The following is a 55,939-nucleotide window of genomic DNA, read 5'->3' as shown; positions in this document are numbered from 1 at the left end:
GGCGCCCTGGACTCGTACCTCCGGCGGCTCGTCGGGCTCGACGGCGACCTGTCGAACGGTTAGCTCGTCCGAAGCGGTCAGCCATTCGCCGGCGGTCTCTTCGTCGACGTCGGCGACGCGGTCCATGAACGCGGCCGCCGCGTTCGCGTCCGCGTCCTCGAGTTCCGACTCGAACACCGTCGCGAACGACTCGCCGTAGACGAGGCGTTCGAGCCGCTCGTCGCCGTTGACGACGACGACCTGGCCGTACGCGAGACTCGAGCGACTGACCCCGTGTTCGTTGCGCAGCGCGACCGTCTTCCCGTCGATTCTGATCGCGTCGGCGTCGTGCTCGAGGGTCGACGCCGCTTCGTAGCTGCTCGCGGTCGTCTCCTCGATCGCGTTCGTCGCGCCCTCGGCGTCGGGCGGCGGTCCCGTCGGCAAGGCGAGGACGACGCCGGCGAGAGCGAGGCTGACGATACTGGCGCCCAGCCACACGTACCAGGCGTCGACGGGTGTCTCCCAGTCCATAGCCGCTGCTGGCTCGTGATCGTATTTAAACTCGGAGACCGGAACGAAACGATCGGTTTGAGGGCTTAGAGGCGCCGTTGACGGCGTTCACTCGCTTCTGATGGTTCGGATCTACTCATGCTCGGAAAACAACTGGCATCGTAAACACGAGCTGGAATAGCGGTATTCGGACTGCTATCGCGCTGAATACCCTCAATCCGTTATCGGATGGCTTCAACGTTTTAAGACGGCGCAGAGCGTGAACGTAAGTGATGGATCAGCGGGACGAACTTGCCAACGCCGCCCTCGAGACGCTCCCCATTACCGTCGCAGTCATCGACGAGGACGGAGAGATTCTGCTGACCAACGACACCTGGCGGGCGTTCGGTCCCGACGGTCACCGGACGGACCACGTCGGCGTCAACTACATCGCGACCGCGAAGGCGGACGCCGACACCGACGAATACGCCAGACGCGCGGTCGAGGGCCTCGAAGCGATCATCGACGGCGAGCGAGAGACGTTCACGATGGAGTACCCCTGTCACTCGCCCGAGCGAAAGCAGTGGTTCCTGATGTGGGCGAAGCGATTCCACGTTAGCGGGGAGCTCCGCGTCTCGGTGGTCCACCTCGATATCACCGAGCGCAAACTGGCCGAGATCACCGTCGAGGAGACCGCCGCGGAGCTCCGCGAGGAACACCGGGCGTTAGAGCACGTCCTCGAGCGCGTCGACGGCCTGCTCCGGGACGTCACCGACGCCGCCGTCGGCGCGACGACCCGCGAGGAGATCGAGCGCTCGGTCTGTTCGCGCCTCGCCGACACCGATCCGTACGTGCTCGCCTGGATCGGCCGCGTCGACGTCACGAACCGCCGCCTCTCGCCGCGCGAGTGGGCCGGCGCCGGCGACGTTCCCCTCGAGGACGAGACGCTCGTCCTCGCGTCGGACGAGAGCCACCCCGCCGTTCGGGCGCTCGCGGAGGGGGAAGCGCAGGTGGTTCAGGACATCGACTCGTTCGACGACGCGGGACGGTGGTGGCCGGCGGGCGCCGGCGACCGATTCCAGTCGGTCGCCGCGTTGCCGCTTCGCTACGGCGACGTCACGTACGGGGTGCTCGCGGTGTTCGCCGACGAGCCGGCGGCGTTCTCGGAGCGCGAACTGCTCGTCCTCGACTCGCTCGCCGGGGCGATCTCGACCGCGATGAACGCGATCGAGGCGCGTCGGATGCTCGCGACCGACGCCGTCGTCGAACTCGAGCTCGCGATCGCGGACCCCGACCTGTTCGTCGCGGCGCTGGCGACCGAACTCGAGGCGGCGGTCACCTTCCGAGGGCTGACCGACGAGGACGGGACGCCGATCGCGTTCTTCCACGCCGACCGCGCCGTCGACGGCGCCCCGGACGCGGCGGCGATCGACGGCGTCACCGACGTTCGAATCCTGTCGACGTACGACGGCGGGACGCTCCTCGAGGCCGCCCTCGACGACGGTATCGTGCGGACGATCTCCGAACACGGAGGGACGGTTCGACGGTTCGAGACCAGGGGGGATCCATCGCGGGCCGATCGGCGGAGCGCCGTCGGCGACGCGAGCGTCGAACTCACCGTCGACCTCCCGAACGGGCAAGCCGCGCGCTCGGTCTACGATCTGTTAGAGCGGCGGTACGACGCGGTCGAGTTGATCAGCTACCACGAGACCGATCGCCCCAGGCGAACGCCGGGGGACGTGATGGCTCGGCTGGAGTCGTCGCTGACCGATCGCCAGCAAACGGCGCTTCGGAAGGCGTACTACGCCGATTACTTCGAGTGGCCCCGCAACGTCTCCGGCGAGGAACTCGCCGAGTCGATGGGCATCTCCCGCTCGACGTTCCACCAGCACCTCCGGACCGCACAGCGGAAGCTGCTGGACGAACTGTTCGATAGCGCGGACCACGCGAGCGGGCTGCGAGGCGGTGAAACCGCCTCGAACGAGACGAGCGCGGAGTAGAACTCCGCGAGCAGTCGAACGGGCACGGCCCGTGAGACGGCGTCGCCGTCTCGCGGCCCGCGAACAGACGACGACCCCACTAGGTAGGGGTAGCTATTTTATACGCAACTGTCGTATCAGTTACATCCCACCGCGGGGAGGGCCACGAACAGAGAATGCAGCAGAAACACATCGACGCCGGCAAGACGATCCAGCAGCGCACGGGGAAGACGTTCTACCTGGCGACGAAGTTCCTCCCGGAACGGGTTCGCCACGCGACGCACGTCCTCTACGGGTTCTTCCGGATCGCCGACGAGGTAGTCGACGACGCGGAGGGCGTTCCGCCCGACAGGCAGCGCGCCGAACTCGAGTCGCTCCGGGCCCAGGCCCTCGGCGAAACCGAACCCGAGGGACCGGTCCTCGAGGCGTTCGAGGAGCTCCGGCGGGAGTACGACATCGCCGACGACGAAATCGAGTCGTTCGTCGACGCGATGCAGTCGGACATCGAGACCGGCCGGTACGAGAGCTACGACGACCTCGAGTCGTACATGCGCGGCTCGGCGGCCGCCGTCGGCGTGATGATGACGGCGATCATGGATCCCGACGAGCGCGAGGCCGCGCTCCCCCACGCCGTCAAACTCGGCGAGGCGTTCCAGATGACGAACTTCCTGCGGGACGTCCGCGAGGACGTCGTCGAGCGCGACCGGATCTACCTGCCACAGGAGACGCTCCGCGCGCACGGCGTTTCGGACGCCCAGATCGAGTGCCTCGAGTACTCCGACTCCTTCGCGGCGGCGATGACGGCGGAGCTCAAACGAACCGAGGAGCTCTACCGCGAGGGCGTCGCCGGCATCCGCTATCTCCCCGAGGACTGCCAACTGCCCGTCCTGCTGGCGGCCGTCCTCTACGCGGAACACCACACCGTGATCAGATCCCAGGAGTACGACGTCTTATCCCGCGAGCCGTCGCTCACCACGACGCGAAAGCTTCGGTGTCTCGCGAAGACGCGCTGGCACTGGCACTGGAACCGCGACCCGGAGGCCGTCTTCCGGCGGGTCTCGGCCGTCCCCGATCGCGACCGCGACCGTCACGAGGCCGGACACGGCGGCCGCGTCCCGACGCAGTGACGCCGAACTCGGCGGCCGCTTTTCAATCCCCTCGATATAATGGATTTCCTGTTGTTATCGGTTGGGTCGTACGTCGCCGTGTATGTCCACTACCGGTTCACACGACCCCGTCGACATCGACCGAGAGAACGCGCGCCGGGCCGCGGTCGGCCTCGGCGTCTGGCTGGCGCTCACGATGGCCGCGGTGCTCCTGTTGCTCCTGTTCGGAAGCTCCGTCACCGGCCTCCTGATCTGACCCGCGCCATCTGACCCGCGCCGGCGCCGAACGGCCGCGGACGGCGCAGCCGATCACTCCGAGACGTCCCGCGCGTTCAGCGCCTCGGCTTCGGCGACGACGAACCGCGCTAACCGCCGTTTGGTGTGGGCGTCGACGAGGTGATCCTCGAGGCACCCGTCGGCCTCGAGTGCGGTGCGACAGAGCGGACACTCGACCGGCACCCTGGTCGCCATACGACCAGTAACGGCCGCGCGAGCAAAAATCTCGAGCAAGCATGCCTCGCCTCGACGGCCGCCGCAGTCGTCGGTAGCCAACACACGGTGGCGGGACGCTGATCCCGGTCGCCGACGTGCGTGACGGTATGACAACCTCGAGCGGACGGAAAGCCGTCGTCGCCTGTACCGGCTGTAGTGCGATTCCCGGCGCCGACGACGCGCGGGGACGGATCGTCCGTGCCGCTCGGCCCGAAGACGACTGCGTCTGCGGCGCGTCGACGTTCCGCCGGCTCCGGTGAGTCTCGCGTCGGCGGATGCGCCGCCGAACACCGCGCCGCGAAGCGCGGTCACGAGTCGCGATTCCGTCCGAGGCTCGCGGGAAGCGCCGTCAGGAGCAGTTCGCGGTCGTAGCGTTCGGTCCGGAACAGACCCAGACAGAACAGGCCGGCGACGCCGGCGGCCAGCCAGTTCCCGTAGAGGACGTTGATCGCCCCCCAGAGCACCACGAAGCTCACCAAGTCGTCGAGGACGAACTCGCAGGTCCGGACGCGCTCGAGCAGCGCCGCGCGGTCGAACGCGCGGTCGACGAGGAGGACGGCGACGGTTCCCGAGAGGAGCCAGCCGACGTAGTTCGAGGCGGGCACGCCGTAGTAGCCGCCCGGCGGGACGTACGCCCAGAACCCGATGGCGACGGCGGCCGGGTCGAGGACGAGGTCGACGGCGACGACGGCGGCGATCGCGGTCGGGATCCTGACGAGCGGCCGCGCGCTCCAACCGTCGAGGACCAGCAGCGTCAGCAGGAAGGCGTTCAGGACCAGCGGGACGAAAAACAGCGGGAGCGCGAGCGGGATCTCGCCGAACAGCATCGGCCCCAACCGGATCCCGTACTCGAAGGTCCCGTAGGGCCAGCCGGTTCGCACGCCGACCAGTTCGATCGCGTACGTGTACGCCGTCACGAGGCCCAGACAGACCAGCGCTCGGCGGTCGACCCGCGGGAGCAGGCCGACGACCAGCGGCGAGCGCATCACCAGCGTCCCGAACAGGATCAACAGCGGATTGTACGCGAGCGGCCCCGGCAGCAGCCCCTCCGCGCTCGCGACCAGTGTCACCGCGCCGACGATCGGAAACACGACCGCGATCGTGAATCGATTCTCCCGAATCAGCGCCTCGAGGCGTCGCTCGAGAGCCGCCCGGCGCTCGTCGATTTCGGGGTCAGAGTCGGCAACGGCGTCCGAATCGATATCGGCGTCCGTCGCGGCGTCCGGATCAGCCATAGAGCACCCTCCAGAGGCCGCCCATCGTCAGCGCCGCGCCGACGACCGTGTTGATCGCCGGAAACCACCAGTACGCGCGGTCGACCGCGACGCTCGAGGTGACGATCACGGCGACAAGGCCGGGGTAAACGAGCATGAGCGCGCCCAGACGGTAATCGAGCGCGCCGAACGCGGCGGCGCTCGCGAGCCAGCAGGCGCCGCAGTAGGCGTAGGTTCGGCGCTCGCCGAGCACCGTCGCGGTCGTCCGGATGCCGGTCTCCCGATCGGGTTCGATGTCGGGGATCGCGGAGAAGGTGTGCATCCCCATCGCCCACAGCCAGCCGCCGAGGACGGCGAGGGTCGGAGGCTGGCTCCCCGCGACGGCGGCGTAGGCCGCCGCGCCGGGGGCGATGTAGAGCCCGTTCGAGACCGAATCGAGCACGGGTGTGGTCTTGAACCGGACCGGCGGCGCGCTGTAGGCCGCCCCGAGGACGAGAAAGACCGCGAGCCACGGCCACGCCGCCGACGGGACGAGCGGGAGGATCGCCAGCCCCAGGAGCGCGCAGACGGTCACGACGACGGGAACGATTCGCTGGCCGCGGTACCGGGCCTCCCGCTCCGATTTCTTCGGGTTGGCGGCGTCGATCTCGCGATCGTAGATGTCGTTGATCCCGTACAGAAAGACGTTCGCCGGGAGGAGGAAGTAGGCGAACAGGAGGACCGCCGCGGGAGCGAACGCGTCGCCGACGCTGTCGGCGGCGTAGGCGACGCCGACGAGCACCGGGCCGGCGAGGTAGAGCCAGAACCGGGGCCGCGACAGGGTCAGCAGGTATCGGAGTCGGTCGCCGTGTCGGCCCTCGCCCGCAGCCGTCGAGTTCGCGGTCATGGCAGCGAAGCGATCATCGGCCGGTCGGTCGGCCGTAGTCCTCGAGGACCTTCTCGGCGGTCAGCTCGCCGCTGATGAGACACATCGGGACGCCGATCCCGGGCGTCGTGTCGCCGCCGACGAAGTAGAGCCCGTCGACCCCCTTGGCGCGGTGGGGCGGACGGAACAGCGCGGTCTGGCGGAGCGTGTGGGCCAGTCCGAGCGCCGTCCCGTCGTAGCTGTTGTACCGGTCGGCGAAGTCCTCGACGCAAAAGCGCTCCTCGAGGACGATCCGGTCGCGCAGATCGGTCCCGGTGTTGACCGCGATGTCCGCGAGGATCCTGTCGCGGTACTCCTCGCGGGTTTCGGGGGTGTCCTCGAGGCCGGGCGCAACGGGCACGAGGACGAACAGCGCGCTGTGCCCGTCGGGAGCGACGTCCTCGTCGGTCTTCGAGGGCACGCAGAGGTAGTAGGCGGGATCCTCGGGCCACTCGGGGTCCTCGAAGATCCGATCGAAGTGGTCCTGCCAGTCAGTGGGGAGGACCAGCGTGTGGTGGGCGAGGTCGTCGACGTCGCCCTCGACGCCGAGGTACAGCAGGAACGCGGAGGGCGCGTAGGTTCGCTTCTCCCAGTAGTCGGCGTCGTAGCCGCGCTGTTCGGGCTGTAAGAGCTCCTGTTCGGTGTGAGCGTAGTCGGCGTTGCTGACGACCAGGTCCGACCGGACCGGTCCCTCGGGGGTCTCGACGAGGAAGGCGCCCTCGCGGCCCTTGATCGCCGTCGCCGGCCGATCGGTGTCGTACTCGACGCCCAGTTCCCGACCCAGTTGCGCGATGCTGTCGACGACGGCGGCGATCCCCCCGTCGGGATACCAGACGCCGAGGTTGAAATCGACGTGGCTCATCAGGTTGTACAGCGCCGGCGTGTTGGTCGGCGAGCCGCCGAGGAACACCAGCGTGTACTGCATGATCTGCTGGAGCTTCGGATGGTCGAAGTAGTCCGCGACGTGGCCTTGCATCGACCCCAGCAGGGACAGCCCCCGCGCCTGCCGGGCCACGTCGGGGTCGATGAAGTCCCGCAGCCGCGTCCGGTCCTCGTAGACGAAGTGCTCCATCCCGACCTCGTAGTTCTCCCGGGACTTCTCGAGGTAGCGTTCCAGGGCCGCACCCGCACCGTCCTCGTACTCGTCGAAGACGGTCTTCGTCCGCTCGAGGTCGGGCGTGATATCGACCCGATCCCCGTCCTTGAAGAACAGCCGGTAGTGCGGATCGAGGTGCGTCAGTTCGTAGTAGTCCGACGGCGTCCGATCGAAGTCGCCGAAGAAGCGCTCGAAGACGTCCGGCATCAGGTACCACGAGGGTCCCATGTCGAACCGGAAGCCGTCTTTCTCGAGGCGACTCGCTCGACCGCCGACCTGCTCGTTCTTCTCGATGACCCGCACGTCGGCGCCCGCGTCGGCGAGGTAACAGGCCGTCGCGAGGCCGCCGATTCCGGCGCCGATCACGACGACCGACTCACCGGCCAGCGATTGCATACTCGAACGTGACCGTCGGCACGGTGAAAAGCGTATGTCATACCCATGTAGGGTCGGGCCCGCCGCGTGCGGTGGGGTCCGACGGCAGCGATCGTTCTCGGCGGTCTCGCTTCGCTTCCGGTTTGGCACGTGATAACTCGAGCCGTCCTCAAAGCCAAACGCTTAGTTCGTTCCGTGATTCGGTCCCGACAATGAGCGATCACGAGCAGCCCGGCAGCGCGGAGTCCGCCCGCGCCGACCGGGAACGAGAGGAGGCACCGCCCCCCGACCACGACGCGGAGGCGGAACGGGTCCGCGAGGCCGTCGACCGCTCCCGAAGCGGGGCGCCGGCGGCCGGATCGGTCGTCCGCGACCGGTTCTCTTCGGACGAGGTCTTTCAGCGGATCGTCGCGGCGGCCGACGAGGAGGTCACCTCCGGCAGCCGCGAGTTGTTCTTCAGCGGCATCGCCGCCGGCTTCGCCATCACGATCACGGTCCTGCTGTACGCCTCGCTGTACGGGGCGACCGACGGCCACCCGATCCTGAGCGCCCTGCTGTACCCGCTCGGATTCATCTACATCATCATCGGCGGTTACCAGCTCTACACCGAGAACACGCTGCCGCCGGTGGCGCTCACCCTCGAGCGGCTCGCGAGCATCCCCGCGCTCTTGCGCCACTGGACGATCGTCCTCGCCGGGAACTTCACCGGCGGGGCGATCGGCGCCGCCGTGCTCGCGTGGGGCGGCGTGCTCTCCCCCGACGCGTTCGACGCCGCGCTGTACCTCGGCACCCACGGTCCGGAGACGGCGTGGTTCGACCTGTTCTTCAAGGCCGCCTTCGCCGGCCTGATCGTCGCCGGCGTCGTCTGGGTGGAGTACGCCGCCCGGGAGACGGTCGCCAGAATCCTGATCGTCTACATGGCGTTCCTCGCGATTCCGATCGGGAACCTGTTCCACGTCGTCACCTCCTTCACCGAGATGGCCTTCGCCGTCTTCCTCGGCGAACTCTCCCTCTACGTGGGCGTCGTCCACTTCGTCCTCCCGGTGGCGCTCGGCAACACCATCGGCGGGATCCTGCTCGTGACCGTCGTCAACTGGTTCCAGACCAGCGAGCGGCGCCTCGAGTCGGCTCGCTTCGATGGGATCGAACGGCGCCTCTCGATCCAGGAGTGGACCCTCGGCAGCGTCGCCGGGCGCTCGTACGTCCCGCTGATCGACACGGCCGAGACGACCGCTCCCGCCGACGACGACACCTACCGGGTGGTCGTCCCCATCGCGAACCCGCGAACCGAATCCCGACTCGTCGAGCTCGCCGCGACGCTCGCGAGCACCCGCGAGTCGGCGATCGTCCACGTCGTTCACGTCGTCCAGACGCCCGACCAGCCGTCGGCGGTCGGCAACGACCGACAGCGCGCCCGGATCGTCAACGAATCCGAGAGCCTGCTCGCGGACGTCACCGGGTCGATCGACTACGGCAACGTCGACAGCGAGACGTCGACGGTCGTCACGCACCGCTCGTTCGAGGAGATCTTCGACACCGCCGTCCGCGAGCACGCCGACCTCGTGGTGATGGGCTGGGGCGACAACAACCTGTGGAACGCCGCGCGCGCCGAACGGCCCATCAGCGAACTCACCAGCCAGCTCCCCTGTGACTTCCTTGTGGTCAAGGATCGCGGGCTGGACACCTCGCGGATCCTCCTGCCGACGGCCGGCGGTCCGGACTCGGATCTGAGCGCCGAGGTCGCGAAGACGCTCAGCACGATCGGGGGCGCCGACGTCTCGCTGCTGCACATCGTCGAGAGTCCCGACGATCGACGGGCCGGCGAGGAGTTCTTAGAGGAGTGGGCCATCGACCACGACCTCCACGACGCCGAGATCATCGTCGACGACTCCGGCGACGTCGAGGGCGCGATCTGTCGCGAGGCCGGCGACCACACGATGGTCCTGATCGGCGCCACCGAACGGGGCCTCCTCTCGCGGCTCGTGACCAGTTCGCTGCACCTGGACGTCGTCAACGAGGTCGACTGCTCGGTCATGCTCGCCGAACGGCCGAGCAAGCGAAGCGTCTTCAAGCGACTGTTCGGCCGGTAACCGACTCCCCGCCGCTTTTCGACCGGTCGAGATCGATCGCGTCGCCGACTGTCTCGGATCGTCTCGAGTCGAGACGGTCCGCACCGTCCCGAATCGCTCGAGCGGGAACTCGCGAGTCCGACACGCTTATTCACGAACGGCGACGAAAGACGTGTAGTGAGTACCGAGACGCCCGAACCGACCGAAACCGAAGCGTTCGAGCGGGTCTGCGAGACGCTCGTCGAGCGGATCGTCAACGGCGAGGTCGAGCGCGACGAGGTCGAGAAAGCCAAACTCGAGGCCTGTTCGGAACACTCGGCGCCGAAGGTGCCGAAGAACTCCGAACTGCTCGACTACGCGCCCCAGGAGTACCGCGAGGATCTCGAGGCGGTCCTCCAGCGCAAGCCCGTCCGCACCGCCTCGGGCGTCTCGCCGGTCGCGATCATGACCTCGCCCGAGCGGTGTCCCCACGGGAAGTGTCTCTACTGCCCCGGCGGCCCCGACTCGGAGTTCTCCTCATCCCAGAGCTACACCGGCGAGGAGCCCGCGGCCGCCCGCGGGGTCCAGAACGATTACGACCCCTACGGGCAGGTGACGCTGCGCTTGGAGCAACTGCGGGAGATCGGCCATCCCGTCGACAAGGTCGAACTGATCCTGATGGGCGGGACGATGACCGCTCGGAGCCACGACTACCAGGAGTGGTTCGTCAAGCGGGCCCTCGAGGCGATGAACGACTACGACGTCGAGAAGGAGCCCGAACCGGCCGAGGGCGAGAGCTTCGCGCAGGACCCCGAGGAGTACGACTGGAAGTACGTCGAGGACGTCATCGCCGAAAACGAGACCGCGGACGTCCGCAACATCGGCACCACGTTCGAGACCAAGCCCGACTGGTGCGACCCCGAGCAGATCGACCGCATGCTCGATCTCGGCGGGACGAAAGTCGAGGTCGGCGTCCAGACCACCTACGAGCGCATAAATCGGGAAATGCACCGCGGCCACGGCGTCCAGGAGTCGATGGAGGCCAACCAGCGGCTGCGGGATTCGGCGTTCAAGGTCGGCTTCCACATGATGCCCGGCCAGCCCGGGATGAGCGAGGAGATGTGCCTCGAGGACTTCCGCCGGATCTTCGAGGAGGAGGCCTGGAAGCCCGACTACCTGAAGATCTACCCGACGCTGATCGTCCGCGGGACGGCGACCTACGACTGGTGGCACGAGGGCGAGTTCGACCCGCTCGACAACGACGAGGCCGCCGAACTGGTCGCCGAGATCAAGGATATGATCCCCCGCTACACGCGGCTGCAGCGCGTCCAGCGGGACATCCCGGCGGACTACATCGACGCCGGTGTCTGGAAGTCTAACCTCCGGCAACTCGCCCGCAAGCGGATGGACGAGCACGGCTGGACCTGCGACTGCATCCGCTGTCGCGAGGCCGGGATGAACGACGAGACGCCCGAGAACGTCGAACTCGACGTGATGACCTACGACGCCTGCGGCGGGACGGAACACTTCATCTCCTTCGAGGACTTCGAGCGGGACCTCCTCGTCGGCTTCTGCCGTCTGCGGTTCCCCAACGACCCGGTACGGCCGGAACTCGAGAACGCCGCGCTCGTGCGCGAACTGCACGTCTACGGCAGCGAGGTCACCGTGGGCGACGAGGGCGAGACCGACCAGCACCAACACCGCGGCTACGGCCGCCGACTCATGGCCCGCGCCGAGGAACTCGCCGCCGACGCCGGCTACGACAAGGTCAGCGTCATCTCCGGGATCGGCGCCCGGGAGTACTACCGGGAGAAACTCGGCTACCACCAGGACGGACCGTACGTCAGTAAACGACTCTAAGCGGCCGGCGAGCGGTTCGATTACGTTTTTCTCCCCGCCGATCGCGTGGTAACCGTCCCTCGAGGACCGATCCTCGCAGCAACATAAAATAACCCACAGTATACAGAAAATTTATGAGTAATCGGAACGGAGTATTGGACGCCGACGATCGTCGGCACCGTTGTCAACACTCCCCAGACCGACAGCGGCACACCGAGTTGCCTCTCACCCAGCACGCCGGGGCTGCTCCCCGAACCGCTCGTCCCCCACCGAGCGATCCACTCCCGGCGTGTATCCTCTCACTGTGCTTTGACGCCCCTCGAGTCGAGTCTCCGGTCAGTTCTCCGAGCCAGACGCGATACCGAGCCACGTTTCGAATATCAACGGGTTGTATCGATGACTTATAATACCTTGCTGCCCGTTAGCGTCGACTCGAGATGGCTTTCAGCGATCGATTGCTCGAGGCGGGAGCGGACGTCTGGGCGGCACAGAAAGACCACCCGTTCGTGCGCGAACTCGCGGCGGGGACGTTGGACGAAGACGCCTTTCAGCACTGGGTGAAACAGGACTACCGGTACCTGCTCGACTACGCGCGGGTGTTCTCGATCGCGGGCACGAAGGCTCGCGACGAGGCGACGATGACCCACCTGCTGGGGGTCGCCCACGAGGTCTTGGACCACGAGATGGATCTCCACCGGGAGTTCGCTGCCGACTACGGCATCTCGCCCGCTGAACTCGAGGCCGTCGAGAAGGCACCGACCTGCCACGCCTACACGAACTTCCTCGTGCGAACCGCCTACGAGGGGACGATCGCCGAGATCGCCGCGGCGCTCTACCCCTGCATGCAGGGGTATCTCGACGTCGCGGAGCACATGGCCGACCTCGCCGAGGAGGACCACCGGTACACGCCCTTCATCGAGCTGTACACGGGTGAGGAGTTCCGCGAGGCCACCGCGTGGTGTCGGGCGTTCGTCGACGACTGCGGCGAGCGGTATCCGGGCGAGCGCGACGCGATGCGCGAGGCGTTCCTGACGAGCGCCAAACTCGAGTACCGCTTCTGGGAGATGGCCTACACCCGCGAAGGCTGGGGGCTCTGACCGCGGCCGCGACAGAGACGGGCGGACCGGTGAGGTCATACTGTCGGTGTCCCAACCGTCGCCTATGAGCGAGCGCGATACCGTCACCGAACGCATCGCGGCGGCGACCCTTCGGGTCGACGTCCCCCTCGAACGCGGCGGCGAACTGGCCGTCGCCGCACAGGAGGTCCTCGAGTCGGTCGCGATCGTCCGGTACGCCGACGTCAGGGAACTCGGCGCGGTCGACGCGGGCGACGACGGGCTGGCGGTGACGATCGACTGTCGACTGACGCTCCACGGCGACGACGCGACCGCGGCCGAAGCGACCGGACGGCAGGCCCTCCGCGAGGCGGACCGAGTGCTCGGAATCGACCGGTTCGAGACGGTCGACGGGCCGTACCGTATCGAACGATGGTAAACGATCTCGCCGCGTCGGACCGATCGCGATCGTCGCTCGGCTCGACGAGCCCGTCGCCCGCCTCGAGCGCTCGCTGGCGCTCGGTGCGGTAACAGTGACCGACCGCCGATTCCAGCCGCGTCGCCCCTCGAATCTACCGTTGACGACCGGGATAGGAACCGAAAGCCGACGATTTAAGTACGCCGTCTCGGTAGATTAGCAAAACTAGATGCCGCCAGAGTTGTCGGTAGTGCTGGCTGCCGTCGCCCTCCCCTTCGTCGCCGCTGTGAGCACGCCCGTCCTGTACCGCCTGCTCGGCGAGCGGACCGGCTACGCCGGCGTAGCGGTCGCGCTGGCGAGTTTCCTCCTGCTGGCGAGCCAGCGCGGCACCGAGGGCACCGTCGGCCTCGAGTGGATCCCGTCGCTCGACGTCGCCCTGCGCTTCTACCTCGACGGCTGGGGGCTGCTGTTCGCGATGTTAGCCTGCGGTATCGGGACGCTCATCTTCCTCTACTCGCCGGCGTACATGCACGGCGAACCCCACCTCGCTCGCTTCTACACCGCGTTGCTGGCGTTCATGGGCTCGATCGTCGGCGTCGCGCTGGCGGCCGACCTGATCGCGATCTTCCTCTTCTGGGAGCTCACCAGCCTCTGTTCGTTCGTGCTGATCGGCCACTACACGGCCGACGACTCCTCGCAGTACGCCTCTCGAATGGCGATGTTCATCACCGTCGGCGGCGGCCTCTTCCTGCTCGTGGGACTACTTCTGCTGTCGGTCGTCGCCGGCGACGTCGTCGGTCCCGACGCCGCCTTCAATCTGGCCGCGATGCTCGAGACTCCCGAGGCGATGGCCGAGGGCCTCCGCGAGCGAGGGCTGTTCCTGCCGGTGCTCGCCCTGCTCGCGATCGGTGCGGGGACCAAGTCGGCCCAGGTTCCGCTGCACTTCTGGCTGCCCAACGCGATGGCGGCGCCGACGCCCGTCTCGGCCTTCCTCCACTCCGCGACGATGGTGAAGGTCGGCGTCTACTTCATCGGGCGAATGCGCCCCATCCTCGTCGGCGAGGAGTGGCTGTTCCTGTTCGCGACGCTCGGTCTGACGACGATGACCGTCTGCGCGGTCATGGCCGTCGCGGCGACGGACATCAAGGAACTGCTGGCCTACTCGACGGCGAGCCACCTCGGGCTGATGGTCGCCGGCTTCGGCTTCACGTCGATCTACGGCGCCGAGACCGGCGTCTTCCACCTGCTCAACCACGCCCTGTTCAAGGCGACGCTGTTCCTCGTGGCCGGGATCGTCGCTCACGAGGCCGGCACCCGCAACATCGATAACCTCGGCGGCCTCCGTCACGACCTCCCGGTCACGGCGATCATCACGGTGGTCGTCGCGCTGAGTATGGCCGGCATTCCGCCGTTCAACGGCTTCTACTCGAAGGAGCTGCTGTTCGAGGCGGCCGTCGAGGCGAGTCACTACCACGACATCGGCGTCCTGGGCTGGCTCTACCCCGCCGTCGCCGTCTTCGGGAGCGTCTTCACCGTCCTCTACTCGCTGCGCTTCCTCTCGCTGTTCTTCGGCGACCGTCCCGACGCGCTCGGCCACGTCCACCGCCCGTCGACCACGCTGGTCGTCGCGCCGGGCGTGCTGGCGCTCCTGGCCGCTGCCGTCAGTATCCGGCCGCAACTCGCCGTCGACGTGATCGTCCAGTCGGGCGTCGACGCGACCGCTCTCGAGCACCACGAGATGCACGTCAGTCTCCCGACGTCCTACTCCCCGCCGGTGGGGATGAGCGCGGTCACGATCGCGGTCGGACTGGCCGCCTACCCGTTCTACGACCGGATTCACGACGGACTCAATGCGGCGCTGGCCGCGGCCCCGCCGATCGCCGCGAACTGGTGGTACGACGCGATCGTCGGCGGCCTCACCAGTGGCGGCGCCCGGGTCGGTGACTACATCCACAACGGGCTGCTCCGCACGTACGCGACGTGGACGCTCCTCGGCACCTGCGGGCTGGCGCTCGCGGGGTTCGTCGCGGCCGGCACCGTCGCCTCGTCGGAGCTCATCGGCTTCGACGCCGCGCCCGCGGTCGCGCTCGTCCTGCTCGTCGCCGTCGTTGCGGGGCTCGCGGTCGCGCTCTCCGACTCCCACATCGCCGGCATCCTCACGCTGTCGATCCTGGGCTTTATGGTCGCCATCTTCTACATCCTCGCGAGCGCGCCCGACCTCGCACTGACCCAGCTGGTCGTCGAGACGCTCGTGCTCGTGATCTTCCTGCTGGTGATCGAGGAGATCCCCGAGTACTACGAGGTCAGCCTCGGCAAGTACGCCCGCGACGCCGTCGTCTCGCTGGCCGTCGGCGCGACCGCCTTCATCACGGTCCTCGTCACGACCGACGCCCGCCCCGAGGGCTCGACGGATATCGCCCGCGTCTACGCCGAACAGGCCGTCCCGGAGGGCGGCGGGACGAACATCGTCAACGTCACCCTCGTGGACTTCCGCGGCTTCGACACGATGGGCGAACTCGTCGTGGTCGCGATGGCCGCGATCTCGATCCTGACGCTGATCGTGATGCGATCGGGAGGTGACGACGAGTGACGACCGTCGTCATGCGCACGACCGCTCGCGTGGTCGTCCCGATCATCCTCGTCGTCTCGATCTCGCTGTTCGTCGAGGGCCACAACCTCCCCGGCGGCGGCTTCATCGGCGGCGTCCTCACGACGACGGCGTTCGCGGTCATCTACCTCGCGTTCGGGCTGGACTTTCTGGAGCGCGGGGTGCTCGGTCGCGACGTCGACCCCGGCAAGGAGCCCTCGAGGGACCGCGTCGTCGTGGCCTACCGACGGCTCTTCGAGTACGGGCTGGCGATCGCCGTCCTGAGCGGGCTGGCTCCGCTGGTGTTCGGGCAGCCGTTCCTGACCCAGACGTTCGTCATCTTCGAGCACGTCCCGCTCTACGGCGAGATCGAACTCGCCAGCGCGCTGGCCTTCGACTTCGGGGTCTACTGCGTGGTCGTCGGCGGTCTCCTGACGATCCTCTCGGTGGTGGGAGCCGAATGACGGCCGTGATCCTCGCCGCCGTGGTCGGCGCGCTGTTCGCCCTCGGCACGTTCCTGCTGCTCCGCCGGGATCTGATCCGGGTCGTCTGGGGGCTGGCGATCATCAGCCAGGCGGCCAACGTCTACCTGCTGGCGATGGGCGGCCTCGCGGAGGGGACCGCCGACTCGGTCCCGATCCTCGCGGGCCACGGCGATCACGTTCCCCAGACGGCCGATCCGCTGGTGCAGGCGCTCGTGTTGACCGCGATCGTCATCGGCTTCGGGATGACCGCCTTCGCGCTCGTGCTGTCGTATCGGGTCTACGAGGAACACGACACGCTGGACGTCTCCGACCTGGGTGATCGCGAATGATGATGACGACGCAGCTACTGACGACGATGACGCGACTCGAGTCGACGCTGACGACGGGTGCGGGAATCGGGCCGACGGCGCCGCTCGCCGCGGTGTCTGGCGGCTTCGAATCGGGACTGGTAATCGCGCCGATGCTCGTCGTGCTCGTCGCGGCCGTCGCGAGCCTCCTGCTCGGCCGGTGGCCCCGCGCTCGGATCGGCGTGAGTCTCGCGGGCGGCGCGGCCTACGCGGTCGTCGTCGCGGCGATCGACTGGTACGTCGTGCTCGCGCCGGACGCGCCGGGGGTCGCGACCTACCAGGTCGGCGACTGGCCGGCGCCGTTCGGCATCACGCTCGTCGTCGACGGCCTCTCGGCGTTCATGCTGACGATGGTCGCCGTTCTCGGGATCGCGTCGCTGGTCTTCTCGACGCGCGTCCTGCCCGAAATCGACCGCCGCAGTTACTACTTCCCGCTGTTTCACTTCCTGGCGCTGGGCGTCACCGGCGCCTTCCTCACCGGCGACCTGTTCAACCTCTTCGTCTGGTTCGAGGTCATGCTGATGGCCAGCTACATCTTCGTCGCCTACTACGGCGGCCCTCAGCACACCCGCGCGGCCTTCTGGTACGTCTCGCTGAACCTGCTCGCGAGCGCGGTCTTCCTGCTGGGCGTCGGCGGCATCTACGCGACGACGGGGACGCTCAACATGGCCGATCTCGCGCAGCGTCTCGCCGACCCCGGCGCCTACGGACTCGAGCCCGCGCCGGTCGTCGGCCTCTTCGCCCTGCTGTTGTCGGTGTTCGCGATCAAGGCCGGCCTCGTCCCCTTCCAGTTCTGGATCCCGACGGCCTACCGGGCCGCACCGCCCCAGATCTCGGCCCTGCTGGCCGGCGCGACCAAGAAGGTCGGCATCTACGCGATCATCCGCCTCTCGTTTACCGTCCTCGCGGACGCGGACGTCCCGGTCGAACTCGCCGTTCCTGGCGTCGGAACCGTCATCGCGGGTGACTCCCCGCTCGCGTTCGTCGGCGCGGCGCTGTTCGTCATGGCCGCCGCGAGCATCCTCGTCGGCGGGATCGGCGCCGTCGGCCGGGACTCCATCGAGGGCGTCCTCGCCTACTCGAGCATCGGGCAGGTCGGCTTCATCGCCCTCCCGGTCGCCCTCGCGGCGACGACCGCGAGCGCCGAGTTGCGCCATCTCGCCGTCGTCGCCGCGCTGGTGTACGCGCTCAATCACACGCTGGCGAAGGGGCTGTTGTTCCTGGCGGTCGGCGCGATCCGGTCGGCGACCGGGACGAGCCGACTCTCCGACCTCGGCGGACTGGCCGGTCGGTCGCCGCCGCTGGCGATCGGCTTCTTCGTCGGCTCGCTCGCCCTCGTCGGCATCCCGCCGCTGTCGGGCTTCTTCGGCAAGTTCCTCGTCTTCGACGCGGCGGCTCGAGCCGAGTCGGCGCCGCTGCTCGTCCTCTTGCTGGTCGGCTCCCTGCTGACCATCGCCTACGCGACGCGGACGTGGAACCGGAGCTTCTGGGGGGCCCGAACCGACGCCGTCGAGGACGCGTCCGTCGACGTCGTGCAGGTTGGCGTCGTCCTCGTCCTCGCGACGGCCATCGTCGCGGTCGGCGTCGGCTTCGAACCGGTCTACGAGTTCGCCGACGCGGCGGCGACGGCCGCGCTGGACAGCGAGGCGTACGTCGACGCCGTCGATCCGGTCGAACCCGACGAGCTCGAGACCGGGGGAGGTGAGCACTGATGCGGATCAAGACCTGGCCGCTGGCCGGCGCCGTCTTCGCCGTGCTGTGGATCTTCGTCCGCGGCCCGTCGCTGGCGCCGTCGGCGCTTCTCGGCCAGCTTCTCTTCGGATTAGTCGTCGGCCTTCCGACGGCGTTCGTCTTCCGACGGCTGTACATCGAGCGGGTCGACGTCGCCCGGGGGACGCGCGCGCTCCCCGCCGCCGGGCGGTACTTGGCGGCCTTCCTCTGGGAGGTCGTCCGCGCGAACCTGGACGTCGCTTACCGGGTGCTCTCGCCAAGAATGCCGATCGAACCCGAGGTGATCCTCGTGCCGCTGCGGGTCGAGACGGACCTGGCGGTCACGACCATCTCCAACAGCATCACGCTCACGCCCGGCACGGTCGCGCTGGACTACGACGAGGAGGCCAACGCCCTCTACGTCCACGCGGTCGACGGCCGCGACCCCGAAGCGATCGTCGCGCCCATTCGGACGTGGGAGGGCTACGCCCTCGAGATGTTCGACGAGGAGGCCTCCCCCGACGACCCTGCGCCGCGGATCGTCGTCTCCGGCGGGGAAAGAGACAGGGGCCCCGCCCGCGAACGCGGAGGTGAGAACGATGAGTGAAGCCGCCGATCCGGCGCTGCTCGACGCCGTCGTTGGCGGGGCCTTGATCCTCGTCAGCGGCCTCTGCGTGCTCTGTAGCTACCGCGTCATCTCCGGGCCGACGAACCCCGACCGGGTCGTCGCGCTGGACGCCATCGCGACGAACGTCGTCGCCATCGCCGTCCTCTTCGCCATTCAGACCGACCGCGGCCTCTTCATCACGGTGAGCCTGGTGCTCGCGATCATCGGTTTCATCGCGACGGTCGCCGCCGCCAAGTTCATCACCGACGGGGAGGTGATCGACGAACCGTGATCCGAGCCGGACTGGCGATCGCGCTGATCGTCGTGGGCGTCTTCTTCCTGACCGTCGGCACCATCGGCATGCTCCGCCTGCCGAACGTCTACAACCGAATGCACGCGACGAGCAAGCCCACGACGCTCGGGACGGCGGCGATCTTCCTCGCCGGCTTCGTCCACTTCGGTCCCGGCGCGGAGGGGCTGACCGCGCTCATCGGGATCGTCTTCCTCTTCCTGACCGTTCCGACCGGCGCCCACATGATCGCCCGCGCCGCCGAGCAGATCGGCATCCCTTTCGAGGGCAGCGTCACCTGGCCCGACGCCTCGGCCGTCGACCGATCCGACCGAGCCGAGCGGGCCGAACGCACGGAGAAGTCCGACGATTAGGGCCGTATCAACGGTCGTACTCGAGGTCTCGTCCCTCGTCTTCGTCCCCGGCCGATTCCCGCTTCCGATCCTGACCGCGGACCCACTCGTCCGCGTCCTCGAGCGTCTCCGTCTCTAACAATCGCTCGAGTTTGCGCTCGAACTGGTCGTCGGTCAACTCGCCGGCGGCGTAGCGATCGCGGAGCGTCTCGAGAGCGTCGCGGGGATCCGCTGGAGTTTTCGTTCGGTCGCCGTCGGCCGCGGATTCGCCGTCCACACTCGAGTCGGTCGTCCAGTCGTCCACCCACTCCTTCCGGTCGTCCTCGTCGCCGAACACGAGGGCGACCAGCGGGACGACGACGATGTAGCCGACTAACAGGGCGGCGAGCCACCAGTCCTGTCCCGTGAACATCGCGCCGAGCCACAGGCCGGTCACGAGCATCGACGCGATCCCGGTCGCGTTCTCGCGGAGGCGAGTCTCCAGATCGTCTTCGGTCCTCCGTCCTCGAGCGGTCCCCTCGCTCCCGTTCATACGTCTCTATTCGACCGGCACCGGAAATACGTTAACGGTCCGAGATATCGTCGAACGGACCAGCGGTGTGCACAGCCGCGGTCTATCGCGCTCGTACCGAGAAGCCGGCGGCAGTGGCGCGCGCCGCCGACGCGTCCGAGTGCTGCGAGGACGCGACGGAAAACCGTGCGAGGTCTTCGCGAGTAGTGCGGGACCGAAGGTCCCGCATACCATGCAAACGGGCGCATAGCGCCCGTGAGCAGAAATCGGCTATGGGAGTGGCAATACCCGTTTCCACGGCAGCAGACGCTGTTTTCGGTCGCTTCTCTCTTCGGCTGCTGTGCGATCGAGACGGCGTCGTCACTATCGGCCGTGGGAGACAGCGGAGAAGTGCGCGTGTTACGCGAGCGTCTCGCCGAGCGCCTCGAGCGCGGCCTCGCGGACGGCGTCGCGTTCGCCGGGCAGGAACTCCACGTGGCCGTCCTGCCCGCCGACGACGCTGACGCCCCCGTTGGGCACCGCGTCGGCGATCGCGTCACCGAGTTCGCGGACGTTCAGCGACTCGGTCGCGCGGACGTGCAGTTCGTCGTCGCCGACGCCGAGGGTCACGAACGGCCCCTCGTCGCGCTGTCGACGGTGGAGCGCGTCGAGCAGCAGTTTCGTCGTCGGGAAGTTGTACCGGTGGGTGAACGCGTCGGTGTCGAGCACGGCGACGGTGACGCCGTCGACCCGCTCGGTCTCTAAGTTCTCCCGGGCCGTCTCGAGTTCGGTGTCGAGTTTCGCCCGGAACTGCTCGGAGACGTGGGCGGCCAGATCGCCGTTTCGACCCGTCTCCTCGTCGCCGAACAGCAGGTCGATGACGAGTTCGCGCTTGTCCTTGTACGACTGGTAGAAGGCCTCGAGGGCGACGGCCTCCCGCCGGTCCGAGACCGCGGTCTCGTCGTAGCCGGCCTCGGTCGCGAGGTCGACGTACGCCTCGGGGGTGTCCTCCCAGTAGCTGACCGCGGGGAGGTGGACGAGGTCGTCGCGGACGTCGCCGTTGACGTGGGCGGCGACGTTGGCGGCCAGCGCGGTCGACGTCAGACCGGAGACGTCGACGCCGGCGAGCGAGGGTGCGACGGCCACCGAGACGGCGTCGACGATCTCCTCGTCGGCGCGGCTGTCGTCGATGACGACCGTCTCGGCGTCGTACAGCGAGAGCAGGTCGTAGCCGTCGATCGACTCCTCGGTCGAGCCGGCGTCGACGACGACGACCAGCGGCAGTTGCTCGCCGTGGCGGTCGCGGGCCTCGAGCATCGAGGTGACGTCGCTGGTGGCGGCGTCCATGTCGTAGACGCGGCCGTCGAGCGGACGCCGTTCGAAGTAGTGGTACTCCGCGTCCTCGCGGGTGTGCTTCTCGCGGATCAGCGGGAGGACGGCCCGCTCGATGGCGGCGCCGGCGACGTAGCCGTCGGCGGTCGCGCCGTGGCGGACGACGATCGGTCGGGCCTCGACGACGGCGCGTCGGATCGCGGTCGCGGCGTCGGAGAGTCCCTCTTCGACGGCGGCGACGGCGTCGTGGTCGGCCAGCAGGTCGATCTCGGCCGGTCGGGCCTCGCGTTCGATCGATTCCTCGAGGCGATCGCGGACGGCCTCGCGGTCCTCGCCCTCGAGGATCTCGAGGGTCTCCGTCTCGATCTGGAGGTCGCCGTGGTGGCGTTCGACCTCGCCCTCCAGCGCGACGACGTCGTCGATGTCGACGTCGGGGTAGGCGCGGACGCCGGCCTCCTCGAAGGCGGCGCACTCGACGGTGGCCGTCTCGTCGCGGAGTTCGAAGACGGTCGGACCGCTGGTCTGGCGGACGCCGGTGATCTCGCCCTCGAGGCGAACGACGCTGCCGACCTGGTCCTCGATGGCCTCGATCGTCGTGCGCTTGAGCGCCGGTTCGGACTCGGGCTCGGCGTCGGCCGCGTCGTCGGTCGCCGCCGTCGAGCCGGTCGCGGCCGTTTCGGTGGCGACGCCGCCGCTGCTGGCGGCGACGGTTTCGCTCGCGTTCGGCGCGCCGGTCTCGTCGGACGGCCCCGTGTCGTCGGCGGCCGCCTGCAGGTCGCCGGCGGCCGGATCCTCGTCGGCGCCGGGTTCCGATTCGGTCTCGGTCTCGGACTCCGCGTCGGCGCCGGAAGCGGAACTGGACTCGGCTTCGGCGTCGTCCTCGAGATCTTCGGGGCGAACCTCGCCGTCGCCCGTGTCGATCAGGTGGCCGCGGAACTCGCGTTCGCGCTGGCGGATCGACCAGCCGAGGTCGACGTTGCCGTTGTCCCGAACGTCGAGGACCTGGACGAAGACCTCGTCGCCGGACTCCCAGTCGAGGCTCTCCAGTCGTCGGTCGAGTTCGCTCCTGTGCAACAGACCGGTTACGTGGTCTCCGATGTCGACGAAGACACCGAAGTCGGCGTAGCCGTCGACGACGCCCCGGTAGTAGCGACCGGGGGTGAGCTCCGAGGCGGACGTGCCGCGAAATTCGAACACCGCGTCCTCCTCGTGACTCTCGCAGATTTCACCGTCGACAGCTGTGCCACAGATGATACAGTTACCCATCTATTCGAACCAAGCGGTTTCGTCCTAAAACGGTTGTCGAAATGCGGCCGCGGCCGACTGCCCCGTTGCTCACGGCGCGGACAGGAGCGTCGCGATCGCGCAATTGCCGAAACCGCCGACGTTACAGGCCATTCCGACGTCGGCGTCGATCTGTCGGTCGCCGGCTCGTCCGGTCAGCTGATCGTAGAGCTCGACGAGCTGTGCGACGCCCGATGCGGCGATCGGATGGCCCTTGGATTTCAATCCGCCGGACGTGTTGACCGGCAGGTCGCCGCCGCGTTCGGTCGCGCCACGTTCGACCAGCCGCCAGGACTCTCCGCGGTCCGCGACGCCCAGCCCCTCGAGCTGGAGGAGCTCGAGGATCGTGAACATGTCGTGGACCTCGAGGAGGTCGACGTCCGCGGGGCTCCGACCGGCGCGGTCGTAGGCCCGCTGACCGGCGTCGACGACCGAACTCATAGCGGTCAGGTCGTCTCGCTCGTGGACGACGTGGGTTCCCGTCGCGCCGCCGATCCCGTCGACGCGGACGTGGTCGTCGCCCTCGAGCGCGCTCTCAGCGGCGAGCAACAGCGCCGCAGAGCCGTCCGAGATCGGGCAGAAGTCGTACAGGCGGAGCGGATCGGCGACCACGGGCGACTCCAGGACCGTCGCCACGTCGATCTCGCGGCGGAAGTGCGCCTTCGGGTTGGCGACGCCGTGCGCGTGGTTCTTGACCGCGACCTCCGCGAGCGCCGTTCGGGGTGCGTCGTACCGCTCGAGATACCGGCGCGCGGTCAGCCCCGCGAACGAGGGGATCGTGATCCCGTGTTTGTACTCCGCGGGGTGGGTGATCCCGGAGACGATGTCAGTCGCCGTCGCCGTCGAGAGGTGGGTCATGCGTTCGCCGCCGACCGCGAGCGCGACCTCGCAGGCTCCCGACGCGATCGCCTTCCACGCCTCGTAGACGGCCGCCGCGCCGGAGGCCGACGTCTGCTCGATCGCCACGGCGTGGGCCGGCCGGGCGCCGAGTTCGCTCGCGAGCGCGCCGGCGAGCCCGCTCTGGCCCTCGTAGGCGCCGCCCGAGCGGGCGACGAAGAGGTGGTCGACCGCGTCCGCACCGACGGGTCCGTCCGCGAGACAGTTTCCTCCGGCCTCGGCTAACAGTTCCAGCAGCGAGGCGTCGCGCCGTCCGAACGGCGTCATCGCGGCGCCCGCGATCGCGACGTTCCGTCCGGGAGCGCCGGCCGGTGTGGCGGACGCCGAATCGATTCGCGTCACGGTATCAGGAGCACTTTCCCGCGGCTCCGACGGTTCCGAACGTATCCGTGTGCCGCCGCCGCCTCCTCGAGGGAGAAGGTCCGATCGACGACGACCTCGACGTCCCCCGACGACAGCAGCGAGTCCAGCGACTCGAGCGCCGCGTACACCCGTTCGGGCTGGCGTTCGACGGCTTCTCCCAGGTGATAGCCGATCACGCTGTGATTGCCGAAGAGCAGTTCGGGGGTCGACACCGTCGGCACCTCGCCGCTGGCCAGTCCGTACGCGACGATCCGGCCGCCGAGCGCGAGCGCCTCCACGCTCCGGTCGAAGGCGTCACCGCCGACGCCGTCGAGCACCAGATCGACTCCCTCGGCGCGCTCCTCGATCGCGTCGGGGACCGCGTCGTAGGCGATCGCGTGATCGGCGCCGAGATCGGCCGCAAACTCGCGTTTCGCCGCCGTGCTCGCGGTCGCGAACACCTCGGCGCCGGCCGCCGCGGCGAGTTGGACGGCCGCCGATCCGACGCCGCCGCCGCCCGCGTGGACGAGTACCCGTTCGGGTCCGTCGTCGGCGCCGGCGGTCTCGAGGCCGCCCCACTCGAAGAGCGCGTTGTGCGCCGTCACCCATTGGATCGGAACGGCGGCGGCCTCTCGCAGCGAGAGCCCGTCGGGGACGGGAAACGCCCTGTCGGCCGCGACGACGACCGACTCGGCGTAACCGCCCCGCGGGACGTAGGCCGCGACCGCGTCCCCCGGTTCGAAGTCGGTTCGGTCGCCCGCCTCGGCGATCCGTCCGGCGACCTCGATGCCGGGCACGTACGGCGGCGTCGGTCCGTCGGGATAGGTACCTCGTCGTTTCGCGAGATCGGCGAAGTTGATCCCGGCGGCCGCGACGTCGATTCGGACTGCCGTCGCATCCGGCATCGGCTCCGCGACGTCGGCGGGTTCTAGCACCGCCGGCTCTCCGTACGCCGGAACGCGAATAGCTCGCATGTCCCTGGCGTGTTACGAGCGGAAATATAAACGTCCCTATACCACGGGCCGATCAGAATGAGTCGTCGCCGGCGATTCGCCGACCGCGTTACTCGAAGACCGGCGAGTCCTCCTCGAGCGTTTCGATGTCGTCGGCGAGCTTCCGGACGTCCTCGGGGAACAGCGAGACCTGAACCTCGCTGCCGTCGTCGTCTTCGAAGACGAGTTTGACGCGCTTGTCGCCGAACTCTCGCGCCTCGGCGGACTCGACGTCGAACATCTTGACCGTCGCCGACTTGTTCGCCGGGCCGACGTTCTTGATCGATCCGTCGTTCAGCTCTACCATGAAGTCCTCGAGCGTCAGTGAGAGCATACGCGCCGTACGGGCCCCGGCTAAAAAACCGCACGGCATTGGCAGACGGCCGGGCCGTCGCGGCGTCTCGTGCGAGCGGCTCGAGGCGCCGAGTAGCGGTCCGAAACCGACCGGCTCGACCACCTTTAAGTTGCATTCGACCCAATCGGTCGCACGCAATGCAAGTCACCTGGCACGGCCACTCGACGTGGCACGTCACCGTAGGGGAGACGGAGCTGCTGATCGATCCGTTCTTCGACAATCCGAAGACGGACCTCGAGCCGGCCGACGTCGACGCGCCCGATTACGTGTTGCTGACGCACGGCCACGCCGACCACATCGCCCACGCCGGCGAGTTCTCCGAGGCGACGCTGGTCGCGACGCCGGAACTCGTCTCCTACTGCGAGGACGAGTTCGGCTTCGAGGACGCCGTCGGCGGAATGGGGATGAACTTAGGCGGCACCGTCGAGTGCGGCGACGCGTACGTCAGCATGGTCCGTGCCGACCACACCAACGGGATCATGACTGAAAACGACGCCAGCGGCGGGATGCCCGCCGGCTTCGTCGTCTCGGACACGAAGCCGACACAGGTCGCAGACGAAGAGTCGACCACGTTCTACCACGCCGGCGACACCAGTCTGATGAGCGAGATGAAAGACGTCATCGGTCCGTATCTCGAGCCCGACGCCGCCGCGGTTCCGATGGGCGATCACTTCACGATGGGGCCCCAGCAGGCCGCCATCGCCGTCGACTGGCTCGACGTCGACGTCGCCTTCCCGCAACACTACGACACCTTCCCGCCGATCGAGCAGGACCCCGCCGACTTCGAGAGCGAGGTCGCGGGCACCGGCAGCGACGCCGAGGTCGTCGTCCTCGAGGGCGACGAGTCCTACGAACTCGACGGATAGCCGATCGAGGCGGGCGAGGAAGTCGAATCGGTTCCCGCCGCGTAACCGCTGCTATCGGGGCTCCGTTTCGGTCGCTACGATTTTCCGGGTCGCGTCGTCGAGTGCAGCCGTCGTCTACCGCGGTCTCGAGGACCGTGACCGTCGTTCTGACTCGCGCCGTACTCGACGGTTCGCCCGTCGTCTATTCGTCGAGATAGGGGCGTGATCGGGATAAGTCACGAGGTTCAGTCTTCGAAAGCAGGTCTCGGCGGAAGGCACGTCATTATAAAGACCCGACGTACGATCGTGATGTCTGCCCGGATACCGGTATCAGCGATCGGGGACTCAGCCGCCGATCTCGTCGCGACGATAGCGTTTTTGAGTCCGGAGTTGGCCAGTCGAATCCAGTTCGGTTGGACGATCACGGTCCACATCCTCTTCGCGTCGCTCTCGGTCGGACTCGCACCGTTTCTCGTCTACGTTACCGTCCAGGAGGTTCGAACGGGCGACCGACGGTACGCGCGCCTCCGGGAGTTTTGGACGAAGGTCTTCGGCGTCGGCTTCGTCATGGGCACCGTTACCGGCATCCCGATGGGGTTCATGTTCGGGACGAACTTCGGCTCGTTCTCGACGACCGTCGGCGAGCTACTCGGTGGGCCCCTCTCGTTCGAGGTGAAGATGGCGTTCTTCCTCGAGGCGGTGTCCCTCGGCGTCCTGCTGTTCGGTCGCGAGCGCGTCTCCGACCGGTTCTACGCCCTGTCGTCGGTGCTGGTCGCGGTCGGTGCGTGGCTGTCGGCATTTTGGGTGCTCGTCGTCAATTCCTGGATGCAGACGCCGCGAGGGTACGAAATCGTAACCGAGGGCGGCACGTCGGTCGCGCGACTCACCGATCCCGTAGCGGCGTTTCTCAACCCGCGATTTCCGTGGATGTACGTCCACATGCAAAACGCCTCGATCATCGCCGTCACGCTGCTCGTCGCGGGCGTCGCCGCGTACTTCGTCCGGACGAACCGCGAGAGCGACGCCTGGCGAACGGCCCTCCGACTGGCCGTCGTCGTCCTGCTCGTGACGTCGGCGTTTCAGGCCGTCCACGGGGACGCGTACGGCCGCCACGTGGCCGACACACAGCCTCACAAGTTCGCCGCGATGGAAGCCCACTACGAGACCGGGCAGGCCGATCTCCACCTCGTCGCGATCCCGACCGACCCCGAGGCGATCACGGACCCGCGGGCGGAGAACCTCTATACCATCAGCATCCCGCAGGCGGCCTCGTTCCTCGCCAGCGGTGGTGATCCGACCGCCGAGGTGACCGGACTCGACGACTTCGAGTTCGAGTCGCCGCCGGTCGCGGTCGTGTTCTGGTCGTTCCGTCTGATGGTCGGTCTCGGGTTCTGGTTCATCGCCCTCGGCGCGTGGGGAACCTACCGGTGCCGGCGGGGCGACCTCGCCGAGGCCGATCGCTACCTGCAGCTACTGATGGCGTCGGCGCCGCTCGGGTTCGTGGCGCTGCTCACCGGCTGGTACGTCACCGAGATCGGGCGACAGCCCTGGCTCGTTCAGGGCGTGCTGAGGACGGCCGAGGGCGTCTCGCCGTCGCTGACGTCGACCGAAGCGACGCTGACGCTGCTCGGGTTCGTCGTCGGGTACCTCGGCTTGCTCGCCGCGTTCCTGCTCGTCTGCAAGCGATTCGTCGACGAGGAACGCGATCGCTGCGGTGTCGGAGACCGCGACGACGCCGACGGTACGACCGACGAGCGACCGCGCGAGGTGATCGCCGATGACTGAGTCGCTTTCGGCGACCGAACCGGCGCTCGCGTCGACGTCGGCGTACCTCGTCGAGCCGTTACCGGAGCTGTGGTTCGGACTCGTCGTCGCGACGTTCGGCGTGTACCTCCTGCTCGACGGCTTCGACTTCGGCGTCGGCGTCCTGTTCGCCGAAGCCGACGAGACCGAACGGCGGCGATTCCTCGCCGCGTTCGGGCCGCTGTGGAAGGCCAACGAAGTCTGGCTCGTCCTGTTCGGGACCGTGCTCTTCGCCGGCTTCCCGGCGGCGTACGCCGCGATCCTGGGCCGGTACTATCTCGCGGTCTTCGCGCTCCTGCTGGCGCTCGGCCTTCGCGGACTGGGTTCGAAATTCCGAGGGGAGCGCGACGACGAGCGGTGGGTTCGGTTCTGGGACCGCTGCTTCGTCGTCGGGAGCGCCGCCGCGCCGTTTCTCCTCGGCGCGTTCGCCGCGAGCTGGGCGCTCGGCGAACCGTCCGTGGTCGCCGTCGTCCCGCTGCTCGCCGGCGCCGCTACCGTCGCACTCGTGACGGCCCTCGGCGCGGCGTTTCTCTGCGCGAAACTCGAGTCCCCGATCCGCGAGCGGCTCGTTCGCCGCGGACGTGCGGCGACGGCGGCGTACGCCGCGCTGGGGACGGTGACGCTCGTCGCGTCAGTTATTCGGTATCCCGCGCTCCGGTCGGAAATCCAGTCGGTCCCGATGGGCGGGCTCTGTATCGGTACGATCGCGTGCGCCGGCGTCGCCGTCGCGGCTGCAACCGGAAACCGCTACCGGAGCTTCGCGGTCGCGACGGCCGGGCTTGCGGTCGCGTTCGCCGCATTCATCGGCGTCCTGCTGTATCCCGCGATCGATCCCGCGACCGGAACGACGGTCGCCGACGCGGTCGCCGCGCCGCTCTCTCTCAACCTCACGACCGGATTCGCGGTCGTCTTCCTCCCGCTCATCGGCTCGTACTTCGTCGTTCTGTACTCGCTGTTCGACGATCCGGCGAGCGACAGCGGCCAGTACCAGCACGGGTAACCGGTCGCCCGACCGAACCGACCTCCTCTCGGACACCGGTTACGGCATCGGATGTGGACGTCTCGACTGGCACGACCGAACGGCCGAACCAGCTCTCCGAGGCGGGATGCGGTGCGACGAACGAGATTCGCGAGTTCGAGACGACGACGGCGTCGCCGTTTCGTTCGCTCGACCGAGAGCCGGATCACCGTCTCGAGCGTCGCCGTCGACGAGGGATCCGTTCCGAGAACACGAACGAAACGAATACTGGCACCTGTTCTGGAACTTCTGGTTCTCATGGGTATTTTTACCCACGAACGATCGTCGAGGACCGACCATCGACCTTTTATCTCCACATCCGCTCCTTGCGAGTAGCTGATCCTCGTGAGCAAGACCCCATCCTCCACCGCAAACGACGTCCTCGGTCTCGAAAGCCCCCTCGAGGCCCTCCAGACGAGCCCGCAGTTTCGCGGTCCCGTCGAACCGATGGACGGCGACTTCTGTAACGACCACTTCGCGCTGATCTACGAGTCTCGGGACGACCAGTTCGCGGCGATCGCCCCCTTCATCCGGCAGGGACTCGAGCGCGGCGAGCGCTGCATGTACGTCGTCGGCGAGGACGAAGCGACCGAGGTCCGGTCGGCGCTCCGGGAGAGCGGCATCGACGTCGACGCCGCCGTCGAGTCGGGTGCGCTGGTCATCGAAACCATCGAGAACACCTACCTGAAGACCGGTTCGTTCGACGCCGACGAGATGATGGACCGCTACGCGGAGATCATCGAGGAGGCGACCGCCGACTACGAGGCGTTTCGGCTGGCTGCCGAGATGTCGTGGATCCTCGAGGCCGACGTCTCCGTCGAGGAGTCGATGGCCTACGAGAGCAAGGTGAACGCGCTCTTCGACGACGAGGACGCGATCGCGGTCTGTCAGTACGACCGCAACCGATTCCCGCCGACGGTCCTGCGCGACGTGGTCCGGGTACACCCGCATCTCATCTACGATAACACCGTTTGCCACAACTTCTACTACACCCCGCCCGAGGAGTTCTGCGGCCCGAACCAGCCGCGCCACGAACTCGATCGGATGCTCGGGACGCTGCTCGATCGGACCGAAGCGAAGACCGAACTGCAGGAGCGAGAGCGGTACCAGCAGCGCCAGAACGAGATCATCTCGGACCCCGACAGCTCCTTCGAGGAGAAGCTGCAGGACCTGTTCGACCTCGGCAGCGAGCGGTTCGACCTCGAACTCGGCGGCATGGCCCGCGTCGATCCCGACGACGATCGGTTCGAACTCGAATACGTCAGCGGCGACCACGACCGCTTCGAACCCGGCGTCGAACTCCCGCTGTCCGAGACCTTCTGTGCGCTCCCCGCCGAGACCGGGTCGACGGCGAGCGTCGCCGATCCCGCCGTCGACGGCTACGCCGATCTCGAGTCCTGTCGGGAGTTCGGCGTGCGGGCGTATCTCGGCACCTACCTCGAGATCGACGGCGGTTCCGATCGGACGTTCGCGTTCGTCGGGCCTGACGCGCGAGACGAACCGTTTTCCGACGACGAACACGCCTTCCTCCAGTCGATGGGCCAGTGGGTGAAGTACGAACTCGAGCAACACCACCGCGAGCGCGAACTCGAGCGGACCGTCGACCGCCTCGAGGAGTCCAACGAACGCCTGGAGCAGTTCGCGTACGCGGCCAGCCACGACCTCCAGGAACCGCTGCGGATGGTCTCGAGCTACCTCCAGTTGATCGAGCGTCGGACCGGCGACGACCTCTCCGAGGAGATCCGCGAGTTCCTCTCGTTCGCCGTCGACGGCGCCGAACGGATGCGCCGGATGATCGAGGGGCTGCTCGCGTATTCGCGGGTCGAGACGCGCGGCGAGCCGCTCGAACCGGTCGAACTCGACGAGGTCGTCGAGGACGTCCGCGAGAATCTGCAGGTCCGCCTCGACGAGACCGACGCCGAACTCTCGGTAGAGCCCCTGCCGCGCGTGCAGGGCGACGGTAACCAACTGCGACAACTGCTCCAGAACCTCCTGAGCAACGCGATCAAGTACTCGGGAGAGACGCCGCCCCGAATCGAGGTGACGGCCGAGCGCAACGGAAACACGTGGAAACTCTCGGTGCGCGACGACGGCATCGGGATCGAAGACGACGAGCGAGAGCGGATCTTCGATATCTTCGACCGACTGCACGGCCGCGAGGAGTACGACGGCACCGGGATCGGCCTCGCGCTCTGCGAACGCATCGTCGAGCGCCACGGCGGCGAGATCTGGGTCGACGCCGAACCGGGCGAGGGGTCGACGTTCTCTTTTACGCTCCGGAAAGCGGCGCCTGCGGAGTAGCGTCCGTCGCGCCGCGACGTCGGGCCGTCCACCGCACCAGTAACGTTTACACCGCCGCCCGTGGACGACCCGAGTGCTATGGCGAAGCAGGTCACTACCGTCTCCGAGGAGGGTTACAGTGCCACGAACGAGATCCGAGAGTTCGAAACGACCATCGACGCCAACGGGGAGGACGCGCCGGACACGCTCGAGGCGCTGCTGGCCGCGTACGGCTCCTGTTACGTCCCCGCGTTGCGGGTCGGCGCACAGCAGCGCGACGCCGGCGACCTCGGCAAGATCGAGATCGACATCACCGGCGATCTGAACGACGACGACAAACTCGAGTCGGTCTCCTTCGACATCCGGGTCGAGGGCGACGTCGACGAGGACACCGGCGAGGAGGTCATCGAGCGCGCCTTCGAACTCTGCAAGGTCCACGACGCGCTGAAGGACAGCCTCCACGCGGAGACGAGTTTCGAGGGGAACGCGGTCTAACGCGGTTCTCGACGGACGATCGGCGTACGACTCGCGTCAAATAGCCGACCGTCGCGGTCTCAGTTCCGCGGGTGACTCGTTCGATCGCTCGGATGGTCACCCCGGCCGCTCGAGAAGAGAACGAGTGTCACGTTCTATACAGTAAATATTTTCGAACCAGACAGTAGCACCAACTGACTGATCCGAACCACCATACGCCGCGGCGTCGTCGAAACGGGTATGCGACGCCACCGCGGTCTCGCGGTCGTCTCAGTCGTCGGACTGGTAGTCCTGTCGGGCTGTCTGGTCGGCTTCGTCCCGAGCGACGACGCCGAGGACGCCGACGGGGACGTCGACGGCGACCTCGAGATCCACCACATCGACGTGGGACAGGGCGACTCGACGCTGCTGGTCACGCCCGACGGCGAGACGGTGTTGATCGATACGGGCACCTGGCAGGCCGACGGGCGGGGAGTCATCGACTACCTCGAGGGCGAGGGCATCGAGCGGATCGACCACCTCGTCACGACCCACGGCCACGCCGACCACATCGGCGGTCACGCGGCCGTCATCGAGCACTTCGAGGAGCAGGGCGAGGGCGTCGGCGCGGTCTACGATCCCGGCGTCGCGTCCACCAGCGCCACCTACGAGAACTACCTCGACGCGATCGAGGACCACGAGGTCAGGCTCCTCGAGGTCGCCGCGGGCGATCGGATCCCCCTCGAGGACGAGTCGGTCGACGCGACCGTGCTGAACCCGCCCGACGACGACGGCGGGAGTATCGACGCCTACAGCACCGTTCTCAGCGTCCAGTACGAGGAGTTCTCGTATCTGACGACGGGCGACGTCGAAGAGCGGGCCGAGCGACGACTGGTCGACGAACGCGGCGACGCCCTCGCGGCCGACGCCTATCAGGCCGGTCACCACGGTTCTTCGACCTCGTCGACGGCGCCGTTCCTCGACGCCGTCGACCCCGAGATCGCGGTGATCTCGAGCGCGCTCGACTCCCAGTACGGCCACCCCCACGACGAGGTGCTCGAGGCCTTCGCCGATCGCGGCGTCGAGACCTACTGGACCGGCGTCCACGGCGACGTCGTCCTCGAGACCGACGGCGAGGAGGTCACGGTGACGCCCGAGACCGAGGGTCCGACCGATCCGGCCGCGCTGCTCGAGCGAAAGGATGCGGCCCAGTCGACGTCGGAATCGCTGTCGGCGCCGTCGCCCGACCGACCGCCGTCCGAACGGTCACCGTCGCCCGCGGGGCCGTCGATCCAGCCGCAGGCGACGCTCGAGGGGCCGCCCGCACCGGTAGTTGATGGTGCCGCGCCGCGTATCCCAGCCCGATGACCGAGCGCTACACCGCGGTCCTCGACCGGATCGTCGACGGCGAGACGGCCGTGCTCCTGCTCGAGGACGACGGGACGGTGGTCGACGAGCGCGTCCTCGATGTGGATCGGCTGCCCGAGGACGGTCGTCACGAGGGCGCCGTCTTCGACCTCGAACTCGCGGACGACGGCGTCGAGTCGGACGACGATGGTCTCGAAGCGGAAGATGACGACCTCGAGACGATGAGCTATCGCCCGTCGCTCGAACGGGATCGACGGGAGGAGGCCCAGGACCGGTTCGATCGCCTCTCCGAGCGACTCTCCGACGAGTAGCCGAACGCGCGGCTCGCGGGGAGTCACGGCGGAGAGATGGAACGAAGGCAGGTGTCGGGGGTGAAAACCCCCACTGGTGGTTCGGGATGTGTGGGATGACACAGCAGCGGAGTGCCTTCGATCGGGAGAGACGGATGCCGCTGCAGTTGCGTCTTCATCGAGTTTGTAAATAGCAGTGACGCCAAAATACGTTGGGACCGGACGGTCCGAACGCGATGATCGTGGGTCGCGATGCCGACTGCGTCGGCAGTCGTCGCCCCGGCCGTCCTCCTGATGGGCCGCGAGCCGGCCGTCTCCGTCCGCCGATGGCCAGGTTCAAGACGTTCCTCGGAGCAGACGCAGCCATGCTACGATCGTTCGACGGAACGGAGCCGCAGGTCGCCGACTCGGCGTACGTCGACGAGGCCGCGGTCGTCATCGGCGACGTCGTCGTCGAGGCGGAGGCGAGCGTCTGGCCGAACACGACGCTGCGGGGCGACCACGGCCGAATCGTCGTCGGCGAGGGGGCCAACGTTCAGGACAACGCCGTGCTCCACGAGGACGCCGCACTCGAGCCCTACGCGACGGTCGGCCACGGCGCGATCGTCCACGACGCGACCGTCGGCGAGCGCGCGCTGGTCGGGATGAACGCGACCGTCCTCGACGGCGCTCGCGTCGGCGAGGGCGCCGTCGTCGCGGCCGGCAGCGTCGTCACCGAGGGAACCGAGGTGCCGCCGGCGACGCTCGTCGCCGGCGCGCCCGCCGAGCCGAAAACCGAGATCGACGATCCCCACCTCGAGGCGACGGCCGACCGGTACGTCGAACTCTCGCGGCGGTACGCCGAAGCGTCCGAACGGCTCGACTGAGACGGTCGGCCTCGAGGACCGTCCGTCCCACGAGTCAGCTACGAGCTAGTTTTGTTCCATCGGTACTGCTCCTCGAGGACCGTTCCCACACCGCAGATGACCACGAAGGTGTTCCTCGTCGTTCGGCCGTCGGCGGCGATCCAGCACAATCCGCCGACCAGAATCGCGATCCCGACTGCCAACTTCAGACGATGGGCTGTGAGCTGATCCATGCCGTGTGCTCTTGATTGACGTGGCTTTCCGCACGCCATAGTTCTATCTACGTCCGAACGCTCGTCTACTGGATACTCGCCGCGGGCGAGAACACGGACGACGCAGGCGACTGACGGTGTCGTCGGAGGGCCTCGGGGACTCGAGCGCGAACCCGATGAAAACGCTGATACAGCCGCCGTCCGAAGCGATAGCTATGAGCGACTCACCGTGGACGGACCGGATCGTCGGCGCCCGCATGACCGTCGATCAGGAGTTCTCCTCGCGGATCGCCGACTCGCAGTTTTCCAACCAGCAGTGGAGTCTGATCATGACCGCGACGGAGTTCGAGATCGAAGACGCCGACGATCCCGACCGTGCGCGGCTCGTCGCCGACACCGAGCAGGTCGAGCAGATCATCCCCGAACTCGAGAACGTCCCCAGCGGCGGCATGGGCGCGATGGGCGGCCCGGGTGCGGGCGGCGGCGACCGGAACGGTTCGTCGGGCGGCGTCTTCGACTCGATCATGGGCGCCCTCGGGCTGGGCGGCGACGGCAGCGACGACCACGCCGAAAAGCTACGCGCGGCCGAGAAGCTCACCCAGGAGTACGCGGACGAGCTCCAGTCCCACCTCGAGTCGAAGGGACGCTGGCAGTCGGTTCGGAAGGCCGCGGCCGCGGACGACTAGCGCCGCCGGCGGACTAATCTGCCCGATCGAACGAGACCGCGGCGCGCTCAGTCGCCGGCGTGAAAGAGCGTGTACTCGCTGGTCTCGTAGATGTTGATGAGTTCGTTGACGAGTTCGTCGTAGGACTCGTCGTCGACGCGCAGCGCCTCCAGCCGTTCGATCGTCTCCTCCTCGAGTTCGACGGATGGCATACGAGACGCTTCGACGGCGATCAGCAAAAACGACACGGGGGACGAAACCGGGTCGCCGCCCCGCTGCGATGCAAGCCACAGCACCTTTAGGGACAGTTCACTACGGTAGGGGTATGACCGAGGAAGTCGACACGACGACCTTCGAGATCAGCGCCGACGACGGTACCACCGACGAAGTCACGGTCCCCACCGGACTCCTCGACCTCGTGGCGGAAGGCGATCAGACCGACGCCGAGACGGTCGGCGACGTCACCCTGCTGTCCTTCGCCAGCCGCGCCCACCACATCGTCCACCACGGCCAGGAGTCGGACGAGGAACTCGAGGCCCAGGAGGCCCGCATCATGGACCTGTTCGAGGAACGCTTCGGCGTGACCTACGGCGAAGCGACCGGCCACCAGCACTAACCGCGACCGACCCGCTCGAGTCACCGATCGATCGAAACGGGCTCGAGGCGTTTTTCGAAGACGGCTGAACCGCCGGTAGCGCTCCGCTTCTATCGCGCCGTCGTTACTCCGTCGCGACCGCGGAGCCGTTCGCGTCGGCCTCCGAACCGGCTCCGTCGGAAACGGGCGGTTCGTCCGTTCCGGCGGGCGATTCGGTCGTCTCCGTTCCCGTCGGCGCTTCCGGTTCGGATTCCGTCGATGAGCCGTCCGTCGTCGGCTCCGAATCCGCCGACTCCGACGAGACGGCGTCTTCGGACGGGGTCTGTTCCTCCGTCGGCTGCTCGGCGGTCGCGTTCGACGGCTGTTCGTCAGCGTCCGCGGTCGGTTCCGCGTCCGCTTGACCGTCCGCCGTCGACTCCGTGCCGGTCGGCGTCTCCGCGGCCTCGGCTTCCTCGATCGTCACGGTCGTCTCGGCGGTCTCGTTCTCGCTCGAGACGGTAACCGGGTACTCGCCGGGCTCGAGCGTGGTCGTGTCGGCGGCCAGCGTCACGAGTTCGGATTCGTTGGGCGCGAGCGAGACGGGCGTCTCGTTGACGACCGCGCCGTCGATCGCGAGTTCGACGTCCTGCGTACCGTTCTCTCCGCCGGTGTTCTCGAGGTCGGCGTCGACCGCGAGGGGCTCGCCCGCTTCGACGGGCGCGTTCGTCCCGACGATCGAGACGGTGAACGCCGCGGGATCGGCCGGTTCGGTCGAATCGATCTCGCCGGCCGGCTCCGTCTGGGCGATCAGCGGCTCCTCGTAGTCGTAGTTGCTCATATCGACCTCCCAGACGAGCCGTTCGGAGTCGGTTTCGGGCGTCCAGTCGACGGTGAACGAGTCGTTGCCGGGCTCGAGTTCCGACGGCGGCTCGTCGTCCGCGGTTCCCTCGACGAACTCGCTGCCGACCGCCAGCGATTCCTCGTTCGGATTCTCGTACTCGAAGGTGACCGCGATGCCGTCCTCGGTCGCCGTCGTCTCCGCCACGCTGATGGTCGGCCGTTCGGGACGGATCTCCTCGAGACACTCGCTAGCGTTCGGGTTCGGATAGTCGATCGACCCCGGCGTCGCATCGGGGGAGGCGAAGCCGGTGATCACGGCGCCCGTATCGCCCTCGGGGACCGTGACGGTCGCGCCGTCGGCCGTCTCGGCGACGGTGAAGTCGTCGCCGGTCTCGTAGGTGATCGTCCCCTCGAACGGCGCCTCGACGTCCTCGCCGACCGTGACGGCGTACTCGCCCATCGAGTTGCCGAAGCCGCCGCTTTCGTAGAACGCGGTGCCGACGATGATCCTGTCGCCGTCTTCGAAGGACCCGGTCACCTCGGCCTGCGAACAGCGAGGGAACGTCGCCTCGAACGTCGCCGGATCGCCGTCGACCGTGTACTCGACGGACTCGGTCGCGAGTTCCGCGCCCGCGTCGTCGGCCACGGCGACCTCGAGCGTCGCGTTCTCTTCGAGCGGCGGCTCGAGCTCCAGTGCCTCGAACTCGGCGGTCTCGTTGGCCTCGAAGGTCTCGCTCTCCGCGCGCTGCGTGCCGTTCTCGTCGGTCGCGGTGAGCCGGTAGTCGACGCTCGCGTTCGCCTCGTCGACGACGAGCGTCTCGCCGTCGCCCGTCTGGTCGGACACGTTGAGCGTCGCATCCGATTCGTTCGGCTCGCCGTCCGACTCGTTGTCCTCGAGCGCGTACTCGATCGATTCGGTCGCCAGTTCCGTGCCGTTCTCGTCGGCGACGGCGACGTCGACGGTCGTCGACTCCTCGAGCGGCGAGTCGAACGCGAGCTCGAGGTCGGTCGCCGTCCCGTTGGCCTCGAACGGCTGGCTCTCGGCCGTCGTCCCGTCGGCCGTCGCCGTCACGGTGTAGTCGACGCTCGCGTTCGCTTCGTCGACGACGAGCGTCTCGCCGTCGCCGGCCTGATCGGCGACGGAGAGCGTCGCGTTCGGCTCGGCCGGTTCCTGCGGTTCTTGCGGCTCTTGAGGCACCTGCGGTTCGTCGCCGACCGAGACGAACGCCGTGTCGAGCACCGGCACGCCGGCGTCGGTGACGTACGGGACGTCCTCCGCCCCGTCAGTGTCGCCGTACTCGAACGTTCCGTCGTCGTTCGTATCGTGGTGGACCACCGCGGTGAGGGGCTGGTCCTCCTCGATCGGCTCCTCGAGGTCGATCTCGACGTCGGAGTGGCTCCCGGCCTCGAGGGCGCTCGAGGTCCCGAGCACGGCGCCCGGATCGGCGACGGCGTCGGCCGCGTAGACCGCGACGAAGCCGCCCTCCGAGAGGTCGAGTTCGTCGACGGTGACCGCCTCACCGTTGCTCTCTCGGTCGGCGAACGCAATCGACGCCGTTCCCTCGAGTTCGTCGATCTCGTCGGCGCGCTCTTCGGCCACCTCCTCGACGTACTGCCCGAGTTCGGAGACGTCGTCGATTCCCTGCTGAATCGCGTACGCGGTAGCGTCGGACGCGGTTTCCTGGGTCAGGGCCTGAAGTTGTGTGACGCTGATCCGCTGGTACTGGACAACGCGGGCCGTCTCCCGACAGGCGCTGCTGGCGGCGATCTGGATCTGCTCGGCGGTCGCCGACTGAGACTGGCTCAGCGCGCCGCTCGCGCCGCCGGAGGCCAGCCGCTGGACCTGCGTGATATCGACGACCTGCTGCTGGAGCACCGCCCCCTCGCCGGCGCCGAACGCGGCGGCCTGAATCTGTTCGATCTCGGCGATCTGGTACTGAACTGCCGACTCGATCGCTCCCTCGGACGCGCCGACCGCGGCGGACTGGATCTGGGTGATCGAGATCTCCTGGTGCTGGACCAGCACGCCGCCCGCGGCCCCGTCGGCGGCCGCCTGGATCTGTTCGACGGTGGCCGACTGGCTCTGATAGATCGCTCCCTTGGCCGCGCCGAACGAGGCCTCCTGAATCTGGGTGATCGAGATCCGCTGGACCTGTTCGACGCTGACGGTCTGGATCTGCGTCAGCGACCCCCGGCCGGCCCCGCGGGCCGCGGCCTGGGTCTGCTCGACGGAGACCTCCTGTCGCTGGACGAGCGCGCCCTTCGCGGCGCCCGTGGCGGCCTTCTGGACCTGCTTGATGTTCACGCGCTGGCGCTGTTCGACGCTGATCTCCTGGCTCTGTTCGCCCTCGAGGGCCGCCGGAACGCTCCCCTCGAGCGCCCCCGCGGACGCGCCGGCCGCCGCGTGCTGGACGTGCTCGAGCGTGATCCGCTGGCGCTGTTCGACGGTGACCTTCTGGTACTGCTCGAGGACGCCGTAGGCCGCCCCCTGCGCGGCCTCCTGGGTCTTCGGGTGGTCCCGAACGTCGCTATCGCCCGCTTCCCGGCACGCCCCCGCTGCGGCCCCGCGCGTGGCGACCTGGATCTGGTCGACGTCGGCGCGCTGTTTCTGTGCGAGGGCGCCGTGGGTCGCCCCCCAGGTCGCGCTCTGCATCTGGCTCGCTGCAACCGTCTGAGACTGGGCGAGCGCGCCGTCGGTCGCGCCGCCGACCGCGGACTGGATCTGTTCGATCTCGGCGTCCTGAGACTGGATCAGCGAGCCGTGGACCGCGCCGGCCGTCGCCGCCTGAATCTGCTCGACGTCGGCCGCCTGGTGCTGGGCCGCCGACTGACTGGCGGCCTCGACGGCCGCCGCGCGCTGTTCCTGGGTCACCTCGACGCCCTGCTGCTGGGCCAGTTCGATCCCCTCGTCGACGCCGGCCTCGACGGCGTCCGTCTGTTCCTGTGCGAGCGAGGCGGTCGCGTCCGCGTCGGCGTTCGCTTCTGCGTCGGTCGCGGCCGATTCGGCCGCGGAGTCGAACGACACTAACTCGCCGTCTCCGACCGACTGGCTCGCACGCACGGGTTCTCGGTCCGCCGCATCAGCCGCGGTGGAGTCCGCACTCCCACTGCCATCGTCTTGGCTGGCGGCCACACTGTCCGTAGCGGCGATATCGGTCGTTCCGTCGTCTCCCTCGCCGGGAGCGCTCTCGCCGCCCTCGAACGGGACGATGCCGCCGCCGAGCAGCGGCAGCGCCACCGCGCTCGTGACCAGCAGCGCGGCGACGGCGAGCACCGCTACGGCCGCGCCTCGACGCCGACTCATGGCTCGACGCTCCTGCCGGCCCGACCGCTCGAACGGTTCGCTCGGTTCCCGCGTTCAGCGCAGCGGTCGCGGTTCGAACGGCACCTGGGGCCCCTGGGGCCGTCGCGTTCCCACCGTCCGCGAGTCGGCCGCTGGCTACGTCTCGGTTCCCGATCGCTCCTCGGTCCGAACCGGCTACGTACGGATGACATCAGCTTTCTATCACGGGAGCGAAAGAGCGCATAAGGCCAGCGGGTCGTTTCGGTTAGTAATCGGATACAATCCACGATTACTCCCCTCGAACGCGGCGTCTTCCGCCGGAGCGGCGCTCTCGAGGGAGCGGCTATTTCGGACGCGTTCGGGCCTCGATCGCACCGGATTCCGCTCGAAGTGTCCGTTTCCGGAGAGGAAGCGGGCTATTTCGGTCCCTCCCGGTGGATCGGGATCCGTCCCGTCGTGCGGAGATGTCATCCCGATGACTGTCCGTACCCTCGGAAACCGAAGTGTTGAACTTGGTTTACGAGAGTGGGAGTGGTATGGCAACGAACCGAGAGACGGTCGATCTCGTCGACGGGGACGTCGTCCGGCAGTTCGCTCGCGCGGCGGTGCTGGCGGCGCTGGTGGGGGCGTCGATATTCGTGACGATCCCGTATCCGTTTTCGCCGGCACCGATCACGCTGCAGGTCCTGTTCGTCTTTCTCGCCGGCCTCGTCTTGGGACCGGTCTGGGGAGCCGTCTCGATGCTCCTCTACCTGACCGCCGGCGCGGCCGGCCTCCCGGTCTTTTCGGGGATGGAGGCCGGATTCGGTCCCCTCGTCGGAAACACCGCGGGCTACCTCTGGTCGTACCCGCTCGCGGCGGCGCTGATCGGCGCCGTCGTCCACCGGGGCACCGACCTCCGAAACCCCGCCGACGTCCCACTTCCGATCGTCGTCGCCGCGCTCGTCGCCGCGACGGTCCTCATCTACGCCGTGGGGACGGCGTACGCGGCCTGGCTCCAGGCGCTCGAGCCCTGGGAGGCGATCGCCGGCTACGCGCTCCCCTTCGTCCCCGCCGAACTGGTCAAGATGGTCGCCGCGATTGCGATCGTCAAGAGCGGACGACTCGAACCGGTCGGATCGTGATCGCTCGCGTAACTTCTTCGATCCCGCCGGCGAGGGCGCGATGATCGAGTTCCGGTCCGTCACCTACGCCTTCGACGACGTGCCCGTCCTCGAGGACGTCTCGCTGTCGATCGACGACGGCGAGTTCGTCGTCCTCGCGGGCGCCAACGGGAGCGGCAAGACGACCCTGTTGCGCCACTGCAACGGGCTAGTGACGCCCGACGCGGGGGAAGTACTGGTCGACGGGACTCCCGTCGCCGAGGACCTCGTCGCCGCCCGCTCGAGCGTCGGCATGGTCTTCCAGCACCCGCGCGACCAGTTCGTCGCCGCGACGATCGGCGCCGACGTCGCCTTCGGTCCCGAGAACCTTGGCCTCGAGCGCGCCGAGATCGACCGCCGCGTGGCCGACGCCCTCGCGGCCGTCAACATGGCCGGCCGCGAGGACGAGCGGATCGACGCGCTCTCGGGGGGCGAGCAGTCCCGCGTGGCCATTGCCGGCGCGCTCGCGATGGAACCCACGCACCTCGTCCTGGACGAACCGTTCACCGGGCTGGACGATCCGGCACGCCGATCCGTCCTCTCGCGGCTCGAGGCGCTGTCCGACGACGGAACCGGGATCCTGCTCGCGACCCACGACCTCAGAGACGTGCTCGACCTGGCCGACCGTATCGTCGCCATGCGGGACGGCGCGGTCGCCGTCGACGACGCGCCCGACCGAGCGCTCGAGGCGCTGTCGGCGTTCGAGGTCCGAGTGCCCGATAGCTGACCGCACGCGACGCGACGATCGCCGCCCCCGCCACCGATACCGACGATGCTCACCTACGACCCCGACGACACGCTCGCCCACCGGCTCGACCCCCGCTCGAAGCTGGCCGTCCAGCTCGGGTTCGCCGCGACCGCGCTGGCCCACACGAGCCCGCGGGCGCTGGTCGCGCTCACCGCCGTCGCCGCGGCGATCCTGCTCGCCGCTCGCGTCCCGCTCCGCGAGACGCTGTCCGCCTATCGCTTCGCCCTGCTCTTCCTCGCGCTCGCGCCGGTGCTCGCGGCGCTCACGTTCGGTCCGCCCTGGATCGACCTCGCGGACGGCCTCGCCTCCGCGCGGGCGAGCTACCGCGTCCTGCTCGTCCTGCTCGTCAGCGCGGCGTACGTCCGGTCGACGACGGTCCGGGACTCTCGAGCCGCGATCCAGCGGACGATTCCGGGGAGAGCCGGCCAGCTCCTCGGGATCGGCGTCGCGCTCGTCTTCCGGTTCCTGCCGGTCCTGCAGGCCGACCTGCGGACGATCAGCGACGCGATGGCGGCGCGGTTGGGCGACCAGCGAAGCGCCGTCGACCGCGCGAGCACGCTGGGACTGCTGGGCCTCTCGCGGGCGTTCGACCGGGCCGATCACCTCGCGCTCGCCATGCAGGCGCGGTGTTTCGCCTGGAATCCCACCCTGCCCGCGCTGTCGCTCTCGCGACTCGACTATCCCGTTCTCGCCGCCGCCGTCGTGCTCGCGCTGTCGGCGTTACTGTAAGGGAGCCGGGTCCGAGGCGGTGCGATCCTCGAGACGGGCGCCGCTCGGGAGCGGGGACGAGACTCCGCAGGCCGCAGTGGACGTGCACGTCCCGTGCATTCCGGCCCGGCCTTCATTACGACCGCCGCCGGAGTTCGGCGCATGGAGGAGTACGACTTCTTGGTCGTCGGTTCGGGATCGGGGCTCGACGTCGCGAACGCGGCCGCAGGGCGCGGTCAGTCGGTCGCCGTCGTCGAGAAGGGGCGGCTCGGCGGGACCTGTCTGAATCGCGGCTGTATTCCCTCGAAGCAGTTGTTGTACCGCGCGGAGGTCCTCGAGACGGTCGAACGCGCCGAAGAGTTCGGGATCGAGGCGACGGTCGACGACGTCGCGTTCGCCGAGATCGTCCGCGAGGTCAACGAGGACGTCGCCGGAAGCTCGGAGTCGATCCGTCGGGGGCTCGAGTCCTCCTCGGATCACGACCTCTACCGGGCGGAAGGGACGTTCGTCGACGAGCGAACCGTCGAACTCTCTGGCGGGGATCACGACGGCGAGCGCCTGACCGCCGAAACGGTTCTCGTCGCGGCCGGCACCCGACCCGGCGTCCCGCCGATCGACGGAATCGAGGACGCCGACTACCTGACGAGCCGGGAGGCGCTCCGACTCGAGGAGCCGCCGGAACACCTCGTCATCGTCGGCGGCGGCTACATCGCGGCGGAGTTGGGCCACTTCTTCGGAGCGTTCGGCAGCGACGTCTCGGTTATCGGGCGGCGCCCGCACCTGCTGCCGGACGCGGACGCGGCGGTCGCCACCGAGTTCACGGAGCGACTCGCCGATCGGTACGACGTGCACACGGGCTACGAAGCGACGGCGGTCTCGGAGTCCGACGGCGAGGTGACCGTCGACGCGCGACCGTATCCGGCGGCCGGCTCCGAATCGGAGGCGGAAGCGGGATCGGAACCGGAATCGACGCCGTACCCGGCTCCCGAGAGCGGCGAGGGGGCGGCCGAACCGATCTCCGTCACCGGCGACGAACTGCTCGTCGCCACCGGGCGCGTTCCGAACACCGATACGCTGAACGTCGGCGCGGCCGGGATCGAGACCGACGAGCTGGGGTTCGTCGAGACGGACGAGTACCTGCGGACGAGCGCCGACGGGGTCTGGGCGCTGGGTGACATCGTCGGCGAGTACCTGCTCAAGCACAACGCCAACCACGAGGCCCGCGCCGTCGTTCGCAACCTCTTCGGCGACGACCTCGAGCCGGTCGACTACTCGGCGATGCCCTTCGCCGTCTTCTCCTCGCCGGAGGTCGCCGGCGTCGGCGCCACGGAGGCGGAACTGCAGGCCGCCGACCGCGACTACGCCAAGCGCACGTACCGGTACGAGGACACCGCTCGCGGCTCGGCGATGAAGGCCGAGGGAATGGTCAAGCCGCTCATCTCCCTCGAGGGAGAGATCCTCGGCTGTCACATCGTCGGCCCGGAGGCCTCCAATCTGATCGAGGAGGTCGTCGTCGCGATGACGTCCGGCTCGGGAACGGTTCGAGACATCCGCGAGTCGGTTCACATCCACCCCGCGCTCTCGGAGGTCGTCCAGCGGGCCTTCTCGGGGCAGTTCACCCGCGGCGGGCACGATCACGGCCACGGCCACGGACACGGCCACGATCATCGGCACGACCACTAAATAGCGGATCGGGCCAACCGGGATCGCTCGGCCTCCGGCGATGTTGCAGCGGGCACACACGCTCGCCGGTCCGTTTTATCCGCGAGCGGCCTGCGTTCACGTGCAATGGTAAACGCAGCCATCGTCATTCTCGCGGGTACCGAATCGCACGCCGACACCGGCCGACTCGTCAACGGACTCGAGGCGGCCAAGGAGTTCGCCGAGAACGACGAAGACGAACTCGAACTCATCTTCGACGGCGCCGGCACCCAGTGGGTCGAGGAGTTGGAAGACGAGTCCCACGACTACCACGAGCTCTACCGGTCCGTACAGGACGAAGCGGCCGTCTGCGACTACTGCGCCGGGGCGTTCGGCGTCGACGACGCCGTCGAGGACCAGGGGCTCGTCCGCATCGACGAGAACGAGGGCCACCCCAGCATCCGTTCGATGGTCGACGACGACTACGAGATCATCACGTTCTAACGGCTCTCGCCGAACGCGCTGTTTTCGGCCGCAGTTCGACGGAGCGACGAGCGCGGATCGGGTTCCGATGGACGCGATCGGACCATGACGCGCCGTCGTCGATATCGATCGCGACGACGCCGTTCCGATCGGCGCCCGATCGATAAGAGCGGATTAGTCCGTCCAATCGCGCCTTAGATCGCCCGCGCGAGCGAAACATCACGCTAAAGCCTTACGGGAATGAGCGTTTGCCGTGCCACAACGATTCGTCCCATTCTTTCCTCCGATCCCCACGGAACTCATGTGGTGATAGATGGCAAACAAGAACGATTCGAACGACGGCGTGGTGCGGCGATCGATGCTCGCGGCCGGCGGCGCGACGACGCTCGGGGCGCTCGTCGGCGGTGTCGGAGCAGCGAACGGATCGACGGTCACCCGGCAAGAGGAGGGCGGTGGATCCGCCGACTCGAGCCGAGACGTCACGGTGCGACAGGAGTCGGGAAACGCGGTCTACTGGGTGCTTCCCGGCGAACGGCGACTGAGTCCGCAGGTGTTCGGAACGTCGGACGCCCCGCGGCGGGGAAGCGATCTGCTCGAGTCCCGCATCGAACAGGCGAAGGGGCTCCCCGAACCGCTGGACGAGGCCATCCCGCAGCTCCTGCAGGACCTGCCGCCGCTGGTGGCCGCACCGGAGGCGGCCCGCGAACCGATCGAGGACGGTGAGTCGGCCGGGATCGCGCAGGAACGATTCACCGAACCGACGCTGTACAGCGACGAGGCCGAGGTGACCAGCGGCGCGTTCGAGATCACCTACGGGGACCGGCAACCGTACGACCTCCCCGGAAAACCGGGCGATACGTCCGACGTGGTCGACCTCGAGGCGCAGTTCACCGATCCGGCGGGCAACGAGTACGAACTCGAGCACGACCACGTCGTCCAACCCCCGATTCCGGGCTACGAGACGGGCGGTGGCGTGCTGTCGGGCGGCTGGCTGCACGGGATCACGGGAACCGGATCGCCGCTATTTCCGCAGGCGTACACCTACGGCGCGTCGTGGAGGGTCGGTAACGTCCACGTCAACGGAGAGGTAGCCACGGAGGACGGGTTCCGCGTCATCCACTTCATGACGACCCAGACGGTCCGCGACGAGCGGTACCGCATGGCCGTAGACGAGGAGCTGCCGCTCGCGTCGGACGAGACGATCGCGGGGCGGATCCACCACACCCACGGCGTGGTGTTACCGATCCGACCGACGAGGGGCCCGTCTACGATCCGGTGCCGACCGCGATGGAACTGCCGAACGGCGAGACCCAGCCGTTCATCCACGCGATGTGGGAACAGGAGGAACTCGTCGAGGGGCCGTTCGACGACTGGGAGTTCCCCGGTCAAGAGGAGGGAGAGACGGACGGCGAGGAAACGACGGGCGGAGAGGCCGACTTCCAGTTGATCGGCGAGGCGTCGGCGTGGCAGGGTGCAGCGCCCGAGGCCATCGCGGGCGAGGAGAATCCGACGCTGCAACTCGAGGCCGGCACCGAGTACGCGCTCGGCTGGGAGAACGGCGACGGGCTTCAGCACAACTTCGCGATCCAGGACGCGAACGGGGAGGACCTCCTCGCGTCCGAACTCGTCCGCGAACAGGGGACCACGCAGACGGTCTCGTTCACGGCCACCGAGGAGATGAGCGAGTACTACTGTCAGGTCCATCCGCAGAACATGCGGGGGTCGATCGAGGTCGGGAACTGACGACCGACGAGAGCGGCTTCCCGGGCCGTTACAGGTCGGAGAAAACCCCGTGGAAGCCGAGTGGAATGTGGTGGGGCGCCGGGGCTCGCGCCAGTTCCTCGAACGTCCCGGCATCGAGGACGAGCAGAAACGACCGTTCCGCGGCCGCGTCGAGCACGACCGACAGGATCACGCCGTCGTCCTCGGCAGTCGCGTCGGGCGATTCGACGAAGACCGGTTCGCCGGCGTAGGTTCCCGGCTCCTCCCACTCGCTCGCGGCGCCGGTCTCCACGTCGACCTTGACCAGTGTGTTCGGAACGTCCCGTGGCGGGTTCTCCCGGTTCCCCACGCCGTAGGCGTACCGGTACGGTTCGGCGTTCACCCGGTCGTAGTTGATCCCGGGCAACTCGATCGGTCCCTCGTAGAGCGTCTCCCGAGCGACCGTCTCGCCGAGCCGAAACCGATCGAGTCGTCCCCCGTCGGGCGAGTACCCCTCCGATCGAATCGCCTCGAGATAGAGGTCCTCGACGATCGAGGCGTCGTCGTAGGCGACGACGTCGACGACGATATCGTCCCCGTCCTCGAAGGCGTTGACGTGGTGGAACGCGAAGAACGCGTCCGTCTCGTAGGTATCGGCCACCTCGCCGGTTGCGCGCTCGATCACGAGGAATCGCGTCCCCCGATCGGGAATCCACTCGTAGTTCTCGATGAACGGCCGATCCCGCACGAGGAACTCGAGCGGGTCGACGACGAAGGGAAACTCCGCGAGGATCACGTACCGGTCGGTCAACCCGAAACTGTGCATGTACGCCGGCCGGTCCCGGGAGACGGTGGCGAAGACGTCCCGCTCGTGCTCGCCGTCGGGCATCCGGAACACCCGGTACTCGCTCGTCCGCGAGAGGTCCGTCACGTAGTTGATCGTCTCCCCGTCGTCCCGGTGTGGGTGCGCGGTCGTCAGATCACCGAGGTCGGTCCCGTCGGCGACGACGCCCAGCGTCTCGAGCGTCTCCGGATCGAACTCGACCGGCATGGGGGTCTCGGTCATCGCGCGGAACCGGTCCGCGTGGGTCGCGACGCTGACGTTCGCGTTGTCGGTCGTCGTGTCGGAGAACAGCGTGAAGAACCGCTCCCAGATCCGTCGACAGGGATCCGTGGCGAACTCGCGGTAGCCGAGTTCGCCCTCGTCCGTCGCGTGCTCGTACGCTCGCGTCTCGAGGAATCGGTTCGAGTACGTCACGGCGCCGTCGTCGATCGCGAACCGGTGGAGCATCGCGAAGCCGTCGAACCAGTGACGCAGGTGCCGGTCGCCGACCTCGAATTTCGCCGGTCCGGTTCGCAGCAGCGTTCCCTCCAGCCACGACGGGAACGTCCCCTCGACCGGCAGGGACCGGTCGGCGACTTCGCGCTCGAGCGATCGGAACCCCGGGTGTCGCTCGTCGACCGAGGCGGTATCGGACGATTCGGAACCACCGATGCAGCCGCCGAGAAGCGCCCCCGCCGCGACGGTGCCGGTCCCGAGCACGTCGCGTCGTTCGAGCGCGGCCGACGCGGTCGACTCCCGATCGCCTCGCTCGACCGATCGGTTCGCGTCGCCGTCGTCATCATCGGTCGTTCGGTCGTTCGAGCATCGATCGGCGGGCCGATGTCCAGGAGGCATCAACCGAACGTAACACCCGTCTCTTCGAGTAAACTGGCCCAAGAGCTTGGGATCGCGCGGGAGACGCGGAACCGGGACGGTCAGTCGAGTCGATCGCCGTCCGCTCCGGTCAAGTGCCACTTGACCAGTTTGGCTTGGCCGCGACGGAGGACGCCGCTCACCGTCGATTCGTCGACGCCGAGCGTTCCCGCGACCGTGTCGAGCGTACACTCCCGCGGAACCTCGAAGTAGCCCTCCCGGAGCGCCGCCTCGAGCGTCGCCCGCTGCCTGTCGGTGAGCAGCGTCGCGGTCTCGTCGGCCTCGACGAGCGACTGGAGTTCGTACCGGAGGTTCGCGTCCTCGAGCATCGCCCGCAGCCCGTCGAACTCGTCGCGCGTCCCCGTGAAGTCCAGTTCGTACCAGCCGGCGCGGACGACGATCGGAAACTCGGGCGGAAGCGAGGCCGATTCGACGAACTCGTACAGCGCCGTCTCGATCGTTTCGTACTTCGAGAGCGATCGGTCGTCCGTCACCGCCAGCCGCTCGTGGGCTTCGATCGACGGATGGGTCGCGATCGCTCCCGAAACCTTCCGCGGGTTCTCGGCGACCACTTCGCCCAGTTCCACTGCCCTGTCGCCGGTTCGGACCCCCGACAGGAGACGGAAGGTGGCGCTCGGGAACGAGCGAGAGACCTCCGCGACCCACGCGTCCTCGGGGAGACGTATCCGCAGCGACGCCGTGATCATCCCGTCGTGGGATAGTACGTCCCGGAGCGCCCAACAGTTTGGGGGGGAGGTATCACCTAACTCACGACGAACCGACCGGGTCGCCAAGTCGGATCCCCATCGGTGCCGGCCCGGACGTCTCGAGCCCGCGAACGTAGCCCAGATACAGGGCGCTGTTGACGATCCCGATGTGGCTGAACGCCTGCGGGTAGTTCCCGAGGTGGGCGCCGCTCTCGGGATCGATCTCCTCCGCGATCAGCCCGAGCGGGTTCAGGTACTCGAGCAGCGCCTCGAATCGGGACTGCGCTTCCGCCACGCGCCCGGAGAGCGCGAGCGCGTCGATCAGCCAGCACGAGCAGAGGACGAACGCCCCCTCGTCGCCCGGCAGACCGTCGTCGCCGTCGTACCGCCGTACGAAGATCTCGTCCTCGACTAACTGCTCGTCGATCGCGTCGATCGTCCCTCGAATGCGGTCGTCGCCGAAGGGCAGAAAGCCGACGACCGGGAGCAATAGCCCGGTCGCGTCGAGCGCGTCCGATCCGTAGGACTGGACGAACGCGCCGGTCTCGTCGTCGTAGCCGTTCTCGAGGACGTCGCTTCGGATCGTCTCTCGAGCGTCCCGCCACTCCTCGAGCGGCGCGTCGTGGCCCCCGTCGATCGCGATCGAGAGCCCCCGGTCGAGAGCGCTCCAGCACATCGCCTTCGAGAAGACGAAGTGATCGTCTCCGCCGCGGACCTCCCAGATGCCCGCGTCGGGCTCGGTCCAGATCTCGCGGACGTACTCGACGATATCGCGGATCCGCACCCACTCGTCGGCGTCCAGTTCGCGCCCGTACTGGCGCATCTCGTCGACGGCGAGCAGGAGTTCCCCGTAGGTGTCGTGTTGGCGCTGCTCGGCGGCCCCGTTGCCGATTCGCACGGGACGGGACCCGCGATAGCCCTCGAAGTGATCCAGTTCTCGCTCCTCGAGGGTCGATTCGCCGTGGAGGCCGTACAGCGGCTGGATCGCCGCCGGATCGTCGGTCTGGCAGAGGTCCATGAACCAGTCGAAGTACTCGTTCGCCTCGTCGGCGGTACCGAGGTTCATCAGCGCCTGGACGGTGAACCCGGCGTCCCGGAGCCAGTTGAACCGGTAGTCCCAGTTGCGGACGCCGCCGATGTCTTCGGGCAACGAGGTGGTCGGGGCGGCGGCGATCCCGCCCGACTCGGCGTGAGTCAGGAGCTTGAGGACGAGTTCGGAGCGAACGACCGCGTCGTGCCACGGTCCCTCGAACGCGCAGTCGCCCTCGGGCTCGCAGTCGTGAGCCCGGTCGGTCCAGAACTGGATCGTCTCGTCTAACGCGGCGTCCGGGTCCGTATCCGCCTCTTCGGCGCCCGTACACCGGAGCATGAACCACGCTTCGTCGGCCGCCTCGAGCGTCGACCCGTTCGATCGACGTCTCCGCGCGGCCGTAGTCGAACCGCGGCTCGAGTTCGACCTCGAGCCCGACGCTCCCGTCTGCGCAGGCGAGTTTGCGATAGAGGACTTTCTTCGGATGGTCGGTCCGACCGGCCGGCGGCAGGAAGTCCGTTACGGTCGCCGTCCCGTCGTCGGTGTGGAACGTCGTCTCGAGGACGTTCGTATCGCCGACGTGCCGCCGCTCCGTCTCGAAGGAGTCGGTCGGGGCGATCCGAAACCGCCCCCCGCGCTCGGCGTCGAGGATCGCGGCGAGGATGCTCGGCGACTCGAGGTGGGGAAACGGGAACCAGTCGATCGAACCGTCCGGCGCGACGAGCGCGCACGTCTCGAGGTTCCCGACGACGCCGTAGGCTTCGATCGGGGGATACGCGTCGGACTCAGTCATCGACAGCACCCGCAGCGCGGATCGAGGTGTCGAACGCGGAGTGTTCGAGTGGCGAGTCGGTGCACATGCGCTTTCGTTCACGGACCCGTGGCAAAAAGTCGGACCACGAATGAAGCGACCGCCGGTCTCTCAGCGGAACGGTCCGGTTACGTACGGTACCTGAAACGTCGTCCGAAGCCCGTCCGTGACGCGGCTGAAAGCCTTTCCTTCCGTCGCGGCGTACCGAGACCGATGGCATCTCCAGAGCCCGAACTCGCCGTCTACACCTGCCGATCGTGTGGCGAGTGCCGGTTGGCGTCCGCGGCGCCGGCGTGCTGCGACGAACCGATGGACGAGATCGACGACACGGTCCCCGTCGAATCGCCGACCGAATCGCATCTCATGCGGGCGGTGTTCGACATTTCCGAAACGGAACTCGAGGTCTGTCGGCACCTGATGGCCGAGGACGAACTCACGGTCGACGAACTCACCGGACTGGTCGATCGGGACCGGAGCGTCGTCACCCGACACCTCAACCACTTAGTCGAGTTGGGAATGGTCGAGAAACACTCTCGCGTGCTCTCGAACGGGGGTCGCGTGAACGTCTACTCGCACCGATCGGCGGCGGCGGTCCGTCGGCAGTTCAAACTCGGACTGTACACCTGGCTGACCGACGCCGTGGACGTCGTCGACGACCTCAGCGAGGACAAGATCGAGCGGCTCGTCGGCGGAACGGACGAGGGCGGTCGCGGTCCGGTCATCGTCGACGGAGACGAGTAACGTCGCTGCAACCGTCGAACGGGCGCGACTCGAGCGAACGTGCAGGCGTCGTGCACACGCTCTCAACCGTTTTGAAGGGGACCGTACTAGCATCGATCGCACCGGTAGCTCCGGTGTGCGGCCGTCGCGGTCGCGGGGGTGGGACGCAGCTCGCCGAATTGCAGCGGCGAACTGCAGTGGCGCCCCGCGGTCATTGAGGCACGGGCCGCGGGGACCGCCCGCCGTCCGGTCGTCGATCGGCCATCGGTCCCGGACGGCGACCCACCAGATCTATCGGTTCGAAAACGAGCACTGTCGAGATTCTCGCCGATCGCCACGATCGGTCCGACACCGAGCCGCCGCTTAGAGGTCGATTCCGCCATTGACGTCGATAACTTCGCCGGTGACGTATCCCGACTGCTCGCTCGCGAGATAGCGGACGAGCCCGGCGATCTCCTCGACGGTCGCGAACCGCTCGAGCGGGATGTCCGCGCGCAGGTCGTCCCGAACGGTCTCGGGAATGGACTCGATCATCTCCGTCCGCGTGAACCCGGGCGCGATACAGTTGGCCGTCGTCCCCGTTCCGGCCAACTCGAGCGCGAGCGACCTGGTGAAGCCGAAGAGGCCGCTTTTGGCCGCGGCGTAGTTCGCCTGACCGACGTTCCCCTGCTTGCCGATCACGCTCGAGACGCTGATGATCCGGCCGTTCGGAGCTGCCTCGAGGTCGTCGTAGAACGCCTTCGTGCAGTTGAACGCGCCGTTGAGCGAGACGTCGACGACGCGGTGCCAGTCCTCGGCGGTCATGTTCGCGAACGTGCGGTCGGCCGTGATGCCCGCGTTGTTGACGAGGACGTCGATCGGGCCGAACGCGTCGGCGACCGCGTCGCGCATCGCGTCGACCGCGCCGCGGTCGGTGACGTCGGCCCGTACCGGATGGGCCGTGCCGTCGGTGTCGGCCTCGGTGATCGCGTCGGCGACCGCGTGGGCGTCGGCCTCCGAGGACCGGTAGTTGACGATCACGGTCGCGCCGTACCGCCCGAGTTCTCGAGCGCCCTCGCGTTGGCGCGTCCCCAGGTGAACGCCGTTTCCGCTTCGACGGTCGCGAGCAGGTCGTTGACGGTGTACGTCCGCGACCGCTCCGCCGACGGTCGTTCCGTATAGGGGACGACCCCTCGAATCGACGCTGCGTCCGCGTCGACGGCGTCCGCGACCGTCGCGTCCGCCTCGACCTCGGAGATCGCCAGCGCGACGACCGGAACCCGAACTCGCTCGCGCGGCTCGTCGAGGTCGGCGTCGAACGGCGACGGCGGAACCGCCTGTCGGCGAAACGCCGGCTCGAGCGAGGTGGCGGCCCCCAGCGGCGTCGGCCCCTCGCGTTGGCGCGTCCCCAGGTGAACGCCGTTTCCGTTCGCTTCGACGGTCGCGAGCAGGTCGTTGACGGTGTACGTCCGCGACCGCTCCGCCGACGGTCGTTCCGTATAGGGGACGACCCCTCGAATCGACGCTGCGTCCGCGTCGACGGCGTCCACGACCGTCGCGTCCGCCACTCGACCTCGGATCGCCAGCGCGACGACCGGAACCCGAACTCGCTCGCGCGGCTCGTCGAGGTCGGCGTCGAACGGCGACGGCGGAACCGCCTGTCGGCGAAACGCCGGCTCGAGCGAGTGGCCCTTCCGGGCGGCCCAGCGTTCGAACTCGGCGACGAGTTCGTCGCGGGTCGACCCGTTTTCGCCGGTCGATCCGGCGGCCGAGCGGTACTCGGGCGGCCAGTGGGTCACCCGGTGGTCGTCGATCACGTCACGTTCGTCGAGGTCTCGGAGCCGCTCGACGACGTCGTCGATGGTCGCCGTGATGGCCGGCGGAACGCTCCCCCGAACGTAACAGTCGACCCGGAGACTCGCGGTCGAATCGATATCGAGGACCGGCGCGAACGGTGATTCGACCTCACCGGCAGGCATAGCCGACCTCCGTGGACCGAACGCGGCCCTCCTCGACGAGCGATCGCAGAATCGGCAGAAGTGTCAACTTCGATAGACCCAGCAGCTGCTGGAGTTCGCGAGAAGAGCGACCGCTCTCGGCGCGGGTATCGCGTTACGGATCGGTCGGAAGTGGATGATGTCCACGAGTGGCCGCCGACTGCGGCCAACCGCGGCGGGCGAACCCGGATCTCGATCCGGATTCCCTGCGATCGCTTCTAGGCGTTCGATCGGCAAGATTGTACTCCCAAACAAGTTTGGTGTTTACTGTCGGACGATGCACGAATGTGGCGCGGATGCACTCACCCGAATCGCGCCGTACCGACCTCCCGAGGGCGAGCGCCGCCGGATACGCAGTTAGCCCATGGTGAATCGAAAACTCGTTCCGCCACAGCCGGGGCACGAATCAACCCGCTTCGGGAGCGGTTCGGAAGCGCTCTCAGAGAGGAGCACGAAGCCGCACTCGTCGCACTCGATGTACGTGTCCATACGACCGTCAATCAGCTTCCTCTCGCCGGCTCTACTCGAGCTAACTGGTCAGTGATCTCCGCAGACACGCGAACGGTACTGCCAGGTGCGCCGGTACCGGCGTCGCCCGAACATTCGGGGGACATCGTTCCTGCACTCGTTCCGTCGATAGCCGCCTCGAGAGCGCCCGGTTCGATAGTCCGATAACGCAGAAGGAATTCCAACAGATCGGTGTCGGTGACCAGCGAAAACTGCTCTCCAACGGGATGAGTGATCGCGTGCTGGCTACGTTCCATACCACCTCAATCCACTCGACGGTTATAAACTCTTCCTGAGAGCTTCTATTCTCGTACCGAACTGGCGCAGGTATTTAGATTATCGAAGCTATATCGGATTCGATTATCTAAATCTCATTGCGTTACGATCGTCAAAACCCGACGCTGGTGACTCGCTCAGGACAGTTCGTGGTTCGCGTCCGACTCGCTCTCGTCGTCGGCCACGGATTCGCTCCCGAAGTGATTGAACGGTCGAAAGTAGTGGTGCCGGATGAGTTCCTCGCTCTCCACCTGGAGTCCGAGCGTATCGAGCGTCTGGGCGATGCGCGTTACGTCGTCGTGTTTCGGCGCCACCGCCGTCACCTCGATGTTCTCGCGACCGGTCATCAACTCCTCTACTTCGACCACGCCTTCTATCTGGAGCGCCTCGTTCGCCAGTTCCTGTCGGTTGATGATCCGGGACGTACACGTGATGCGGATCTCGAGTTGATAGCCGGCTTCCTCGTAGTTGATGATCGGAACGTAGCCTTCGATGATCCCCCGTTGCTCGAGGTTTCTGATGCGGTTCCGAACGGTGCCGTCCGAAACGCCGATCCGCTCCCCGATTTCGACCGCGGTCTTGTTCCGCGCGTCGCGCTGTAGGAGTTGGAGGATTTTCCGATCCGTCTCGTCGAGCGGGGTGTATTCTGCCGACGCGCACATGTGACGATCAACAATCCTGTCTCCCTTGTCGTCTCTGCCTGCCTAGACGGATTCGGATTCGTCGAGTCCGCCGCCCGAACGCGATCGCCGTCGCGGGATGCGGCGGCTGCCGGATTCGGAGACGGAGGTATCTGGAGGCGTTGCGGTTCGCTCGGCCGCCGGCAGCGTAACCGAGAACTCGCATCGCTCGTCTCGTCGGTACCCGGACACTCGACACAACTACGGGGATATTCACGACCGAAGTAACAGGACTTTCACCTGTCCCACGGCGTCGAAATCTCGGAGTCGATACACGAGTTTGCGAACGCGGGCCGCCTCGCCGCGACAGAAAATCGTTTCCAGACACCAATCGCCTTCGTGCGTGTGGCTCGTCGTCGTAATCACGTCCTGGAAATCGTGTTGCACGCCGTGGAGTTCGCGGATCACGCGCTCGTGTTGATAATCGAACGCGAGCGCAGCGGTCACTTCGCCCGAGACGGTCTCGAGTTCGGTGTGGGCCTCGATGTACTCCTGCATCGCTTCCCGAACTGCTCGCGAGCGGGAGTCGAACTCCTCGGTCTGCCACGTCTGATCGAACTCCGCGAGTAAGTCGTCCGGAATATTGAAACTGGTACGCATCTGGTTACAGCGAACTTCGCGGGGTGAACGAATGGGTGCTGTGGTTTTTCACGCTGACCGGGGTATTACGATCCCCTCCAATCGGTGCTAACAGGGTTTTTGTGCCGTCTCTCCCGAGAATTCCGCATGGATTTCGGTCTCGTTGCAGGTGTCGTTACGATCGGATTTATCCACGGCGTGCTCCCGGATCACGGGTGGCCGATCGCTGCGACCTACGGGTTGAATCGCTCGCGGACGTGGCTCTACGGGACGGTAGCAGGACTCGTTCTCGGGGTCGGACATCTGATCAGTAGCGTCGTACTGGTAGTGGCGTACTTTTGGTTCAGTCGCTTCGCTGCATTCGCCGAAGGCCCGTGGATGCGGTATCTCGCAGGCGTCATCCTCATTCTACTGGGCATTCACGAATATCGGAACGGCGGACACGGGTCGGGACGCGGTCACGGTCACGATGAGCCACACCACGACCACGCTCATACACACACTCACGAACACGATCACTCACACGAGCACGACCATTCGGAAACCCCTTCCCAGCGCGGGAGACTGACCCGAATTCGGGAGCGACTGTTCGGCGGCGGGCATCGTCATTTGAGCGACGAAGACGCTGAACGAGGATTGACGGCCCTCGGGACGACCGCCCTCCTGCTGGGGTTCGCCCACGAGGAGCCGATTCAGATTCTGGCGATCTGTACGGGGACGGCCTACTGCCTGGAACTGATGCTGATTTACTCGCTGGTCGTGATCGTTGCGATCCTGATTCCGACGCTCCTCTTGATCGCGGGCTACGAACGCCACCGCGAAACGGTCGACCGGTACACGCCGTACCTGCCGTTGCTGACGGCGACGGTGCTGGTGGGCATGGGACTGACGTTCATTCTCGGAATCTTCTGAGGACTCCCCGTCCTGACCACCGTCCTCTCTTCAGCGCCAGTCCGTGTTCAGTTGTCACTGTGCAACTGGTATCGCGAAGCGG

53 protein-coding genes and 1 pseudogene (1 of these 54 only partly in view) are annotated in these 55,939 nt (G+C 67.6%); 34 read left to right on the top strand and 20 right to left on the bottom strand.

The genetic code is table 11. From position 1 onward, the window contains the following. On the bottom strand, positions 1-510 hold the 5' portion of the coding sequence (locus HTZ84_RS02185) for a DUF7283 family protein (protein ID WP_174679179.1). Its footprint begins 492 nt before the window's first position; 510 of the gene's 1,002 nt are visible here — the first part of the coding sequence; it begins with the start codon at positions 508-510; the stop codon falls past the left edge of the window. Between the two features lie 251 nt (positions 511-761). Here HTZ84_RS02185 and HTZ84_RS02180 point away from each other — a divergent pair, with 251 nt between their 5' ends. The 3 genes from HTZ84_RS02180 (at position 762) to HTZ84_RS02170 (ending at position 3,809) form a co-directional block, all read left to right on the top strand. After that, complete coding sequence (locus HTZ84_RS02180) at positions 762-2,468, top strand: bacterio-opsin activator domain-containing protein (protein ID WP_174679178.1); 1,707 nt, start codon at positions 762-764, stop codon at positions 2,466-2,468. Positions 2,469-2,623: 155 nt separating this feature from the next. Further along, on the top strand, positions 2,624-3,574 hold the full coding sequence (locus tag HTZ84_RS02175) for a phytoene/squalene synthase family protein (RefSeq protein ID WP_174679177.1): 951 nt from the start codon (positions 2,624-2,626) through the stop codon (positions 3,572-3,574). Between the two features lie 82 nt (positions 3,575-3,656). After that, a complete protein-coding gene (locus HTZ84_RS02170; RefSeq protein WP_174679176.1) occupies positions 3,657-3,809 on the top strand; it encodes a hypothetical protein in 153 nt (50 codons plus the stop codon). Between the two features lie 53 nt (positions 3,810-3,862). On the opposite strand, the gene HTZ84_RS02165 is transcribed toward HTZ84_RS02170, so the two are convergent. Beyond that, positions 3,863-4,024, bottom strand: a complete 162-nt coding sequence (locus HTZ84_RS02165) for a hypothetical protein (protein WP_174679175.1) — start codon at positions 4,022-4,024, stop codon at positions 3,863-3,865. Positions 4,025-4,152: 128 nt separating this feature from the next. On the opposite strand from HTZ84_RS02165, the gene HTZ84_RS02160 reads away from it, so the two are divergent. Next, positions 4,153-4,305 (top strand): hypothetical protein, encoded by a 153-nt coding sequence (locus HTZ84_RS02160; protein WP_174679174.1) that lies wholly within the window; start codon positions 4,153-4,155, stop codon positions 4,303-4,305. 48 nt (positions 4,306-4,353) lie between these two features. On the opposite strand, the gene cruF is transcribed toward HTZ84_RS02160, so the two are convergent. From cruF to HTZ84_RS02145, 3 genes are read right to left on the bottom strand one after another with little or no spacing between them, the layout of a single operon-like run. Next, positions 4,354-5,280: a bisanhydrobacterioruberin hydratase gene (gene cruF, locus HTZ84_RS02155; RefSeq protein ID WP_174679173.1), complete on the bottom strand. Its 927-nt coding sequence runs from the start codon at positions 5,278-5,280 to the stop codon at positions 4,354-4,356. Further along, positions 5,273-6,145, bottom strand: coding sequence for a prenyltransferase (locus HTZ84_RS02150; protein WP_174679172.1), 873 nt, complete (start codon positions 6,143-6,145; stop codon positions 5,273-5,275). The genes cruF and HTZ84_RS02150 overlap by 8 nt, the downstream gene beginning before the upstream one ends. Before the next feature lie 13 nt (positions 6,146-6,158). Then, positions 6,159-7,655, bottom strand: a complete 1,497-nt coding sequence (locus HTZ84_RS02145; protein WP_174679171.1) for a phytoene desaturase family protein — start codon at positions 7,653-7,655, stop codon at positions 6,159-6,161. Positions 7,656-7,846: 191 nt separating this feature from the next. Between HTZ84_RS02145 and HTZ84_RS02140 the strand changes: the two genes are divergently transcribed. The 11 genes from HTZ84_RS02140 to mnhG all read left to right on the top strand — a co-directional run bounded on the left by HTZ84_RS02140 (position 7,847) and on the right by mnhG (position 19,393). Further along, complete coding sequence (locus HTZ84_RS02140; RefSeq protein ID WP_174679170.1) at positions 7,847-9,724, top strand: formate/nitrite transporter family protein; 1,878 nt, start codon at positions 7,847-7,849, stop codon at positions 9,722-9,724. A gap of 156 nt (positions 9,725-9,880) precedes the next feature. Next, positions 9,881-11,542, top strand: a complete 1,662-nt coding sequence (locus HTZ84_RS02135) for a tRNA uridine(34) 5-carboxymethylaminomethyl modification radical SAM/GNAT enzyme Elp3 (RefSeq protein ID WP_174679169.1) — start codon at positions 9,881-9,883, stop codon at positions 11,540-11,542. 416 nt (positions 11,543-11,958) lie between these two features. Beyond that, entirely contained in the window at positions 11,959-12,618 is a 660-nt protein-coding gene (gene tenA / locus HTZ84_RS02130; RefSeq protein ID WP_174679168.1) for a thiaminase II, read from the top strand. A 64-nt stretch (positions 12,619-12,682) separates the two neighbouring features. Further along, complete coding sequence (locus HTZ84_RS02125) at positions 12,683-13,015, top strand: hypothetical protein (RefSeq protein WP_174679167.1); 333 nt, start codon at positions 12,683-12,685, stop codon at positions 13,013-13,015. Between the two features lie 208 nt (positions 13,016-13,223). Beyond that, on the top strand, positions 13,224-15,584 hold the full coding sequence (mbhE, locus tag HTZ84_RS02120) for a hydrogen gas-evolving membrane-bound hydrogenase subunit E (protein WP_174679166.1): 2,361 nt from the start codon (positions 13,224-13,226) through the stop codon (positions 15,582-15,584). Next, positions 15,581-16,045: an MnhB domain-containing protein gene (locus HTZ84_RS02115; RefSeq protein WP_174679165.1), complete on the top strand. Its 465-nt coding sequence runs from the start codon at positions 15,581-15,583 to the stop codon at positions 16,043-16,045. Before mbhE ends, HTZ84_RS02115 begins: the two co-directional genes overlap by 4 nt. Further along, positions 16,042-16,395: a sodium:proton antiporter gene (locus HTZ84_RS02110; RefSeq protein WP_174679164.1), complete on the top strand. Its 354-nt coding sequence runs from the start codon at positions 16,042-16,044 to the stop codon at positions 16,393-16,395. The genes HTZ84_RS02115 and HTZ84_RS02110 overlap by 4 nt, the downstream gene beginning before the upstream one ends. 131 nt (positions 16,396-16,526) lie before the next feature. After that, positions 16,527-18,125, top strand: coding sequence for a complex I subunit 5 family protein (locus tag HTZ84_RS02105; protein ID WP_174682516.1), 1,599 nt, complete (start codon positions 16,527-16,529; stop codon positions 18,123-18,125). After that, entirely contained in the window at positions 18,125-18,730 is a 606-nt protein-coding gene (locus tag HTZ84_RS02100) for a Na+/H+ antiporter subunit E (RefSeq protein ID WP_174679163.1), read from the top strand. Before HTZ84_RS02105 ends, HTZ84_RS02100 begins: the two co-directional genes overlap by 1 nt. Continuing rightward, positions 18,723-19,022, top strand: a complete 300-nt coding sequence (locus tag HTZ84_RS02095; RefSeq protein WP_008894387.1) for a monovalent cation/H+ antiporter complex subunit F — start codon at positions 18,723-18,725, stop codon at positions 19,020-19,022. The genes HTZ84_RS02100 and HTZ84_RS02095 overlap by 8 nt, the downstream gene beginning before the upstream one ends. After that, positions 19,019-19,393, top strand: coding sequence for a monovalent cation/H(+) antiporter subunit G (gene mnhG, locus HTZ84_RS02090; protein WP_174679162.1), 375 nt, complete (start codon positions 19,019-19,021; stop codon positions 19,391-19,393). Before HTZ84_RS02095 ends, mnhG begins: the two co-directional genes overlap by 4 nt. A 7-nt stretch (positions 19,394-19,400) precedes the next feature. On the opposite strand, the gene HTZ84_RS02085 is transcribed toward mnhG, so the two are convergent. The 5 genes from HTZ84_RS02085 to HTZ84_RS02065 all read right to left on the bottom strand — a co-directional run bounded on the left by HTZ84_RS02085 (position 19,401) and on the right by HTZ84_RS02065 (position 25,043). Then, the gene (locus tag HTZ84_RS02085) at positions 19,401-19,904 is read right to left on the bottom strand and encodes an SHOCT domain-containing protein (RefSeq protein WP_174679161.1); all 504 of its coding nucleotides are present in this window, start codon (positions 19,902-19,904) and stop codon (positions 19,401-19,403) included. A gap of 378 nt (positions 19,905-20,282) precedes the next feature. Further along, positions 20,283-22,460, bottom strand: a complete 2,178-nt coding sequence (locus tag HTZ84_RS02080; RefSeq protein ID WP_174679160.1) for a DHH family phosphoesterase — start codon at positions 22,458-22,460, stop codon at positions 20,283-20,285. 69 nt (positions 22,461-22,529) lie between these two features. After that, complete coding sequence (locus HTZ84_RS02075) at positions 22,530-23,717, bottom strand: thiolase family protein (protein WP_174679159.1); 1,188 nt, start codon at positions 23,715-23,717, stop codon at positions 22,530-22,532. Continuing rightward, positions 23,714-24,691, bottom strand: a complete 978-nt coding sequence (locus tag HTZ84_RS02070) for a quinone oxidoreductase family protein (protein ID WP_174679158.1) — start codon at positions 24,689-24,691, stop codon at positions 23,714-23,716. The genes HTZ84_RS02075 and HTZ84_RS02070 overlap by 4 nt, the downstream gene beginning before the upstream one ends. Before the next feature lie 88 nt (positions 24,692-24,779). Next, positions 24,780-25,043 carry a hypothetical protein gene (locus tag HTZ84_RS02065; RefSeq protein ID WP_012943867.1) on the bottom strand — a complete coding sequence of 88 codons (264 nt, stop codon included), beginning with the start codon at positions 25,041-25,043 and terminating at the stop codon, positions 24,780-24,782. 158 nt (positions 25,044-25,201) lie between these two features. Here HTZ84_RS02065 and HTZ84_RS02060 point away from each other — a divergent pair, with 158 nt between their 5' ends. The 9 genes from HTZ84_RS02060 (at position 25,202) to HTZ84_RS02020 (ending at position 34,864) form a co-directional block, all read left to right on the top strand. Beyond that, positions 25,202-25,930 carry a metal-dependent hydrolase gene (locus tag HTZ84_RS02060; protein ID WP_174679157.1) on the top strand — a complete coding sequence of 243 codons (729 nt, stop codon included), beginning with the start codon at positions 25,202-25,204 and terminating at the stop codon, positions 25,928-25,930. A 288-nt stretch (positions 25,931-26,218) separates the two neighbouring features. Continuing rightward, a complete protein-coding gene (locus HTZ84_RS02055; protein ID WP_254611696.1) occupies positions 26,219-27,694 on the top strand; it encodes a cytochrome ubiquinol oxidase subunit I in 1,476 nt (491 codons plus the stop codon). Next, positions 27,687-28,712: a cytochrome d ubiquinol oxidase subunit II gene (locus tag HTZ84_RS02050; protein ID WP_174679156.1), complete on the top strand. Its 1,026-nt coding sequence runs from the start codon at positions 27,687-27,689 to the stop codon at positions 28,710-28,712. Before HTZ84_RS02055 ends, HTZ84_RS02050 begins: the two co-directional genes overlap by 8 nt. 363 nt (positions 28,713-29,075) lie before the next feature. Next, positions 29,076-31,031, top strand: a complete 1,956-nt coding sequence (locus tag HTZ84_RS02045) for an MEDS domain-containing protein (protein ID WP_174679155.1) — start codon at positions 29,076-29,078, stop codon at positions 31,029-31,031. Between the two features lie 78 nt (positions 31,032-31,109). Beyond that, positions 31,110-31,505 carry an OsmC family protein gene (locus tag HTZ84_RS02040; protein WP_174679154.1) on the top strand — a complete coding sequence of 132 codons (396 nt, stop codon included), beginning with the start codon at positions 31,110-31,112 and terminating at the stop codon, positions 31,503-31,505. A 219-nt stretch (positions 31,506-31,724) separates the two neighbouring features. Then, complete coding sequence (locus tag HTZ84_RS02035; protein WP_174679153.1) at positions 31,725-32,831, top strand: ComEC/Rec2 family competence protein; 1,107 nt, start codon at positions 31,725-31,727, stop codon at positions 32,829-32,831. Next, positions 32,828-33,142, top strand: a complete 315-nt coding sequence (locus HTZ84_RS02030; RefSeq protein ID WP_174679152.1) for a DUF3006 family protein — start codon at positions 32,828-32,830, stop codon at positions 33,140-33,142. Before HTZ84_RS02035 ends, HTZ84_RS02030 begins: the two co-directional genes overlap by 4 nt. Before the next feature lie 344 nt (positions 33,143-33,486). Then, entirely contained in the window at positions 33,487-33,987 is a 501-nt protein-coding gene (locus tag HTZ84_RS02025) for a gamma carbonic anhydrase family protein (RefSeq protein WP_174679151.1), read from the top strand. 406 nt (positions 33,988-34,393) lie between these two features. Further along, positions 34,394-34,864 carry a DUF5799 family protein gene (locus tag HTZ84_RS02020; RefSeq protein WP_174679150.1) on the top strand — a complete coding sequence of 157 codons (471 nt, stop codon included), beginning with the start codon at positions 34,394-34,396 and terminating at the stop codon, positions 34,862-34,864. A gap of 47 nt (positions 34,865-34,911) precedes the next feature. Here the strand turns inward: HTZ84_RS02020 and HTZ84_RS02015 are convergent, their stop codons facing one another. Then, positions 34,912-35,055 carry a DUF7557 family protein gene (locus HTZ84_RS02015; RefSeq protein ID WP_012943876.1) on the bottom strand — a complete coding sequence of 48 codons (144 nt, stop codon included), beginning with the start codon at positions 35,053-35,055 and terminating at the stop codon, positions 34,912-34,914. 113 nt (positions 35,056-35,168) lie between these two features. Between HTZ84_RS02015 and HTZ84_RS02010 the strand changes: the two genes are divergently transcribed. Beyond that, on the top strand, positions 35,169-35,459 hold the full coding sequence (locus HTZ84_RS02010) for a DUF7545 family protein (RefSeq protein ID WP_174679149.1): 291 nt from the start codon (positions 35,169-35,171) through the stop codon (positions 35,457-35,459). A 103-nt stretch (positions 35,460-35,562) separates the two neighbouring features. Here the strand turns inward: HTZ84_RS02010 and HTZ84_RS02005 are convergent, their stop codons facing one another. Continuing rightward, entirely contained in the window at positions 35,563-39,561 is a 3,999-nt protein-coding gene (locus tag HTZ84_RS02005; protein ID WP_174679148.1) for a DUF7282 domain-containing protein, read from the bottom strand. Positions 39,562-40,076: 515 nt separating this feature from the next. Between HTZ84_RS02005 and HTZ84_RS02000 the strand changes: the two genes are divergently transcribed. The 7 genes from HTZ84_RS02000 to HTZ84_RS22725 all read left to right on the top strand — a co-directional run bounded on the left by HTZ84_RS02000 (position 40,077) and on the right by HTZ84_RS22725 (position 46,005). Next, positions 40,077-40,664, top strand: a complete 588-nt coding sequence (locus HTZ84_RS02000; protein ID WP_174679147.1) for a biotin transporter BioY — start codon at positions 40,077-40,079, stop codon at positions 40,662-40,664. 40 nt (positions 40,665-40,704) lie between these two features. Beyond that, positions 40,705-41,409 carry an energy-coupling factor ABC transporter ATP-binding protein gene (locus HTZ84_RS01995; protein WP_174679146.1) on the top strand — a complete coding sequence of 235 codons (705 nt, stop codon included), beginning with the start codon at positions 40,705-40,707 and terminating at the stop codon, positions 41,407-41,409. 45 nt (positions 41,410-41,454) lie between these two features. Next, positions 41,455-42,159 (top strand): energy-coupling factor transporter transmembrane component T family protein, encoded by a 705-nt coding sequence (locus HTZ84_RS01990; RefSeq protein ID WP_174679145.1) that lies wholly within the window; start codon positions 41,455-41,457, stop codon positions 42,157-42,159. A gap of 141 nt (positions 42,160-42,300) precedes the next feature. Continuing rightward, complete coding sequence (locus tag HTZ84_RS01985; protein ID WP_174679144.1) at positions 42,301-43,821, top strand: dihydrolipoyl dehydrogenase; 1,521 nt, start codon at positions 42,301-42,303, stop codon at positions 43,819-43,821. 105 nt (positions 43,822-43,926) lie between these two features. After that, positions 43,927-44,283, top strand: a complete 357-nt coding sequence (locus tag HTZ84_RS01980) for a DsrE family protein (protein WP_174679143.1) — start codon at positions 43,927-43,929, stop codon at positions 44,281-44,283. A 292-nt stretch (positions 44,284-44,575) separates the two neighbouring features. Beyond that, positions 44,576-45,709, top strand: coding sequence for a hypothetical protein (locus HTZ84_RS01975; protein WP_254611695.1), 1,134 nt, complete (start codon positions 44,576-44,578; stop codon positions 45,707-45,709). Then, positions 45,592-46,005 carry a cupredoxin domain-containing protein gene (locus tag HTZ84_RS22725; protein ID WP_254611694.1) on the top strand — a complete coding sequence of 138 codons (414 nt, stop codon included), beginning with the start codon at positions 45,592-45,594 and terminating at the stop codon, positions 46,003-46,005. Before HTZ84_RS01975 ends, HTZ84_RS22725 begins: the two co-directional genes overlap by 118 nt. A 28-nt stretch (positions 46,006-46,033) precedes the next feature. Here HTZ84_RS22725 and HTZ84_RS01970 read toward each other — a convergent pair whose 3' ends face one another. The 3 genes and pseudogenes from HTZ84_RS01970 to HTZ84_RS01960 form a co-directional block, all read right to left on the bottom strand. After that, on the bottom strand, positions 46,034-47,641 hold the full coding sequence (locus HTZ84_RS01970) for a carotenoid oxygenase family protein (protein WP_174679142.1): 1,608 nt from the start codon (positions 47,639-47,641) through the stop codon (positions 46,034-46,036). A gap of 80 nt (positions 47,642-47,721) precedes the next feature. Further along, entirely contained in the window at positions 47,722-48,366 is a 645-nt protein-coding gene (locus HTZ84_RS01965; RefSeq protein ID WP_174679141.1) for a helix-turn-helix domain-containing protein, read from the bottom strand. 61 nt (positions 48,367-48,427) lie between these two features. After that, positions 48,428-50,189: pseudogene (locus HTZ84_RS01960) on the bottom strand (glycoside hydrolase family 15 protein). A 231-nt stretch (positions 50,190-50,420) separates the two neighbouring features. Between HTZ84_RS01960 and HTZ84_RS01955 the strand changes: the two are divergent. Next, the gene (locus HTZ84_RS01955; protein WP_174679140.1) at positions 50,421-50,948 is read left to right on the top strand and encodes a helix-turn-helix domain-containing protein; all 528 of its coding nucleotides are present in this window, start codon (positions 50,421-50,423) and stop codon (positions 50,946-50,948) included. A 342-nt stretch (positions 50,949-51,290) separates the two neighbouring features. On the opposite strand, the gene HTZ84_RS01950 is transcribed toward HTZ84_RS01955, so the two are convergent. The 5 genes from HTZ84_RS01950 to HTZ84_RS01930 all read right to left on the bottom strand — a co-directional run bounded on the left by HTZ84_RS01950 (position 51,291) and on the right by HTZ84_RS01930 (position 54,966). After that, positions 51,291-52,001 (bottom strand): SDR family oxidoreductase, encoded by a 711-nt coding sequence (locus tag HTZ84_RS01950; RefSeq protein WP_174682514.1) that lies wholly within the window; start codon positions 51,999-52,001, stop codon positions 51,291-51,293. Continuing rightward, the gene (locus HTZ84_RS22720; RefSeq protein ID WP_254611693.1) at positions 51,944-52,885 is read right to left on the bottom strand and encodes an HTH domain-containing protein; all 942 of its coding nucleotides are present in this window, start codon (positions 52,883-52,885) and stop codon (positions 51,944-51,946) included. Before HTZ84_RS22720 ends, HTZ84_RS01950 begins: the two co-directional genes overlap by 58 nt. Positions 52,886-53,403: 518 nt before the next feature. After that, positions 53,404-53,667, bottom strand: a complete 264-nt coding sequence (locus tag HTZ84_RS01940) for a hypothetical protein (protein WP_174679139.1) — start codon at positions 53,665-53,667, stop codon at positions 53,404-53,406. Positions 53,668-53,823: 156 nt separating this feature from the next. Continuing rightward, positions 53,824-54,348 carry an Lrp/AsnC family transcriptional regulator gene (locus tag HTZ84_RS01935; RefSeq protein WP_174679138.1) on the bottom strand — a complete coding sequence of 175 codons (525 nt, stop codon included), beginning with the start codon at positions 54,346-54,348 and terminating at the stop codon, positions 53,824-53,826. A gap of 231 nt (positions 54,349-54,579) precedes the next feature. Next, complete coding sequence (locus HTZ84_RS01930; protein WP_174679137.1) at positions 54,580-54,966, bottom strand: CopG family ribbon-helix-helix protein; 387 nt, start codon at positions 54,964-54,966, stop codon at positions 54,580-54,582. Between the two features lie 126 nt (positions 54,967-55,092). Here HTZ84_RS01930 and HTZ84_RS01925 point away from each other — a divergent pair, with 126 nt between their 5' ends. Further along, complete coding sequence (locus tag HTZ84_RS01925; RefSeq protein ID WP_174679136.1) at positions 55,093-55,857, top strand: ABC transporter permease; 765 nt, start codon at positions 55,093-55,095, stop codon at positions 55,855-55,857. The last annotated feature ends 82 nt before the right edge of the window (positions 55,858-55,939 follow it).

Origin of the sequence: Haloterrigena gelatinilytica (assembly GCF_013342145.1) — an archaeon.
Taxonomy (GTDB): Archaea; Halobacteriota; Halobacteria; order Halobacteriales; family Natrialbaceae; genus Haloterrigena; species Haloterrigena gelatinilytica.
Note: the sequence above shows the minus strand (reverse complement) of the source record. Positions and strands in the feature narration are given on the sequence as shown.

What these genes read in the sequence shown, in the direction of transcription:
- HTZ84_RS02180 (WP_174679178.1), top strand. Translation starts at nt 762, where the DNA reads ATGGATCAGCGGGACGAACTTGCCAACGCCGCCCTCGAGACGCTCCCC.
- HTZ84_RS02175 (WP_174679177.1), top strand. Translation starts at nt 2,624, where the DNA reads ATGCAGCAGAAACACATCGACGCCGGCAAGACGATCCAGCAGCGCACG.
- HTZ84_RS02170 (WP_174679176.1), top strand. Translation starts at nt 3,657, where the DNA reads ATGTCCACTACCGGTTCACACGACCCCGTCGACATCGACCGAGAGAAC.
- HTZ84_RS02165 (WP_174679175.1), bottom strand. Translation starts at nt 4,024, where the DNA reads ATGGCGACCAGGGTGCCGGTCGAGTGTCCGCTCTGTCGCACCGCACTC.
- HTZ84_RS02160 (WP_174679174.1), top strand. Translation starts at nt 4,153, where the DNA reads ATGACAACCTCGAGCGGACGGAAAGCCGTCGTCGCCTGTACCGGCTGT.
- cruF (WP_174679173.1), bottom strand. Translation starts at nt 5,280, where the DNA reads ATGGCTGATCCGGACGCCGCGACGGACGCCGATATCGATTCGGACGCC.
- HTZ84_RS02150 (WP_174679172.1), bottom strand. Translation starts at nt 6,145, where the DNA reads ATGACCGCGAACTCGACGGCTGCGGGCGAGGGCCGACACGGCGACCGA.
- HTZ84_RS02145 (WP_174679171.1), bottom strand. Translation starts at nt 7,655, where the DNA reads ATGCAATCGCTGGCCGGTGAGTCGGTCGTCGTGATCGGCGCCGGAATC.
- HTZ84_RS02140 (WP_174679170.1), top strand. Translation starts at nt 7,847, where the DNA reads ATGAGCGATCACGAGCAGCCCGGCAGCGCGGAGTCCGCCCGCGCCGAC.
- tenA (WP_174679168.1), top strand. Translation starts at nt 11,959, where the DNA reads ATGGCTTTCAGCGATCGATTGCTCGAGGCGGGAGCGGACGTCTGGGCG.
- HTZ84_RS02125 (WP_174679167.1), top strand. Translation starts at nt 12,683, where the DNA reads ATGAGCGAGCGCGATACCGTCACCGAACGCATCGCGGCGGCGACCCTT.
- mbhE (WP_174679166.1), top strand. Translation starts at nt 13,224, where the DNA reads ATGCCGCCAGAGTTGTCGGTAGTGCTGGCTGCCGTCGCCCTCCCCTTC.
- HTZ84_RS02110 (WP_174679164.1), top strand. Translation starts at nt 16,042, where the DNA reads ATGACGGCCGTGATCCTCGCCGCCGTGGTCGGCGCGCTGTTCGCCCTC.
- HTZ84_RS02105 (WP_174682516.1), top strand. Translation starts at nt 16,527, where the DNA reads ATGCTCGTCGTGCTCGTCGCGGCCGTCGCGAGCCTCCTGCTCGGCCGG.
- HTZ84_RS02100 (WP_174679163.1), top strand. Translation starts at nt 18,125, where the DNA reads ATGCGGATCAAGACCTGGCCGCTGGCCGGCGCCGTCTTCGCCGTGCTG.
- HTZ84_RS02095 (WP_008894387.1), top strand. Translation starts at nt 18,723, where the DNA reads ATGAGTGAAGCCGCCGATCCGGCGCTGCTCGACGCCGTCGTTGGCGGG.
- HTZ84_RS02085 (WP_174679161.1), bottom strand. Translation starts at nt 19,904, where the DNA reads ATGAACGGGAGCGAGGGGACCGCTCGAGGACGGAGGACCGAAGACGAT.
- HTZ84_RS02080 (WP_174679160.1), bottom strand. Translation starts at nt 22,460, where the DNA reads ATGGGTAACTGTATCATCTGTGGCACAGCTGTCGACGGTGAAATCTGC.
- HTZ84_RS02070 (WP_174679158.1), bottom strand. Translation starts at nt 24,691, where the DNA reads ATGCGAGCTATTCGCGTTCCGGCGTACGGAGAGCCGGCGGTGCTAGAA.
- HTZ84_RS02065 (WP_012943867.1), bottom strand. Translation starts at nt 25,043, where the DNA reads ATGCTCTCACTGACGCTCGAGGACTTCATGGTAGAGCTGAACGACGGA.
- HTZ84_RS02060 (WP_174679157.1), top strand. Translation starts at nt 25,202, where the DNA reads ATGCAAGTCACCTGGCACGGCCACTCGACGTGGCACGTCACCGTAGGG.
- HTZ84_RS02055 (WP_254611696.1), top strand. Translation starts at nt 26,219, where the DNA reads ATGTCTGCCCGGATACCGGTATCAGCGATCGGGGACTCAGCCGCCGAT.
- HTZ84_RS02050 (WP_174679156.1), top strand. Translation starts at nt 27,687, where the DNA reads ATGACTGAGTCGCTTTCGGCGACCGAACCGGCGCTCGCGTCGACGTCG.
- HTZ84_RS02040 (WP_174679154.1), top strand. Translation starts at nt 31,110, where the DNA reads ATGGCGAAGCAGGTCACTACCGTCTCCGAGGAGGGTTACAGTGCCACG.
- HTZ84_RS02035 (WP_174679153.1), top strand. Translation starts at nt 31,725, where the DNA reads ATGCGACGCCACCGCGGTCTCGCGGTCGTCTCAGTCGTCGGACTGGTA.
- HTZ84_RS02030 (WP_174679152.1), top strand. Translation starts at nt 32,828, where the DNA reads ATGACCGAGCGCTACACCGCGGTCCTCGACCGGATCGTCGACGGCGAG.
- HTZ84_RS02025 (WP_174679151.1), top strand. Translation starts at nt 33,487, where the DNA reads ATGCTACGATCGTTCGACGGAACGGAGCCGCAGGTCGCCGACTCGGCG.
- HTZ84_RS02020 (WP_174679150.1), top strand. Translation starts at nt 34,394, where the DNA reads ATGAGCGACTCACCGTGGACGGACCGGATCGTCGGCGCCCGCATGACC.
- HTZ84_RS02015 (WP_012943876.1), bottom strand. Translation starts at nt 35,055, where the DNA reads ATGCCATCCGTCGAACTCGAGGAGGAGACGATCGAACGGCTGGAGGCG.
- HTZ84_RS02010 (WP_174679149.1), top strand. Translation starts at nt 35,169, where the DNA reads ATGACCGAGGAAGTCGACACGACGACCTTCGAGATCAGCGCCGACGAC.
- HTZ84_RS02005 (WP_174679148.1), bottom strand. Translation starts at nt 39,561, where the DNA reads ATGAGTCGGCGTCGAGGCGCGGCCGTAGCGGTGCTCGCCGTCGCCGCG.
- HTZ84_RS02000 (WP_174679147.1), top strand. Translation starts at nt 40,077, where the DNA reads ATGGCAACGAACCGAGAGACGGTCGATCTCGTCGACGGGGACGTCGTC.
- HTZ84_RS01995 (WP_174679146.1), top strand. Translation starts at nt 40,705, where the DNA reads ATGATCGAGTTCCGGTCCGTCACCTACGCCTTCGACGACGTGCCCGTC.
- HTZ84_RS01990 (WP_174679145.1), top strand. Translation starts at nt 41,455, where the DNA reads ATGCTCACCTACGACCCCGACGACACGCTCGCCCACCGGCTCGACCCC.
- HTZ84_RS01985 (WP_174679144.1), top strand. Translation starts at nt 42,301, where the DNA reads ATGGAGGAGTACGACTTCTTGGTCGTCGGTTCGGGATCGGGGCTCGAC.
- HTZ84_RS01980 (WP_174679143.1), top strand. Translation starts at nt 43,927, where the DNA reads ATGGTAAACGCAGCCATCGTCATTCTCGCGGGTACCGAATCGCACGCC.
- HTZ84_RS01975 (WP_254611695.1), top strand. Translation starts at nt 44,576, where the DNA reads ATGGCAAACAAGAACGATTCGAACGACGGCGTGGTGCGGCGATCGATG.
- HTZ84_RS22725 (WP_254611694.1), top strand. Translation starts at nt 45,592, where the DNA reads ATGTGGGAACAGGAGGAACTCGTCGAGGGGCCGTTCGACGACTGGGAG.
- HTZ84_RS01970 (WP_174679142.1), bottom strand. Translation starts at nt 47,641, where the DNA reads ATGCCTCCTGGACATCGGCCCGCCGATCGATGCTCGAACGACCGAACG.
- HTZ84_RS01965 (WP_174679141.1), bottom strand. Translation starts at nt 48,366, where the DNA reads ATGATCACGGCGTCGCTGCGGATACGTCTCCCCGAGGACGCGTGGGTC.
- HTZ84_RS01955 (WP_174679140.1), top strand. Translation starts at nt 50,421, where the DNA reads ATGGCATCTCCAGAGCCCGAACTCGCCGTCTACACCTGCCGATCGTGT.
- HTZ84_RS22720 (WP_254611693.1), bottom strand. Translation starts at nt 52,885, where the DNA reads ATGCCTGCCGGTGAGGTCGAATCACCGTTCGCGCCGGTCCTCGATATC.
- HTZ84_RS01940 (WP_174679139.1), bottom strand. Translation starts at nt 53,667, where the DNA reads ATGGAACGTAGCCAGCACGCGATCACTCATCCCGTTGGAGAGCAGTTT.
- HTZ84_RS01935 (WP_174679138.1), bottom strand. Translation starts at nt 54,348, where the DNA reads ATGTGCGCGTCGGCAGAATACACCCCGCTCGACGAGACGGATCGGAAA.
- HTZ84_RS01930 (WP_174679137.1), bottom strand. Translation starts at nt 54,966, where the DNA reads ATGCGTACCAGTTTCAATATTCCGGACGACTTACTCGCGGAGTTCGAT.
- HTZ84_RS01925 (WP_174679136.1), top strand. Translation starts at nt 55,093, where the DNA reads ATGGATTTCGGTCTCGTTGCAGGTGTCGTTACGATCGGATTTATCCAC.